This is a genomic window from Enterobacter chengduensis (assembly GCF_001984825.2).
Classification (GTDB): domain Bacteria; phylum Pseudomonadota; class Gammaproteobacteria; order Enterobacterales; family Enterobacteriaceae; genus Enterobacter; species Enterobacter chengduensis.
Genome location: NZ_CP043318.1, coordinates 2736447 through 2794117 on the forward strand (window position 1 = coordinate 2736447; position 57671 = coordinate 2794117).

The following is a 57671-nucleotide window of genomic DNA, read 5'->3' on the forward strand; positions in this document are numbered from 1 at the left end:
TCCATATTTTGGCGTGTTGATATTTGCCGACCAAATTTTGATATCGTTTTGCAGGAGAATAGTGAAATCAGATTTCAGATGCATCACCATGCCATTGACGCTTTCCGCATCCACCACTGAAAAATGCTCAATTCTGTTTTGCCCTATCTGGACACAATTATATTTGGCGGGCAGCACTTTACCATTGACATTTAGCGGTAGATTATTCTCACCACAGCGGCCTTCCGTAATATAAGACACGAGCAAATTAGCGGATTTCCTCCCAGGCTGGAATACGCTCACCATGACGGGAGAACCTGCCGAGGTCTGCGTCATATCGTAAAGCACCGCATTTTTCATATACCAGGTATTATATTCCCGCTCCTGAAAAGCGGACCAGGCAGGCGCAGAAAAAAACGCCAACACTGCCAGCATAAGAGATACTATTTTCATGGGATGTCATCGTCCGTGGTGTTGCTCGTATTATTCAGATTGTGCAAAAAACAGCAACAACTTAAGAATAGTCCTACTACTATTGGCAGTGAAGGAGGGTTAATTGACGCATGCGCGATGGGGTCTGTCTCCTGTTGCTAACGTATATTCGCTTTATTTATTCCGACCGGCCATTCGGATCGCTTCCAGGCCGACGCGCTGTCCGAATGACAGCTCTAACGTATTTCCATCGGGATCGGCAAAAAAGACATAGTAGCCGACGGGATCGCCTACATTCTCAGGCGCCTTCCTTAGCACACCTTCAGCGGTGGCCATCGCGGTTTTTCTGTCAATTTCTTCGCGGGTCGCGCAGGCAATACCCAGATGCCCGAAGCGACCCAGCGGCGTGTCGGTCACGGTATCGGCCTGTACCAGAACCAGTGCAAAAGGACGGGTATGGTCGCTAAGCCATGCTACTTTTCTTGCATCAGGGATGTCGGGTTCACGCAAATGAATGACCTCCATACCGGCATAGCGACGATAGAAGGCGATACTCTTTTCCAGGTCCCTGACCATAAACGCGACATGAGTGAAACCTACATCAATGTCTTTCATTTTAAGATGTTACTCCTTTATCAACGTGGTGCTGACATCTTAAAAGCTCAAGTTAACTTGATGTCAATACGCTCATAACGAAGAAACAGGAGAGAAATGGTAAACCGCCGCCATCACGGCGATGCTGACGACAATGCTCAAGAAAAAGTAGGTTTTGAAAGGCTGCTTTTGCGTTTTATGGCGAAAGAGCTGTTGGCCCACAATGGCGCCAGGCCAACCTCCGGTCACGCCAAATACCAGCAACGTCGCTTCCGGAACTCTTCTCATCCCCTTCCGCGCCGCCATTTTATCGGCACCATATATCACCACTGTCAGCACATTGATCAGCAGAAACCACACAACCACAGGATTTGATGATAAAAGGCTGCCGATTGCAGCGAATATCAGGAGTGAGTAACAAAAGCGATTGAGAGTCATTGAATGCGTCACTGGATTGTTGAGCGGTTTGGAAGACGCATTATACGTTATCTTCGTCATGTTTCGGGAGAAACACTTATATCTGGATAAACCTCATTCCACCTTCACTTTAACTTTAGGCTTCGACAAAAGGACTTTGACCAGTTCCTTGAAAGCAAGAGGTCTGTAGAAGAAGAATCCCTGTAAAAACCGGATGTTATTACGGATGCGATAATCAAGTTGCTCTTGCGTTTCAACACCTTCCGCCACAATGCTAATTGAGAGTTTTTTTGCTAATTCCAGTACCGAATCAAGGATCAGGGTTGAGTCCTCATTGGCGTTAACCCTGGCCACAAAACTTTAGTCTATTTTAATGTAATCAATATGCAGTTCTTGCAGATAGGAAAGACCGGAATATCCCGTGCCAAAATCATCCAGCGCAATGGCAAATCCGTTGTTATGCAGTTCATTCAGCGCCCTGACGAGATGTTCATCGACGTGGAGCGGTTCGCGCTCGGTTACCTCAATGACAAGGTTAAGGTTCTGTTGAATAAAACTGTGTTTGTAGTGGAGACACTCTTCCACAAAGGTGGACGCTACGATGTGAGAAGCGCTGAAGTTAATCCCTACATGAAACCCTTCTGGCAGCAATGTAGAAATAGCGTTCATTTGTTTTGCAACCTGTTTCATTAGGCTCTGAGTCAGAGGAATAATTAACCCTGACTGCGGATGCTTCCATCTGGCCAGAACTTCCACACCTCGCACTTTGCAGGAACTAATGCAAATGAAATGAGTCGAATGAAGACACTTATCAGGAAAGATTATTTTATGACATCTTATATTATAGTAACCACTGTTGCCGCTGTTATGGGGTTGATAACCTTGAGTCTAATCAAAGTTTGGATAAGCACCTCGAACAACCCTGACAATCTGTGACTTCATCGCAAGGCACTTACGCTTCTGGTAAATCCAGGATAACCAGCGTGCCAAAACTGCCTGTTTCTACAGTATGGGGAGTGCCAGCTTTGGCTACATAAAGCTGTCCAGCCGTTACAGAGATTTTTTTACCCTTCACGCTCAGCTCCAGACGTCCATCAATGACCAGTAACCCCTCGTCATACTCATGTACCTCTTCAATCACTGAGCGCTCATCCATTCGTAAAACCTTGAGATTCGTTGTTCCAATGCGGCCTAATACACGAGAGCGCCATGTCTCTGGTAATGCAAGTGCTTCGGTTTTGAGGTCATAAAGCGACATAACGTCATTCCTTTTGATGTTCTTTTCACGCTCTTATGCCATATAAGCTCCCTGCCGTCATATAACAAATATGGAAAACCAGTACGAGTAAGATGCTATAGGTCTTGAAACCACAGCGCAGGCTGACAGCGAGTTGCAACGTCAGATATAACCCCGCTGCAAAACGTGCTGGTATTCGCCGCCGGAATCCGTACCATACGCGGCATACAATATTTGCCCCTGCTGGCTCCGAAGGTAGTACTAAATGCAAGAGAATCAAGAAATTAACAAAAAAGAGCAATACAACCTGAACAAACTGCAAAAGCGACTGCGCCGTAACGTGGGCGAAGCCATTGCAGACTTCAACATGATTGAAGAAGGCGATCGCATCATGGTTTGCCTGTCAGGGGGTAAAGACAGCTACACCATGCTGGAGATCCTGCGCAATCTTCAACAAAGCGCGCCGGTGAAATTTTCCCTGGTGGCGGTCAACCTTGACCAGAAACAGCCTGGCTTCCCGGAGCACATTCTGCCGGAGTACCTCGAGAAGCTGGGCGTTGAGTACAAAATCGTCGAAGAAAATACCTACGGCATTGTAAAAGAGAAAATCCCGGAAGGGAAAACCACCTGTTCACTCTGCTCTCGTCTGCGCCGCGGCATTCTGTATCGTACCGCGACGGAGCTGGGCGCAACCAAAATTGCGCTGGGCCATCACCGCGACGATATCCTGCAAACGCTGTTCCTGAATATGTTCTACGGCGGCAAGATGAAAGGCATGCCGCCCAAGCTGATGAGCGATGACGGTAAACACATCGTGATCCGCCCGCTTGCCTACTGCCGTGAAAAAGACATTGAGCGTTTTTCGCAGGCGAAAGGGTTCCCGATCATTCCATGCAACCTGTGCGGCTCTCAGCCGAACCTGCAGCGTCAGGTGATTGGCGACATGCTGCGCGACTGGGACAAGCGTTATCCGGGCCGCATTGAAACCATGTTCAGCGCGATGCAGAACGTCGTCCCTTCCCATCTCGCGGACGTGGAGCTGTTCGACTTTAAAGGCATCAACCATGACTCAGAAGTGGTGAACGGCGGCGATCTGGCGTTTGACCGGGAAGAGATCCCGATGCAGCCAGCTGGCTGGCAGCCTGAAGAGGATGACAATCAGCTGGACGAGCTGCGTCTGAACGTGCTGGAAGTGAAATAAGCAATTAGCGTCTCAGACACAACGTCTGAGACGCTTTAGGCCTTATTTCAGCAGACGTACGCGACAGGTTTTACCCTTAATTTTCCCGTTTTGCAGCTGCTTCCATGCCTTGTGGGCAACCGCCTGGCGAACGGCCACATAAACATGCGCGGGATGGACCGCAATCTTACCGATATCCGCCCCGTCCAGACCGACGTCTCCGGTTAATGCTCCTAACACATCGCCCGGACGCATCTTGGCTTTTTTGCCGCCATCAATACACAGCGTCGCCATTTCGGCCTCCAGCGGCACAAGCTTCACGCTGCCCGGCGCACTCTGCCAGTTCAGCTTAATCTGCAGCATCTCGGAGAGAATATTGGCGCGCTGCGCCTCTTCCGGTGCACAGAAGCTGATAGCCAGACCGCTGTTGCCTGCACGCGCGGTACGCCCAATACGGTGCACATGTACCTCCGGATCCCACGCCAGCTCATAGTTCACCACCAGCTCGAGGGACTTGATATCCAGACCGCGCGCAGCGACGTCGGTGGCGACCAGAACGCGGGCGCTGCCGTTCGCGAAACGGACCAGGGTCTGGTCGCGATCGCGCTGTTCCAGATCCCCATGCAGCGACAATGCGCTCTGCCCGGCGGCATTCAGGGCATCACAGACCGCCTGGCAGTCTTTTTTTGTATTACAGAACACCACGCAGGAGGCAGGTTGATGCTGGCTCAGCAGTTTCTGCAGAAGCGAAATTTTCCCCTGCTGTGAGGTTTCGAAGAACTGCTGTTCGATGGCGGGCAGCGCATCAACGCTGTCGATTTCAATGGTGAGCGGATTTTTTTGCACGCGCCCGCTGATGGCGGCGATAGCCTCCGGCCAGGTGGCAGAAAACAGCAGCGTCTGGCGATCTGCCGGGGCGAAGCGGATCACCTCGTCAATCGCGTCGCTGAAGCCCATATCCAGCATCCGATCGGCCTCATCCATCACCAGCGTTTGTAGCGCATCCAGCGAGACGGTGCCTTTTTGCAGGTGATCCAGCAGGCGACCCGGCGTGGCGACAATGATGTGCGGCGCATGCTGGAGTGAATCACGCTGCGCGCCGAACGGCTGTCCGCCACAGAGGGTCAAAATCTTGGTGTTGGGCAGGAAACGCGCCAGACGACGCAGTTCACCCGCCACCTGGTCTGCCAGCTCGCGGGTCGGGCACAGCACCAGAGACTGGGTCTGAAAAAGCGCCGCATCGATGTGCTGCAGCAGGCCAAGGCCGAATGCCGCAGTCTTCCCGCTGCCCGTTTTCGCCTGTACGCGCACGTCGCGGCCCTCAAGGATGGCGGGCAGCGCGGCCGCCTGAACAGGCGTCATCGTGAGGTATCCCAACTCGTTGAGGTTATCGAGTTGGGCGGCAGGCAAAACATTCAGGGTAGAAAAAGCGGTCACAATAGTCTCTCGTGGTGATCTTTGCAGTCAGATGGCGCGTATCCTCGCAGATCTCACGGTTCGATGCGACAATTTAATCGGTTCTTCATCGGGCGGCGGGTCGGGCATCGGCTGCGGACGCGGGATGGGGTCAGGCATTGGCACCGGGTCGGTGGGGATCGGATCGGATTGACGAGATTGTTGCAGTAGCAGAGCGTTCAGGTTGCTCATGACTCCCTCCAGAATTTGCTGTCGTCCTTTTTAGGGTAGACGCTGAGAATCAGGAGGCAAAAAAAAGCCGACTGTTAAAGTCGGCGTCGTACGAATCAATTGTGCTATGCAGTAATTCAAAAAAAGGAAGTAAGACAATATGGAGCGCAACGCCCATCGCTTGACGTTGCATTCACCTGCGGGAGTAATATTGCACCTTACGGGGATGATGTTTATTGACTTCGCTCAATTAAAAGCGCGTTTCGAACCCGGTAAAAGCGGAAAAAAGCGTAAATTTACAGCCATTTACTACGATGCAACCACCATGCAACACCGCCAATCAAAACAACTAACATCACGCAAAACGCGGTAAAGCCGTAGTGATAAGCGCCCCCCGGAATGCCGCCAAGGTTGACGCCAAACAGCCCGGTAAGAAAGGTGCTGGGTAAAAACACCATCGCCATCAGGGACATCGTATAGGTTCTTCTCGCCAGCGACTCCTGCATCACCTGCGCGATTTCGTCCGCCATCACCGCCGTTCTCGCAATACAGGAATCAATTTCATCCAGGCCGCGGCCCAGCCTGTCGGCAATATCCTGCATTCTGCGGCGCTGATCGTCATTCATCCAGGCGAGCCTTTCGCTGGCAAGGCGCGCATAAACGTCGCGCTGCGGCGTCATATAGCGGCGCATTACAATCAGCTGCTTACGCAACAAGGCCAGAAAACCGCGCGGCGGGATCTGCTGATCGAGGAGGTTATCCTCCAGGTCGATGATTTTGTCGTGCAGTTCTTCAATAAACTCGCTCGCATGATCCGTAAGGGCGTCACAGACGTCTACCAGCCAGCTGCCGCAGTCGACCGGCCCAGTGCCCTCTTTCAAATCGTTGACGATATCATCAAGCGCGAGGACTTTTCGCTGCCGGGTGGACACAATCAGCCCATCGTCCATATAGACGCGCATCGCAACCAGCTGATCCGGGCGTTCATCCGTGCTGCCGTTAATGCAGCGCAGGGTGATCAGCGTACCGTCGCCCATTCGGCTCACACGCGGCCGCAGGCTTTCACCCGCCAGCGCATCGCGCACGTTATTCGGCAAAAGAGGAGTCGAAGCCAGCCAGTCGGCGCTGTCAGGGTGGGTGTAGTTCAGATGTAGCCAGCAGGGATGCGCACTGTCGATCGCATCGTCATCTTCCAGCGGCCGGGCACCGCCGCGACCATCCAGCACCCACGCAAAAACTGCGTCAGGAACGTTAAGTTCAGATCCTTTAATGCTTTCCACAGCGCCTCCACCTTTAGAGCTCTTTCGGTGTCAGTCTAGCCTCCATCAGGGGTTAAGCAACAACTATGTATGCCATCGCGCTGAAATTGCTTAAGAAATGTACATACTGCGAGATTCGCCCGGCGGTGCTGCGCTTGCACGGGCCTACGGATGTTAGAAGGCCGGGCCAGCGCAGCGCCGCCCGGCATGAAATTGCGGTTGTATCAGAGAGAGTGCTCTGGCCGCTGAAGGAAGGATGGCGAGCCGGTTGAAGAAGAAGAAGGAGAACCTGTATCGAGCCTGAAATTACGCGTCCTTGCCTGCAGCTCAATTACCTGATTGCGCAGTACATCAGAGGAGCCGTTGAGTTCTTCCGCCATCGCCACGTTACTTTGCGTGACCCGTTCCAGCTCCGAAAGCGCCAGCGTGATCTGGGAAATGCCCTTCTCCTGCTCGGACGTCGAGGCGGAAATGTCGTCCATCAACCGGCTGACGTTCACCGAACCGGTCACGATTTCGTGCATATTTTTCTCTGCCTGCGACACCACGCTGGCTCCCTGCGTGACGTTACTGCTGGTAACGTCAATCAGCGTTTTGATATTTTTCGCGGCCTCAGCGCTGCGGTGCGCCAGGTTTCTGACCTCTTCCGCAACGACGGAAAACCCCTTTCCATGATCGCCCGCCCGTGCCGCCTCAACGGCCGCGTTGAGCGCCAGGATATTCGTCTGGAACGCAATGCCGTCAATCAGCGAAATGATCTCCGTCATCTGCTGGGCGCATTCGGTAATGGACTGCATATTGCTGGCGACCTGCCCCATGAGCTCGCCGCCCTTGCGCGCCTGTAACGTTGCCACGTTTGCCTGCTCGCTCGCCAGGCGGGTGTTATCAGCATTGTTTTTGGTGCTCGCGGCCATCTGCTCCATGCTGGCTGCAGTTTGCACTAAAGACGCAGACTGCTGCTCGGTTTTCACCGAGAGCTGAGCGCTTCGCGCCGAGAGTTGATCCGACAAGGTCATGGCGGTCTGCGATGACGCCCTGATCTCGCGCACCAGCGTCGCAATGTTGCCGGAAAGACTGTTGATCCCGGGGATAAGCCGGCCCGCACAGTTATTGCCAAATTCGGGGATAGAGACGCCCAGGTTCCCTGCCGTCACCTCTTCAATACTTTTCTTCACCGTATTGATCGGCGTGACAAGATACTTCGTCATATAGACCCAGAGCAAAAATAGCGCAACGAAGTTGATGGCATTAAGCGAAATAACGAGAGACGGATTGCTGGAAAATAAAACAACGACACCTGCATTAACTAAAAATAGCGATACGAGGAACCCAATAATAGAGGTCCTGATGCTCATATTTTTTAGCATGATAATACCCACGTTTTATATTTTGGTCGGCACTAAGACTTATAGCATTGGCCCCGAAGTTTTTCATCGCAAACGGCGCTTGTTTTTTGTTTCGCCGTTAGCATCCTGAGATTTACCTTAAGTCAGATAAAAAAAGCGTATTAGTGAAAATGTTCTGCTCAGCGTGCTGTGATACTGGTCTCCAGCCGTGGTAAGCGATAGTATCGCCCGCGGTGAGACGATGCGTTCGTCCTCCTGTTTAAGGAGCTTTGCTACTATTATTCTCTTTTGTTTAGCAACGCTTAATAAATTAACAAGAGAATATATTTTATATTCTTATTAAGTTTTGAGTATTAATATGACTGGTCATTTTTCACGATAAATAACTAATATAGTTTGAATGCGCATGTTCGTTGCCCGATAAAGATGTACCCGGCAGGCGAAATCGGTAACCCTCTCAGGCGTGGGATTGCATAATGCTCAATATATCGTGGGACCCTGTGTTAATCGCTATCTCTTATCTGGTGGCGTTTATCGCCTCCTTTGTGGCACTGGACAGCGCCGGAAAGATCCCTCTTTCCAGCAGAAAAGCTGCCCTCTTCTGGCGGATTGCCGGAGGGGTCACGCTGGGCATTGGCACCTGGTCAATGCACTTTATCGGCATGCTGTCGATGCAAATGCCCATGATGATGAGTTACGACCTCTGGCTAACCCTCACATCACTGGGCGTCGCGGTGGTGGCTTCCACCACGGCCCTTAATATTGCCGTCACGGGCAAAAAACGCTCTCCCGTACGATTAATCCTGGCCACGGCGATCCTGAGCGCTGGCGTGGTGTCGATGCACTACACTGGTATGGCTGCCCTGATGCTGGACGGCGGCATCATCTGGGATCGTCGTATAGTAGGACTGTCCGTAGTGATTGCCGTTGTTGCCTCCGGCACGGCGCTGTGGCTGGCTTTCCGTTTGCGGGATAAACACAAAGGCGTCTTTATCGAACGCATTCTTGCGGCCATCGTCATGGGCGCCGCGATTTGTGCGATGCACTATACCGGCATGAGCGCCGCGCGGTTTCAGGATATGGCGCATACCCTGCCCGGGGGAATTAGCGAGCTGGGCTTATCCATCTGGGTTTCGGTCACCACGCTCTGCCTGCTCGGCATGATGTTAATCATTTCGCTTATCGATTCCCACCGGCGCACCAGCCGGCTGACGGATAACCTTCAGCAGCTCAACCGCCAGCTTGAGCTACAGGCGCGCTTTGATGCGCTCACCGGGCTCGCCAACCGCCACCAGATGGATCTCCGCATGCAGGATTGTCTGCGCAGCGCGTTGCTGAGCAACAGGCCATTTGCCGTGATTTTTCTGAACGTCGATCACTTCAAGCGCATTAACGATACGTGGGGCCACAGCGTCGGGGATGAGTTTTTGATCGCCGTTGCGCAGCGCATCACCGCCCGGCTCACGCACGAAATGACGCTGGCAAGGCTGGGAGGAGACGCCTTTATCCTGCTGGTGCCTGAATGTGATGACGATAAGCTCAACGCCCTGCTCACCGCGTTGCTGGAAGATGTTCGACGCCCGCTTTCGATCTGCGGGCATGCGCTAAGCACGACAATCAGTGCGGGCGTCAGCCTCTATCCCCGGGATGGTGAAACGCTGCACGAGCTGAAGCTCAAGGCGGATGCAGCCTTGCACCACGTCAAAGAAGAGGGCCGAAACGCCTGGACGATTTATCGGGCCGAGATGTCCACGGCTATCCCGGCGAAACCCGGTTTTCTGCAGGAGCTTTCTCAGGCGCTGGAACGCGATCAGTTTGAGCTGTGGTACCAGCCAACCTGGTATGCGCAAGAGAAAACCATCCACGGTTTTGAAGCCCTGTTACGCTGGCGTCATCCTGAGCAAGGCGTCGTGCTGCCTCATCTTTTTATCCCCTCGCTGGAACAAACGGGCTTGATTATTCAGGTAGGCAACTGGGCCATTGAAGCGGCATGCCGGCAGCTGCATTTCTGGACGGAACAAGGCTTCAGCCAGTGGACGCTGTCGCTCAACCTCTCCCCCGTCCAGTTCGAGCAGCCCGACATTTTTCATATCGTATCGTCGATGCTGGAGAAATATAACCTGTCTCCCTCAAGGCTGATTCTTGAGGTAACCGATAGCACCGCGCTTAAAAATCTCGACCGCAGCATTGAGTTGCTCAACGCGTTTAATCACGCGGGGATCACCGTCTCAATTGATGATTTTGGTACCGGCTACTCCAACCTGCTGATGCTGAGCGTGCTGCCTGCTAAAGAGCTTAAGATCGACCGTAGCTTTGTCACCTCAATGCTGGAAAATGAAAAGAGCCACAAGCTGGTTGAAACCATTATCAGTATCGCCCGGACCATGGAGATGAACGTGGTGGCTGAAGGGATCGAAACGAAAGAACAGGAGGCGGTTCTCACCCGTCTCGGCTGCGATTATCTCCAGGGTTACCTTTTTTCCCGCCCCTTACCTGCTGAACAGGTGCCGTGGCTGCTGCTGCAGATAAACTCAGACAAGATGATTATACCCATTAATAAAATTCAAACGGACCCCGCATTTATTTCACAAAAAAATCATGCCTGACGGGGTTAACTGGAGTATGTTTCAAAGGAGTACACGCGAGTCAATTCTGTCATGATTGTCAGGCACATGTTGCCGATGAACAGGAAACGCCTATGTCGCAACCTTGTTTTGATGCATTAAATGTAATTAAAACACCCGTGTGGCTTATTTCACCCGTGTCGGAACAGATCGTTTTTGCGAATGTGGCCGCAAGGCAGGTGATGGGGGATAAAACGCTCGATGACCTGCGCAAGGGGATCTACTCTGCCAGCGCGCAAACCCTCCTGTCGATGTATGTACCTGAACTGAAAACAGAGCAGGAGATCGTCGAAATCTGGACAATGAGCCGGGATGGGCAGGATACGCCCTTAAGCTGTCGACTCTCGCTTGCCCAGCACGCGCCCTGGGGGGATGTTATTGTTTTCGAAGGCATCGCTCCACAACTACTCTCAGGCTTGAAGGCCAGCCGTTCCGCCACCTACCGGCGGAAAAAACAGGGTTTTTATGCGCGCTTTTTTCTGACCAACAGCGCCCCGATGCTGTTAATCGATCCCGCACGCGACGGCCAAATCGTCGATGCGAATCTGGCCGCGCTCCATTTCTATGGGTATTCACATGATGACATGTGCAGTAAACATACCTGGGAAATCAATACCCTGGGGCGGGCCGTGATGCCCATCATGACGGCGATTGCCGCACTGCCCGGCGGGCATAAGCCGCTCAATTTTATTCACCGCCTTGCCGATGGCTCCACCCGTCACGTTCAGACCTATGCCGGGCCCATTGAGATCTATGGTGACAAGCTCATGCTGTGCATCATTCACGACATCACCGAGCAAAAAAGGCTGGAGCAGGAGCTGGAACATGCGGCGTTACGTGACTCCATGACCGGGCTTCTCAACCGGCGGCAGTTCTACGCGATTACCGATCAAAGCAACCTCAATTATCTTCCCGCGCAGCAGCAGTTTAGCCTGCTGCTGGTGGATACCGATCATTTCAAAAACATCAACGATCTGTTCGGTCATCTGAAAGGTGATGAGGTCCTTATCGCCCTCTCGCGAATGCTTGAGGCCTGCAGCCGGGAGAACGACATGGTGTTCCGCTGGGGGGGCGAAGAGTTCGTCATCCTGCTGCCCCACACCTCTCTCGATACCGCGCTGCAGATTGCCGAGTCGATCCGTGCAGCGGTTGCCCACATTACGATTCCAGGCTTACCGCGGTTTACCGTCAGCATTGGCGTGGCGCGGCATAATCAGGGTGAGAGTATTGATGAGCTGTTTAAGCGCGTGGACGATGCGCTGTATCGCGCAAAGAATGATGGCCGTAATAAAGTCCTTGCTGCATGAAACTGGAGTATCCCGGAAAGCCCCGCTACAATGCCCACCTCGAATGAATTAGCGCAGGTGGGTTAAGCTTTAATGGGAAAAACAGAAATAATACTCACCTTAATTATTTTACTCCTTATTATATTTGGCCTTTGGTTTATTTTTAGCGGTGAGGTCTGGTACCTCGTCGAGTTTCTCGAAAATAGCCTTTACCCGACCTTCGACGCGCCGTAACGCATACAGGCTTTTTATTTCCGGCATTTCAGCCACGCCAGGCTATACCTTAATCATCTTTTGTCATTGAGGAGAGAAATGATGAGCAAGAAGATCCTGATGCTGGTAGGCGACTACGCCGAAGATTACGAAACCATGGTGCCTTTTCAGGCGTTGCAGATGATTGGTCATCAGGTAGATGCCGTCTGCCCCGACAAAGCGAAGGGCGACTACATCATGACGGCAATCCATGACTTTGACGGCGCCCAGACCTATAGCGAAAAACCCGGTCACCGGTTTATCCTCAACGCTGATTTTTCTACCGTAAAGGAGCAGGATTACAACGCGCTGCTTATCCCCGGTGGAAGAGCCCCCGAATATCTCCGGCTAAATGAGGACGTTTTAAAGCTGGTGCAGGCATTTGACGCCGCGCGTAAACCGATTGCCGCAGTGTGTCACGGCCCACAGCTGCTTGCTGCCGCAGGGATCCTGAAGGGGCGAACCTGTAGCGCCTACCCGGCGTGTGCGCCTGAGGTTCGCCTCGCGGGGGGACACTACGCCACAATCGGCATCGATCAAGCCCACGTAGACGGGAACCTGGTAACGGCTCCCGCGTGGCCCGCGCATCCGCAGTGGCTGGCGAAGTTTAATGCCTTATTAGAATAGATTTATCTGCTCCCGCGAGATCGGCCTGGGCGGGAGCGTTATCACAGACGACATCCCCGACAAAAGCCGGGCATGAAGCCCGGTTAGCGGAAAATTTTCATTTATCCTGCCCATGCCATTGCTCATCCATCTCTCGCTGCTTTCTTCGCGCGTTCTCTTTTTTACGATACAGCGGCGGATAATAAATGTGCCCCCAGTCCCACTTACCGAACCAGATGTTTATCAGGGCGCTAAATACGATGAGGAGGACGATATAAAATATAACAAAACCCTCATCGCCGCCCAGGTTGAAAAGATCGCAGGCTAAGGAATGTTGAGCGTGACTGAACCAGTACGGATGGTAATCAAGGGTCATGAAAAAAAGGATGCCGAAGAGTAAATCGCCAATTTTAAACCTTTCACTGAATTTATTGCGCCAGGCGATATCATGTTTTTCATAGTAACTGAGTAAAAACTGATTATTCTCTTCCAGCGCTAAATCAAGTACTTCGCTTGACGGTACCGTTCCGGGATGTCGTTGGTAATCGCTCTGAGGGCGAAGAATGTCCGGGAAGATACTGCTGTATATGATCTCATTTAGCAATAGCCTTACGATATTCGCGGCAGCGGGCATGAGGGTTGTGGCTATCAATCCCAGCGCCGCCAGCGCGACGCAGAAGAAACCAAGATGTTCGGTCCAGTTACTGACCTGTACTGGCCAGGTCAAGATCCCCTGTCCGGTGTAAGCCAGCAGTGCCAGATCGGCGAAAAGGACAATATAGATGAAGCGTATAATCCATTGCCATTCCCAGATTTTATCCATAATGCCTAAGCCTGCAGGAAATGAGGGTTTGTCTTTCTTTTCATCCGTCATAATTTATCCATACGATTACTTGTAAATAAGACATTTTCGGCAAATAAAAAAACAACTGGCGCCATATGCGCCAGTTGTCAATCTTACTCTTATTAACGACAGTTGCCGTAGAAAACGGGCTCGTCAGTGCTTCTCAATATAGATCGTCCGGCTATACGCCACGTCTTCCGGGTTATTAATCGGATAACCTTTCACCCAGGGCTTAATCAGGCGACCGTTGGTGTACTGGTAAATAGGCGCAATGGGCGCTTTCTCCATGAGGATTTTCTCCGCCATATTGTAGTCCGTATTTCGCGCTTTTGCCGTGGTTTCCAGCGTCGCCTGGTGAATAATCTTATCGTAAGCCGGGTCATTGAAACGCGAGATATTGCCGCTGTGCGTGGAGGTCAGCAGGGACAGGAACGTCGATGGCTCGTTGTAATCGCCGACCCAGGACGCGCGGATCACGTCGAAATTACCGGTATTGCGGCTGTCGATATAGGTTTTCCACTCCTGGTTTTGCAGTTTGACATCCACACCGAGATTTTTCTTCCACATGGACGCCACCGCAATGGCGATTTTCTGGTGATTTTCCGACGTGTTGTACAGCAGGGTCAGCTTCAGCGGGCGCTGAGGGCCGTAGCCTGCCGCCTGAAGCAAGGTTTTCGCCTGAGCGTTTAGCTCCTGCTGGGACATCTGCTCGAATGGTGAAGGTTCAGGCGTGAAGCCCGCCGTCACGTCGGGGGTGAAATGCCAGGCCGGTTTCTCGCCGGTTCCTAATACCTTTTCCGCCATAATGCGGCGATCGATCGTCATACTCAGCGCCAGACGCACGCGGGAGTCGGCCGTCGGTCCCTTTTGCGTGTTAAACGCGTAGTAATAGGTCCCGAGCTGAGGCGGCGTATAAACCTGCCCCGGAATGTCCTTCAGCAGCTTCTGATACATGTTTTTCGGGAATGATTCGGTAATATCAATATCCCCTGCCAGATAGCGTTTGGTGGCGGACGATTCCTGGTTAATCGGAATAAAGGTCACCTTTTGCAGGACAGTTTTCGCATTGTCCCAGTAGTGGGTATTGGGCACGACGACCAGTTTTTCATTCACCACGCGATCGTTCAGGACGTAGGCGCCATTACCGACCAGGGCTCCCGGACGCGTCCACTCCTTCCCGCTTTCAACGTTCGCTTTTTGCACCGGATAGAAGGCAAAGTTTGCCGTCAGGTTGCTGAACCACGGTAGTGGTTTGTCCAGCTGAACGCGTAACGTTCTGGCATCCACCGCCGTCACGCCCAGCGTGTCAGGCGCCGCTTTGCCATCGATAATGGCCTGCGCGTTGCTGATGCCCGCCAGCGCAGCAAACCAGGCGAACGGAGAGGTGGTTTTCGGGTCGACCAGACGCTGCCAGCTGTAGACAAAATCCTGCGCGGTAACGGGCGTACCGTCAGACCATTTCGCGTTGTCACGCAGGGTGAACGTCCAGATACGGTTATCGTTGCTCTGCCAGCGCGTCGCCACGCCCGGGGTCAGTTCCCCCTTCTCGTTCTGATTCACCAGCCCTTCAAAGAGATCGCGTATCACCTGAATCTCGGGTAAACCCACCGCTTTTGCCGGATCGAGCGAAGCCGGTTCATCTTTAATATGCCTGACCAGCTCCTGTTTTTGCGCCAGTACCGTGCCCTGGGGCACGTCAGCAGCGTACGAGAGTGTAGAAAGTCCGCACAGGTACAGCGCAGCGCAGAGACGCGAAACAGGATGCTTCATAAGATCCCCTTTAATGAATTCAGGTAACAAGCAGATGCGTAATTATTTGTTTCGACACAGAGAAATGCAAATACCTTCGTCAGGAATAGTGATTTGAGGCAATTCTGAGCCACAACGGAAACTATTTGATTAAGCGCGGGTTTTGCACAACACTGCCAGTAGAGACTTCTTAATCAGGATTTCGTATGGCAACCACCCGACCCCGCGCGGAACGCGGCGCCTTTCCGCCGGGCGCTGAGCAATATGGCCGCTCATTTTTAGGCGCATCGCTAATCTGGTTCCCGGCGCCCGATGCCGATCGCGACAGCGGTCTGATTATTGCCGGGACCCACGGAGATGAAAACTCGTCTGTCGTCACGCTCTCGTGCGCGCTGCGGACGCTTACGCCTTCGCTGCGGCGTCATCACGTTATTCTTGCCGTCAATCCGGATGGCTGTCAGCTTGGGTTACGCGCGAATGCGCGGGGAGTCGACCTGAACCGTAATTTCCCGGCGGCAAACTGGCGCGCCGGAGAAACGGTGTATCGCTGGAACAGCTCCGCCGAAGAGCGGGACGTGGTGCTGCTGACGGGAGACAAGCCCGGCTCGGAGCCAGAAACGCAGGCGCTTTGCCATCTTATCCATAAGATCCACCCCGCATGGGTTGTCTCCTTCCACGATCCGCTGGCCTGTATTGAAGATCCGCGTCACTCCGACCTTGGCGCGTGGCTGGCCCAGGCTTTCGCCCTGCCGCTCGTCACCAGCGTGGGTTATGAAACGCCAGGCTCGTTCGGGAGCTGGTGTGCCGATTTAAGCCTGCCGTGCATCACCGCTGAATTCCCGCCGATTTCCTCCGACGAGGCCAGCGAAAAATACCTAAAAGCGATGGTGGAGCTTCTGCGCTGGCAGCCTCAGAGATGAAGCACGCCGCTGGTAAAATTCAGCGCAGGTGAAACGTCAACCGCCAGCCAGGTCGGACCATCCAGATCCGCGAAGCGGACCTGATTGACCAGCGGCAGCGCCGCGCCAATTGCCCGGGATGTGCAGAGCATGCAGCCCAGCATCAGCGCAAAACCCTGCGCCTGCGCTTCCGCCGCCAGGGCCAGCGCTTCAGTCAGCCCGCCGGTCTTGTCGAGCTTGATGTTGACCATGTCATAGCGGCCCTTAAGCTCGCTTAAATTCTCGCGGGTGTGGCAGCTCTCGTCCGCGCAGACGGGCAACGGATGGATAAAATTCTTCAGCGCCGCATCGTCCCTGGCTGGCAGAGGCTGTTCCAGCATCGCCACGCCCAGATCGGCCAGCAGCTGGCATCGCGCGGCCAGCCCTTCGGGATGCCACGACTCGTTGGCGTCGACAATCAGCGTGGCAGCGGGCACCGCCGAGCGAATAGCGACCATCCGCTCGCTGATCAGGCGATCGTCGAGCTTCACTTTTAGCACCGTCGCCCCGGCGTCGTAGAGCGCTTTTGCGCTGGCGGCCATCTGCTCCGGCTCGCCAATCACGACCGTTTGCGCCGTCACGACGGATGACGGCAGCACCACGCCCAGCAGGGACGGCAGGGATTGCTGCTGCTTCGCGGCCTCAAGACTCCAGAGCGCGCAGTCGATGGCGTTGCGCGCCGCGCCGGCGGGCAAACGCTGCTGTAGCGCCTCCCGCGTGAGCCCTTTTTGCAGGTCAGGCACCAGGGTCATGATCTGCGCCATCACCGAGGCAAGGCTTTCCCCATAACGCGGGTACGGCGTGCATTCCCCGACGCCTTTCACCCCCTCTTCTTCGATTTCAACCACGACCACGCTGGCTTCACTTCGGCTGCCGCGGGAGATCACAAACGGGGTGTGCAATGGCCAGGCTTCTTCATAGACCTTAACGCTTCTCATCACTGACTCCTTGCGGCCCAGAAAGGCGAAAAATTTGGTTTGCCGTGTTATCCGCTGATGGCATACACTAGCCCCGACGTTAACTATATGTAAACAGGAAGATATCTATGTCACAACTCGTTCATTTCCAGGGCAACCCGGTTGCTGTAGCAGGTTCCATTCCTCAGGCTGGCAGCAAAGCGCAGGCTTTTACCCTGGTGGCTAAAGATCTGTCTGACGTCACACTGGCTCAGTTTGCGGGTAAACGCAAAGTGCTGAACATTTTCCCAAGCATTGATACCGGCGTGTGTGCCGCATCCGTGCGTAAATTCAACCAGCTGGCGACTGAAATGGACAACACCGTTGTGCTGTGCATTTCCGCTGACCTGCCGTTTGCCCAGTCCCGCTTCTGCGGTGCCGAAGGCCTGAGCAACGTGATCACCCTCTCTACCCTGCGCAGCGCTGATTTCCTTGAGAAATACGGCGTCAGCATCGCGGAAGGTCCGCTGAAGGGTCTGGCGGCACGTGCTGTACTGGTTCTTGATGAAAACGACACCGTTCTGTTCAGCGAACTGGTTAACGAAATCACCACCGAGCCGGACTACGCTGCCGCGCTGGACGTGCTGAAAGCATAATTAGTCCTTAGCATTCTATACAACTTATTCTCAACCTCGCTGCGGCGGGGTTTTTTATTGCGTAAAAGCTGAATCGTTAAGGCAAAAACAAACATAAATCACACTAATTATGCAATGATGTCGACAGTCTGTAACATAATCGTGACTAACAGCGCATTCCAATCGCTAAAATCCGCTATTTTTGCCCTCAGTGAAGCCCATCACATTTCCCTTTTTCTCTAAACATTAGATTTGCTTACGAAAGAAAATAATCGTTTCAGCAAAAAGGATAAAATATGAAAATCAAATTCGCTTATACGCTCCTCGCCGTCCTGATTTCTGGCCATGCAGCGGCTCAAACCTGGGTGCTGACGAGCGCTGAAAGCAGCGTAGAGAAAGGAAACTGGAAGATTTCCAGCGATGAGCTGAACGTTAAGGATAAAACGTTCAGCATTGAGCAAAAGGTCCTGCACGGCGGTAAGCAGGAGGGCAGCAAAGTCATCATAATTAGCAGCAAAGACGGCCTGACCATTACCTTAAGCCCAACCCGCGGCATGAACCTTCTGCACGTTGAAGGGTTTGGCACCCGGCTGGGCTGGGATTCTCCGGTTAAAGAGGTCGTTAACCCGGCCTATATCAATCTTGAAAGCCGCAACGGTCTCGGCTGGCTGGATGGTTTCAACGAGATGATGGTGCGCTGTGGCTATGAGTGGACGGGACACCCGGTCACCGCGGACGGGCAAATTTATACCCTTCACGGCCGGGCCGGCAATACCCCGGTATCGCAGGTGGAAGTTGAGGTTGCGGATGCCGCTCCGCATGAGATCCGCGTTCGGGGCCTGATCAAAGAGAGCACGTTCAAAAAAGCGGATCTGCAAACCATGACCGAACTGCGTTACGTCCCCGGTACCAACCGCTTTAGCCTGCACGATGTTCTGACCAACCGTGCGGATTATCCTCACGATTACCAAATCATCTATCACAGCAACTTCGGCACGCCGATCCTCGAAGAAGGCGCCCGCTTCCTTGCGCCCGCGGTGAGCGTGAGCCCGTTCAACGACTACGCCAAAGCGGGCGTTAACGACTGGCAAACCTACGCCGGGCCGACAAAAGGCTTTGATGAGATGGTCTTTAACATTAAGCCGATCGCGGACAATAACCACGAGACGCTCGCGGCGGTGATTAATAAAGCCGGAGATAAAGGCGCGTCAATTCAGTTTGATACCCGCCAGCTGCCCGTGCTGACCTTATGGAAAAATACCGACACGCTGAAGCAGGGCTATGTCACGGGCATTGAGCCAGGCACCAGCTACGCCTAACCCGTCACCATTGAACGCGAGCAGAAGCGGGTTAAGCAGCTGCAGCCCGGCGCCAGCGCGCAGTTTGATCTGACCTATACCCTGCTGCACAGCCCGCAGCAGGTGAAAGAGGTCGAAACCAGGATTGCGTCAATTCAGGGCGAGACAAAAACAGAAATCGTTAACACGCCGATTGCGAAGGAATAAACCTAAGGTCAAAAGCCTCTTTACAGAGGCTTTTTTGTTATTCGTCGCCTTTCTTATGATTCAAACCGTACTCGCGCAGCTTATTCGCGATCGCGGTGTGCGAGACGCCAAGGCGTTTTGCCAGTTTACGGGTGCTGGGGTAGCTGCGGTAAAGCTGGGTCAGCACTGAACGCTCGAAACGGCTGGTAATATCGTCCAGCGACCCTTCCATCGCCTCTTCACCTACCGATACCGTACCGGCGTCGTAATCCGGCAACAGGATATCCTGCGGGCGCAGTTCATAGCCTTCAAGCTGGGTCAGCGCACGATAAACGGCGTTTTTGAGCTGACGAATGTTGCCCGGCCAGCCGTAGCGCATCAGCACCGTGCCGAGATCGGCAGAGAGCTTCGGACGCGGCACCCCCTGCTCGTCGGCGAAGCGGGCGACGAACAGCTCCGTCAGCGGCATGATGTCCTGCGGACAATCGCGCAGCGGCGGAATGTTCAGCGTCAGGACGTTGAGGCGATAATAGAGATCTTCGCGGAAGATCCCCTTTTGCACCAGTTCCACCAGGTTTTTCTGGGTGGCGCAAATGACGCGCACGTCCACATGCACTTCGTGATCTTCACCGACGCGGCGGAACGTGCCGTCGTTCAGGAAGCGCAGCAGCTTAGCCTGCATACGCGGCGACATTTCGCCGATCTCGTCCAGCAGCACGGAGCCGCCGTTGGCCTGCTCGAAGAACCCTTTCTTGCCTTCCGGCGCGTGGCCAAACAGCTCGCTTTCAACGGCATCTTCCGGAATAGAGGCGCAGTTGAGTGCCAGATACGGTTTTGCCGCGCGCGGACTCGCCAGATGCACGGCGTGCGCCAGCAGGTCTTTGCCGGTGCCGGTATCCCCGGTAATCAGCAGCGGCGCGGTCAGGCTGGCGAGCTTGCGCGCCTGGTCCACCACGTGGCGCATTTTCGGGCTGACGGCAATAATCTGGCTGAACGCACCCACGTCCTGACTGGAGAGGTTTTGCAGCTGACGCCCCATGCGAAGCGTCGAGCGCAGCATGATCACCGCCCCGGTCAGTACGCGGGTATCATTTTCCCCTTTCAGATAGACCGGCGTGATCTCCATCAGGAAATTCTGCCCGTTAATCACCACATGCTCGCTGTGCGTGTTTTGCGGGTTGCTGTCCAGCCAGCGCTGGAAGTTAAAGCCGGGGATCAGCTGCGCGGCGTTATGATTGCTCAGCTTCTCCTGGCTCTGGGCGAAAAGCTGGCAGCTCGCGTGGTTAACGCGCTCAACTTTGCTTTTCAGATCCAGGGAGAGGAACGGCTCCGGCATGGCCTCCAGCAGCGCGCTCAGCGCCAGGTGCTCGCGCTCGGAGGGCATCCAGGGAATGGTGCGGACATCCGTAACGCCAGCGATACGGCGGATTTCCGCCATCAGGCTGCTGAAGGTATTAAATTCAATTTCGGCAAAATTGAGGTAAATTCGCCCGACAGGATCGATCTCAATGCCACGTAAATCAATGCTACGTAAAACAAGAAGATCGAGTAATTCGCGGGTCAGACCGAGACGGTCTTCACAGAAGACTTCGAGACGCATGGGAAATTCACCGTTTTAAGCCAATAACAGTAAAATGATATGTCAGAACACGGTGATCCGGAAGATGGCTGTCAACAAATATTGACAGCCAGCACGATTAGTGAACAAAACCTCACGGCGCCGGTTTTTTATTGAGCGTCTCTTTGAGCTGGCCGATCAGTTCACGTCGGAAATCCCCCAGACGGGGCTTATCGCCGTCAATCCACGGCAGCGGACGGCAGACCTCCATCGCTTTAATCCCCAGGCGCGCGGTTAATAATCCCGCACCGATACCCTGAGCCGCACGGGCAGAAAGACGCGCCGCCAGATCCTGCGACATCCAGTCCATGCCCACTTCGCGCACCAGTTCGCTCGCCCCGGCAAACGCGATATTGAGCAGGACCAGCTTGAACAGTCTGAGCCGACTGTAGTAGCCCAGCTCGATGCCGTAAAGGTTCGCGATGCGGTTGATCAGGCGCAGGTTACGCCAGGCGATGAAGGCCATATCGACCAGCGCCAGCGGGCTGACGGCAATCATCAGGGTGGATTCCGCGGCAGAGCGGCTAATTTCCCGCCGCGCCTGGGCATCCAGCACCGGCTGTACCATATGGGAGTAGAGCGTTACCACTTCCCGGTCATTCTGGGTTTCATGGATGGCGGCATACCAGCGCTGAAGCGCCGGATGCGACTGATCGATTCCGGCCTGGCTGGCCAGCTTTTCACAAAACGCGCGACCTTTGCCGGTGCCGTGGCTGTGGAGCAGATCCCGCGCCTCATCACGCTCGTGCGCGCGCTGTCGCAGTCGCCAGAGTCGCCGCCACTCGGTGGCAACCGATCCGACGCCCGCCCCCACAATCAGCGCGCCTGCGGCACATCCGCCCAGCGCGACCCAGTCCTGCGTTTGCCAGGCATTCATCGTCCACTGCACGCCCTGTCCCACCACGCTTACGCCAAACAGCGCCAGACCGGCGGTCACCATCCTGCGCCACAGGCTGCGTTTTGGGCGAAGCGCGGCGTCCACGGCCGCCTCTGCCGGACCCTCCTCAACAGCGGGATCGTCCTGCAGCGCCGGGGCGAAGTTTTCTGCCTGAGTACCGCTGAACGTCTGCGCCGTTTTGAACGCCTCCTGAGGCACCTGCTCAAGCGTTCCGGTAAAGTCTATGCGCGGTTTTAACGGTTCCGTCATCGCAATTTATCTCCAATCAAAAACTCCAGCGCCGCATCCAGACGGATGTGCGGTAATGGCCGATCGACGCTCATCGCCTGCGGGCGGAAGGCTTCGAACTGGAAGCCCTGGTTCTGCCAGAAGGCCTGACCCGGCAGCCGCGCGGGCACTTCGCCCGGATACACCGTGAGCGGTTCACCGTCGCTGAGCCGGTTGCCGCGCAAGGCCGGTATTTTTTCGCCGTTGAGGTCAATCAGCCCGCTTTGCGTCGCCTGGACGGACGCGAGCCCAAGGCAATCCATGCCGATCCCTTCGAAGGCGGCGTTTTGCCACGCATCCTGCACCAGTTGCTGCAGCAGCGATACCATATTGGCATGCTGGTCGACCGTGACGTGATCGGCCTTGGTAGCCGCAAAGAGCAGTTTGTCGATCACCGGGGAGAACAGGCGGCGAAACAGCGTCCGCTGCCCGTAGTGAAAACTTTGCATCAGCTGCGTTAGCGCGAGGCGCATATCGTTGAAAGCCTGCGGCCCGCTGTTGAGCGGCTGCAAACAATCCACCAGCACAATCTGACGGTCAAATCGCAAAAAGTGGTTTTTATAGAAACCTTTGACCACCCTTTCACAGTAGTAATGGTAACGCTCGCGCAGCATCCCGGCATTGGTATGTTTGTCCGCCTGCGCCAGCGTCGACTCGCCCACCCCATCCACATCCGGCCACGGGAAGAACTGCAGCGCGGGCGCGCCCGCTAAATCGCCAGGCAATACGAAACGCCCCGGCTGGATGAAGTGCAGCCCTTCCTGTTTGCACTGATGCAAATAGTCCGTCCACGCTCCGGCGATGGCCGCCAGACGGTTTTCATCGGCGGGCGCAAGCGGGTCCAGGCCTTCGCACAGCTCTCGCCATTTAGCCGACCAACCGGCGCGCTGCCCCTGCAACAGCCCCGTCATCTGGCGGGACCAGCTCAGGTAATCCTGCGCCAGCATCGGCAAATCGAGCAGCCATTCACCGGGGTAATCGACGATCTCCAGGTACAGCGTGGAGGTATCCTTGAAGTGGCGCATCAGGGATTCATTGGAGCGAAAACGTAGCGCAAGACGAATTTCACTGACCCCTCGCGTCGGCGTCGGCCACATAGGCGGATCGCCATAGAGCTGCGCCAGCCCTTCGTCATAGGTAAAACGGGGAATACCAAAATCACGCTGCGGGACGCGCTTCACGCCCAGCAGGCGCTCTTCCCGCACCGCGCTTAGCAGCGGCAAACGCGCCCCGGCGTGCACGTTCAGGAGCTGGTTTACCATCGCCGTGATAAACGCCGTCTTGCCGCTGCGGCTCAGCCCCGTCACGGCCAGACGCAGATGACGGTCAACGCCGCGGTTCACCAGTGAATTGATTTCGTTTTTAAGTCGCTTCATCGCCGTCCTTCGTTGCCTGGAAGCCTTGAATGCATGGCTTCAGAATACAATAGATGGGGGCAGATCGTTGATTATCAATTCTTATTTATTGCTATTGCCGTTTTCTCTCCAGTAAGATGAACGACATTGCTGTCAGTCCGGAGTGAGTAAGGTGTATGTCACCCACCATCTATGATATCGCACGGGTTGCGGGCGTATCGAAATCAACCGTTTCCCGCGTTCTGAATAAACAAACGAATATTTCCCCCGAAGCACGGGACAAAGTGCTGAAGGCGATTGACGAATTAAATTATCAGCCCAACAAACTGGCCCGCGCTCTGACGACGTCAGGCTTCGATGCCATTATGGTTATTTCCACCCGCTCCACCAAAACCACTGCCGGTAATCCGTTTTTCTCCGATGTGCTTCACGCCATTACGGCAAAAGCGGAAGAAGAAGGATTTGATGTTATTTTACAAACGTCAAAAAGCAGCGAAGACGACCTGCTGAAATGCGTGAGTAAAATAAAACAGAAGATGATCAAAGGGATCATTATGCTGAGCTCTCCGGCAAATGAATCCTTTTTTACCACGCTGGATGCGTATGGCGTACCGGTTGTGGTTATCGGCAAAGTTGAAGGTGAGTATCAGAATATTTATTCCGTCGACACGGATAATTTTCATGACAGCGCCACGCTCACCGAAACCTTTATTAAAAATGGCCGCCGTAAAATTGCCTGCCTGCATGCGCCACTTGATTATCATGTTTCAATCGATCGTCTGGCGGGCTATAAGACCAGCCTGGAAAAGCACCATATTGCCATTAACCCGGAGTGGGTCAGGGATGGCGGCTATACCCATGAGAGTGCGCTGACGGAGGCGCTGGAATTGTTGTCTTCGCCCACGCCGCCTGATGCGGTATTTGCTACCGACAGCATGAAGTTGCTCAGCCTCTATCGCGCGGCGGATGAGTTGAATCTGATGATCCCAGAGCAGGTGGTGATAGCCGGATACAGCGACCCGATGCTCTCACTCATTCTGACGCCCGCCCCTGGCGGCTTTGATATCCCCACCCGAAAACTGGGGGAAGAGAGCTGCGATCTTCTCTTCAGGCGCATTGCGGGCCATCCCGCCCCGCAAAAAGTGCTTGTTGACACCCATTTTTTGCTGGCTGCTTCCCTTCGCTAAAACCAGGGGCTTTGTGCCCCTGGCGTGCCGTCGGTCAGAACGCGTAGTTTACGCCAACCCCCGCGTAGTGGAAGCGGTCGTTTTCACCCTCGTCATGGTTTTCCCACTCATAGGCATATTCCAGCGTCATGGATAAACCATTGTTGAAATCATAAGCGTAAAGAAGACCGAGCCGGTTGAAATCGTGTCCTTCACGATCGGGATCGTCCTGCCAGTCCCAGTTCGACCAGCGATCCAGCCCAAGGCGGGTATAAGGCGTCAGGGTGGTCTGGCCTAGCGAAATGGGCAGATAGGCGCGAATTTCCTGCGTAGAAAACTCGCCGTTATTGCGGGAACTGTCCATGTTGAAACCGCGCTCTAAATAGTAATTCACTTTAGCGGCAAAGGTTTCGTTAAGGGTCCAGGTAAAGCCCGTTTCGGTTTCGACGCGGCTGTCAGCATAGCCGGTTTTTTCCAGATCGTTGGCAAACTGGTACATGGCAAACCAGCCGCCAAAACGCCAGTCGTCGGTTAATTTAATATCCCAGTCCGGCTGAACCTTATAGCGCTGCATATTTGCGCTGCCGTCTCTGGCGCCGTGTTCATCCTTAAAGTGATAGCCATAATTACGGAAGCCGCCGGTTAAACCGAAGGTAAAATCATCGGTTCCGATAAAGCGATAGCGTAATTCAACTTCAGGACGATCGAAATAGGTGCCGCGGGTCATGCTGCTATAATCAACCGGACCTTCCTGATACATTGCCAGCGAAATAGTCCAGGCATCCCATGTTGCATTAAACCATACGGAGGGTTCATATAATCCGTCTTTATCTTCCCCCTGTCCTTCGACGTTTTCGATTTCATACATTGCGCCAATATTAAATTCCCACTGCTTAGCTGTTTCTGATGCTTGGGCGCAGCTAACCCCTGCGCACAGTACGAGCGCAGCACGTCTTAGTAGAGTACTCATTACATATTCCCTTTATAAGTAACAAACAAAAAAACCGGAAATGGGTATTTCCGGCAAACACCTTTCTTATCTAATAGCCGCTTCGGTTTCAGCGTCGAAGAAATGGCATTTATTCATATCGAACTGGATGCCGATACTGTTCCCAGCGGCATAATCATTCGCGGCACCCGCGCGAACAACCAGCTCGTGGCCGCCAACCGTGGCGTAGAGCATAAACTCCGCCCCGGTCAGTTCAGCTACGCTGACTTTCGCCGCAATATTTTCACCACTGCTCTGCAAAGTAAGAATATCTTCCGGGCGGATCCCAAAGACCACGGCTTTTCGCTGATACCCTGCGGCGTGCAGTGACGCGAGCTTGTCTTCCGGGATCGCCAGACGCAGCGTTTCCGTGACGAAATAGCGGTCGTCGATAGCGCCACGAACAAAGTTCATGGCCGGCGAGCCAATGAAACCCGCGACAAACATATTGGCCGGCTCGTTGTATACCTGCTTCGGTGCGCCGACCTGCTGAATAATGCCGTCTTTTAAGATCACGATGCGGGTCGCCATCGTCATGGCTTCCGTTTGATCGTGGGTCACGTAAATCATCGTGGTGTTGAGCTTCTGGTGCAGCTTGCTGATTTCAGCCCGCATCTGCACGCGAAGCTTGGCGTCGAGGTTGGAGAGCGGTTCATCCATCAGGAACACGCCCGCTTCCCGCACTATCGCCCTGCCCAGCGCCACGCGCTGACGCTGGCCGCCGGACAGCGCGCCTGGCTTGCGCTTAAGGTACTCGCGCAAGCCGAGGATCTGTGCCGCCCAGTTAACCCGCTCTTCGATAACCGCAGGCGCAATCTTTTGCATCTTCAGGCCGAACGCCATGTTGTCGTAGACCGTCATGTGCGGGTAAAGCGCATAGTTCTGGAACACCATGGCGATATCGCGAGACTTGGCGGGCACGTCGTTCATGCAAACCCCGTCAATGACCAGTTCCCCCGCGCTGATCTCCTCCAGACCGGCAATCATGCGCAGCGTCGTGGACTTACCGCAGCCAGAAGGCCCGACGAAGACGATGAACTCCTTGTCCTCGATTTCGAGATTGAAATCCTTCACCACGTGGACCTGGTTATCGTAAATTTTCTGAATGTGTTTCAGAGACAGTTGAGCCATTGTTAATTCCTTATCAATACGTCCGGGATGCCCAAAACTCGGTCAGGCGCGTCCAGGTCAATTCCCGCGTTGAATGAAGCTGTAATCCCGCATGGTTCAGGCCAGATCCAATTCCCACCGATAGCATTCCCGCCGCGTTGATCGCCTCCACGCCCGCTGGCGCATCTTCGATGCCGATAGCCTCTTCAGGACGAACATTCAGGCCTGCACAGGCGGCGAGGAAGATCTCCGGGTCCGGCTTTGAACAGATGATGAGGGACGCATCGGCGCAAAAATCAAACGCGTGCTGAATGCCAAGGGCACGCAATATGCCGGGGGCATTCAGGGAAACGGAGGCCAGCCCAATTTTGACGTTCGCCGCACGAATATCCGCCAGGACGTCGCGAATGCCCGGCAGCAGTGAATCCTCCGTCAGTGACGCCAGAGACTGCACATAGAGGGCGTTTTTTTTCGTCGCCAGCGCGAGGCACTGCTCATCGCTAAGCATCCCCTCTTTCCCGCCATGCTTCAGGATGCGCTGCAGGGAATCCATGCGGCTAATGCCCTTCAGCTGCTCGTTAAACACCTCGTCGACGGTGATGCCGATTTCCTCCGCCACCGCGCGCCAGGCAAGAAAATGGAGGTGTGCGGTGTCGGCGATCACGCCGTCCAGATCGAATACAACGGCCTTAAGCGTCATGGTGCCCCTCCGTGGTAGCGGTCCCATTCATGGATGTAAGAAAGTCCTTATAAGCGCAAACCTGATGCCCCGAAACGCGTAGCGTTTTGCCCCACAGCGTCAGCGTGACCGGAGCCGACGTCTCAATGGTTAACGCCTCGTGTTCACAGGTGAAGCGCAGCGTTGCGTTCCGCCAGCGCAGGGGGAACGCCAGTCTTCGCCAGTGGGCTGGCAGCCGTGGGGCAAGATGCAGCTCCCCTTCCACAATCTGCATACCGGCAAAGCCCTGAATGACCCCGGACCAGATTGCGCCGGTCGCAGCGGCGTGAATTCCGTCATCGCAGGCGTGCGGGTCGTCTCCAAGATCAATGGCGACGCCATCACGCCAGAAGGCGTAGGCACCTTCAGTGTCACCACAGCGGGCGGTGACAATGCCGTGAATGGCCTTGCTCAGCGAAGAGTCATGGATAGTGCGGGGCTCGTAGAACGCCAGATTGGCGGCGCACTGTTGCGGCGTAAACCGCTCCGGCAGCAGATAGGTCAGCATCACCACGTCAGCCTGCTTAAGGATCTGCATGTCGTTCACTTCCGCGCGGGAATAATCGAGCAGGATGGTCTGCTTGCCCGCCTTCGCTTTATAGCGGCTCAGGTCAATGGCAGGCTTCGCCATGAAGGTATCATCCTGCGGGATCACGCCGTCTGAACCGGCTTCCGGCAGCCACAGGCGCGTCAGGAACCGCGTGGCATTCTGCGTAAAACCGTCATCCTCCCGCCCAAACATCGCCATGAACCGGCGGGCGCAGGCAACGTTATGCCAGGCCAGATAGTTGGTGTAAGCGTTGTTGTTCACATGCTCGGTGTATTCGTCCGGTCCGATGACGTCATGGATTTCGAGACGATCGTTGATTTCCGTTGCGCGCCCCATCCAGAACGTAGCGGTTTCCATCAGCAGCGTCAGGCCTTCATTGCGCATAAAGACATCATCGTGCGTCGCCTGCCAGTAGGCCACAACGGCCCAGGCAATGTCCGCCACGATGTGGTGTTCCGCCAGCGCGGAGGCCACCTTCTGACGCGTGCCGGTTCGGATGTTGATAGCCGCGAACTCCGGCGTCTCTTCCTGACCGCTGGCGGCGCTTTCCCAGGGGAACAGCGCGCCGGGCCAGCCGTTGTAACGGGCTTTTTCCCGCGCCCCGGCCAAGTTGAGCCAGCGATAGCGCAGCAGGCTACGGGCGGTTTGGGGGCGCGTGAAGAGATGGAAAGGCAGCAGGAAAATTTCGGTATCCCAGAAGACGTGGCCTTTATACCCTTCTCCCGTTAGCCCTTTGGCGGCGATGCTGCTTCGCTCATCATGGGCGGGCGTCATGGCCGTCAAATGCCAGACGGCGTAATCCAGCGCTATCTGATCCTGATGCTCCGCAGACTCCACTTCTACCCGCGCGTCACGCCAGATAGCTTCCCAGGCATACGATGAGCTTTCGAGCAGCGCGTCATAGCCTCTTGCCGCACAGACCTTAAGATCGGCCAGCGCGTTGTGAGCGAAAGACGCCTGCGGCAGCGCTTTATCACTGCGATGGGTCACCCAGACGATTTTCTCAAGCGTGACGGTGTCACCCTTCGCGATGACCAGCGAATGATGAACGCTAAGGCGACGATTTTTGGCCGTGAAGCAGCTGTCGCTCTTTGCGGAGAGCTGACAAAACGCCGAAACCACAACGTCTGACGCCCGGTCCTGCGTTTCATACACGCCCTGCATGTACTGCTGGTCAAACACTCTGACCGATATTTCATCCAGATGCTGTCTGCCGCTGTTCGTTTGCGTGGCATCAATGCCGGTTTTCAGCACGGCGTGCGTGGCGGCATCAAGCGGGGTGATCGAAAGCTGCATGGCCACCAGGGGGAGCTGGTCCAGCGACACAAAACGTCGACTCTCCAGCCGATACCGTTTCCCATCAGGCGCTCGCCAGACGACGCTGCGACGAAGTTCGCCATTGGCAAACGCCAGCTCGCGCTGCCACTCAAGAATGTCGCCTGACAGGAGCGTGAAGTTGATACCATCCAGCTCAACATCCATACCGATGATATCCGGCAGATTGATGAGCTCAGTGGTCTCGTTACGCCCCGCCCGGTGATAGAGCCCCGCAAGATACATGCCTCTGGTTTGCCGGATGTAATCTTCTTCATGCGCAGCGCGGATCCCCATGTAGCCATTACCGCAGGCCATGATGGAGGCGTATTTATTCAGGCTATGTGGACAAAAGCCCGGGTCGATTAATACAGACACGTTTAGCATAACGTCACGCTTTCCCCTGTTTCTGCTGATTGATACAGCGCGGCGACAAGCTGCTGGATAACTAGCCCCTGCTCTGCATCGGCGATCGTGACGGGCTCGCCCTGAACATGGCGCACGAAGGCATCCATGCTGCGCATATGACGCTGGTCGTCAGCCTCTTCACGCTGCGTGAGGGTAACTAAAGTACCGGCTTCGTCGTTGTAGATGTGCGCCGGAAACAGCGTTGCCCCCGCCTTTTCCCCGCAGAACGCGACGTTCATGATCGACTGCTCGCGGATATTCAGCGCAAACGAGGTGTCCAGACGCAGAATGCCGCCGTTGCAGAATTCGAGGGTGCCAAACAGGGCATCTTCCACCGTAAACTGTGCGGGATCCCACTCGCCAAACTGGCCGCTGCTTTTCCGGTTGCCCAGCCTTTGAAAGCCGTGCGCCGTCACCCGTTTTACCGCCGGAAACCCCAGCACGTACATCGCGGCATCGAGCATATGGATGCCGATATCAATCAGCGGCCCACCGCCCTGGAGCGTTTTGTTGGTGAAGACGCCCCAGCCGGGGACCCCGCAGCGCCGTAACGCCTGCGCCGAGGTGTAATAAATCTCCCCCAGCGCTCCCTTCATCACTGCCTCACGCAGCAGCTGCGTATCGAGAGCAAAGCGATGGTGAAAATCATATGCCAGCACTTTCCCTGCCCTGCGTGCGGCCATTCGCATCCGGTCGGCCTCCTGCGGCGTCATCGCTGGCGGTTTTTCACACATCACGTGGCAGCCTGCTTCCAGCGCGGCCATGACGTGCTCGAAATGGAACCGGTTAGGCGAACAGACGCTCACCACGTCCGGCTTCACCGCGTCGAGCATGTCTCGCGCATCCTGCCATGCAGAGGGAATACCATGACGTTCCGCAAACGCCCGAGCCTGTTCAGGATGGCTGTCCATGACGGCCACCATCTGAACATCATTGCGCGTGGCGTAATACGAGGCATGCACTTTATCCGCGACCTGCCCGGCGCCAATGATGGCAACGCGCAGAGGCGAAGGTGTAGAAGCACTCATCACGCTCGTCATCCTTAGCATTCACGCAGATAAATGAGTGAGTCCCGGTATGCCTGGGCCGGATCCTCGGCGCGAACGCGGCACTCATACACCACGTAACCCTGGTAATTATCGGCACGCAGCCGATCGAACAGGCTGGCAAAATCGAGGCTGCCGCTGCCCGGCTGGTAGCGGTGGTTATCCGCGATGTGCACATGGCCCAGCAGATCGCGGTGCTGATGCAGCGCGTCCGTCAGCGAGTCTTCTTCAATGTTCATATGATAGAAATCGCCGATGATCTGCACGTGCTTGAGATCGTTCTCTTCAATATAGCGACGCGCGTCAGCCAGGGTGTTAATCATGTGGTCCTGATAGCGGTTCAGCGGCTCCAGGTAGACGGTAGTGCCGGTGCGCGCAGCCACCTCATCCAGCCAGCGCAGCGACGCACTCACCGCTTTGCGGTCTCCTTCGAGACTGCGTGGTGAGGTCATTGGCGGCAAACGGAAGGTAAACATTCCCCAGGCGGCAGGCACGATAATGCCCTTACCGCCCACTTCAGCCAGCGCGTCCAGAATGCGTTCAATCTGCTGTAATCCGTTCAGACGGCGCTCTTCGATGAAGTCGCCAATCCAGCCATCGTATCCACCGCAGGCCGTCGTCACCGGCAGGCCGGTGGCCTTAATCGCCGCTTTTACCTCGGCGAGGTTTTCCACCAGCAGCTTGCCGTCAATTTCATAGCCATCAAAACCCATCGCTTTGATGTACTCGAATTTTTCCATGATGTTGGCCGGGAAAAAGGCCTGGTTCTGTGTTGCGATTTTCATGATTTGCTCTCCTTAGCTTAAAAAGTGACGCCCATTTTGATGCTCAGTTCCGGGTGCCGATCGACATATTTCATATAGCTTTCAGCGCTGCTGGTGAAGGCCACGACCGGGTCGATCAGATCGTCACAATTCAGATAACCGTTCATCAGCAGTTCCCAGCAGGTTTCTTCAATACGCTTGCGGCTCCAGCGCGGGTAGTCCGGGTTTGGCTCACTGCAGGCGCGGGAGAAGACAATCTTCGCGTTGTTGAAGTGCGCTTCGCGCCCCAGATTGAAGCCTTCCGCGAACGGTTTTGCGAACGCAACGTAGGAGATAGTGCCGCCGTAGGCGAGGCCGCGCAGCGCGGACTGCAGGGCATCTGCAAAGCCGCTGGTCTCGATGATCACGTCCGCGCCCTGCTTCCCGGTCAGCTTTTTGATTTCCAGACCGACGTCCGTGCCGATGGGGTTCAGGCAGTGGTCCGCACCATGACGGCGGGCGATTTCACAGCGGTGTTCGATAGGATCGACTCCGATGACGACTGACGCACCGGCTTTTTTCGCCAGCTGGATCGCTATCTGTCCGATGGCACCCAGACCGACCACCACCACAAAATCCCCGACCCGCACGTTGGCATCGCGCACGCCGCTCATGGCGAACTGCGCGGGATCGTAGCAAACGGCGTTTTTCCAGGAGGCGCCCTGCGGCATTTTGCGCAGCTTATAGTTGTTCACCGCGTTGACGATAACCGTCTCCTGCAGCGGGCCGTAGCAGCAGACGCGATCGCCCGTCTGGTAGTCCGTGACGTCAGCGCCGCATTCGATAATGTCACCGACGATCATATTGCCCAGTTGGAACTTACCGAATTCGATCCCGCGCGCGGCACCCTCTTCACGCGGGGTAAACATTTGCCACTCCGCGTTGAACTCTTCGTCAATAAACGGGCTTGCGGCGCGGAAATCCACCACTTCGGTACCGTGCTTCGGCGCGCCGAAACGGGCACGAATTTTCACTTCATGACCGGCAACCGGACGATCTTCATATTCCACCAGCGCCGCCACGCGTGGCGCTGTCGCAACTAACTTTTTCATGACTGACTCCTTGTTAAAATTGGCCGCCTCAGCCCTTCACGCCACCGGCGGTCAAACCACTTTTAATAAAACGTTCAGACAGGGCGTACATGATGACCACCGGAAGCGCCGTCACCAGCGATGCCGCCATCATGCGACCCCAGATATAATCCGGCGTGCTAAAGAGCGTGTTCAGCCCGACCGGCAACGTGAAATTGCTGGCGCTGGACAGGAAAATGGACGCAAACAGGTAGTCGTTCCACGCCACCATAAAGCAGTAGACAAACACCGATACCAGCCCGGAAATCGCCAGCGGTACGGTGATGCGAAAGATGATTTGCAGGCGGTTCAGGCCGTCCATCATCGCGGCTTCTTCGATTTCGTCCGGGATGGTGTCGAAATAGCTGCGCAGCATGAACACCGCTGTCGGTAACGTTTGAGTCACCATGGTGATAATCAGCGCCAGCTCGGTGTCGTAGATCCCAAGGGCAGTGATGATTTTGAACAGCGGCACCACCAGCAGTATCCCGGAGAACATGTAGACGGTGTAAAAACTCGCGTTGATCGTCGTGCGCCCCTTAAAACGCAGCTTGGACAGCGCGTAAGCCCCCAGCGTGCCGAGAAACACGGCAATCACCGAGGAGGTCAGCGACACCACCATGCTGTTTCTGAAATAGTCCACAAACGGGAAGATCAGCGGGTTAAAGATGTCGACGTAATGCTGCAGCGTCCACGCCTGCGGCAAAATGGTCGGGCTAAGCGATATCGCCTCTTTCGCACTCTTAAACGACGTCATGAGCATCACGAAGAACGGAAACAGCGTGATGACCAGAAACACCGCCAGCCCGAGATAAAAACCAATACGGTTAAGGACGCGTTTATTTGTTGCCATTGAGGTTTACCCTTTTTTTGGTCAGCAGAATCACCGCGAAGATGATCACAAACAGCACCACGGAAATCGCCGCCGCCTTGCCTAAATCGTTGAACGCGAAAGCGGTTTTGTAGAGATAGACGCCCAAAATATCGACCTTGGTCGTCAACAGGTAGACATCCGCAAACATGTAGAACATCCAGATGGTTCGCAGCGTGACCACCGTTGCCAGCACCGGCATAATCGCGGGCAGCGTGACGATACGAAAACGCTGCCAGGCATTCGCCCCGTCCATTTCCGCCGCTTCGTACAGTGACTTATCAATGGTCTGTAAAATCGCCAGGAACGAAATGAACGCGTACGGGAAGTAACGCCAGATGGCGAACAGCACCACCAGCACAAAGCTGCTGCCAGGGTTGTCGAACCACAGCGGCGCCTGGTCATACAGATGCAGCAGGTCTACGCCCAGATAGTTCACGATGCCGTAGCCGTTGTTGAACATGTATTTCCACGCAAACACCAGCGAGATGGACGGGGTGACGTAGGACAAAATCACCAGCGAACGTGCCGTTTTGCGCATGCGGAATTCACGGTTAAAGAAGATCGCAACCGCGAGCCCCAACCCCGTGCTGCCGATGACCACCAGCGCGGTGTACCAGAACGTCATCCACAGCGAGTGCCAGAACGCAGCATCCCCGAGAATGCGGATGTAGTTATCGAGCCCGACGAACACCGCATCAATACGCGGGTTAAGCGGCAGTCGTAAGAAACTGATTTCAATATTGGAAATCATTGGCCAGGCCACCAGGCCCCCCAGCAAAATCAGGCTGGGGGCCAACAGCAGCATGGCGAAAGGCATATCTGAACGACCAGAAAACAACGTCTTCATAATTTCCTTCCGCAGAGCGCTCCTATCGTTGTGACATCAGGTCAGTCAGACGCTTCTGGCTGTCGCTAAGCGTGGCGCTGAGATCGTGTTTTCCCACCGTGACGTTATGCACCATGGAGCTGATAATGCCGGACCCTGTAACATCGCCCATGCGCGTGAAGTTTTTGTCGCCCACCGCGCCAAACACCTGAACGTTCGGAAACTGCGCAATCAGTTCGTAAGGCAGTTGCCCAAAGGCTTTAATGACCTCGTTGTTTTTCCAGGTATCGGTGCCCACCACGAGCTTGTTCACCGGCAGCGCCGCGCCTGGCGACATCATGACCCAGTCGGTTGCGTTTTGGGCCTGCTCCATCCAGGTCACAAATTTTTCAGCCGCCTGAGTTTCCTCTTCGGTTTGACCAGTGGTAATCGTCAGCGACGTGACCATGCCGTAAACGGCAGAAGATGTTTCTGTTGGGACGACGAAGCCCAGGCTGGCAGGGTTTCCATCCTGGAATACCGCCGGCAGGATGTAGGTGGAGTAAACCGCCATCGGCGCAGACCCATTCATAAAGGCATCTTTGATCTCCATGACGTCGTTTGAGCCCGGCATGGTGGTCGCGGCCAGGGCTTTATAAAACGCCAGGGCTTTCGCCATTTCAGGGGTATTGATGTCGACGGTCCCGTTGGCATCAAACACGTTCGCCCCGCCGGAAAGCGCAAACTGGGAGAATGCCTGTTCGGTCATGACGCTTTCCGCAGTGGGCAGCGCAATGCCGTAATGTTTTTTGGCCGGATCGTTCAGGCGCTGGCTGGCTTTCAGAAGCTGATCCCAGTTACGCGGCTCCTGAATGCCGGCGGCAGCAAGCACATCTTTGTGATACCAGACGCCGGATAGCCAGGCACTGACGGGTACCCCTGTCCAGGCAGAACCGTCTTCCGTGCGAACAACACGCAAGATGCCGTCATAGAAGGTGTTCTCGCCGACAGCTTTAATGGCTTCGCCAATCGCCTTGCGATCCAGCAGCTGTTCCTTATCCATGACCTTCGCGTAGTCATGGCTGACTTCAATCACCTCAGGCAGCGCGCCCGTTCTGGCGAGCGTAATGACCTTGGTGTTGTAGGCATCCTCTTCTACCGGCACCTGTTTAACCGTGATGCCGGGGTTCTCTTTCTCGAATTTTTCGATCAGCTTCGTGATAACCGCCTGGCGCTCCTGCTCGACCGACGAGTGCATAAACTCAATGGTGACGGCAGATTTTTTGTCATCCTTGCATCCTGACAGCAAGGCGCACGAAACCAGTGCTGATATCAGCACAATTCGGGGCATTTTCATTTTTAAGGTCCTTTTTAGTTTTCTTTAATCCAAAGCACCTGCCATGGATATAGGGTCAGCGTTTTATCTGTAATATCTTTCCCAGTAATCAATTCTTTTCCGTACTGAATATCGGATCCCACCGTTTGAACGCCATCACTGAAATTAAACAGCGCCGTTATTTTTTCACCACCACTCGCCACGCGGAGTATTTTTAGAACATGTTCACCTGACGCGCTAAAATAAGCCTCACTGTCAGGATGGAATGCTTTTTCCGCCCGACGCAGCGCGATTAGCTGGCTTAATGAGGAATAAACCTGAGAACGCAGGCTATTTTTATCCTCAAGCGCGCTATCAATTTGTCCTGCAGCGTATTTCTCACGATTTATCGCGCGGTTGTATCCCAGGCGCTCAACGCCGGCATAATCATTACGGGAGCCGAGAATACTCTGGATATAAATCGCAGGCACGCCGGAGAAGCTTAACAGGACGGCATGGGCCAGAATAAACCGGGCAATCCGGTCGCTATCAAGACCGTCGCGCGGACTTAATGCGTCCAGATAGGTCACATTAATTTCATAAGGGCTGCGCGTACCATCCGGGTTATTTTTCCAGTTGACCAATGCCCCTTCAGCCTGAAGTTTCTCGACCAGCGAAAGGATTTCCGACTCGGGTAAAATGCCGCGTAACGGATTCAGACCAATTCCGTCATGCGAGGCCAGGAAGTTAAACCAGGTGGTTTTCGTGGAAGGTAACGTCAGCGACGCTGCCCACTGACTGAGCGTACGGACGTCCTGAGAATGCACCGCATGCAGCACCAGCGGGGGCAACGAGAACTGATAAACCATCTGCGCTTCATTTTGGCCGTCACCGTAGTAAGAGACGTTATCTTTATGCGGCACGTTCGTCTCGGTGATGATTACCGTTCCCGGCGCAACAGCCTCGGTAATGGCACGGAAAAGCTGTATGAGCCGATGGGTTTGCTCAAGGTGGATGCAGTTTGTTCCGGGTATTTTCCACATGAAGCCCACCGCATCCAGACGGATGTACCGCGCCCCTTCAATCAGGTAATGCAGCAGCACGTCGACCATTGCGATCAGCACCTGCGGAGAGGCGAAGTTGAGGTCAACCTGGTCCTCGCTGAAGGTGGTCCACAGGTGCCGCACGCTGCCATCTTGCAGGGTAAAAGGCGTAAGCAGCGGTAAGGCACGCGGACGCGTCACGGCGGATAAGTCGGTTTCAGGATCGACAGAAATAAAGAAATCGTCATACCCTGGCGTTTGCTTCAGATAATTAGCAAACCAGGGACTTTTGGCCGACATATGATTGCAGACGAAATCAAACATCAAACTGGCCGACCGTTTTAATTCAGCAACATCTCGCCACGTTCCCGTTTCAGGCGCAACTTCATGATAATCAATGACAGAAAACCCGTCGTCTGAAGACCATGGATAAAAAGGCAAAAGATGGACATGAGAAAAAGAATGAGAAAGCCATTTGTTATAAAAACGTGTAAAAAACGGGAGTGCTTTCTCCCCTTTCGCTGAAAACTGATCGGCGTAGGTAATCAAAACAACGTCTTTCTCATCCCAACCCGCCTTACGTTTTTCAGTAATAACGGACGCGGCCTTTCCAATATTTTCCAGCAGCGCATTAAGATGGGCTTCGGAAAACGTTTTTCCATAAACAAGATTAATGAGTGCCTTAATTTTTTCGTTCATTTCATTTTCCATGGTAGCGGTCCCACGGAGTGGCAATCTACTCCCATGAAAAATATCTGTCAACGGAACGGTTGGGAGAAAATGGTATTTGCAAAGCAGCTCAATACAATAGTGTGAGCTGCCGCAAAGAAAGCACGGGGAGAAGAGAAAACGCGGTTAACCGTCGTGAGTCCCTCTCCCGAAGGGAAAGGACTCACGCCAGCGGGAATTATTGGGATAAGTAGCGGCGAGAAAGCCGTTTTGCCACCTTTTGTAACAGCGGTTCGAGCGCTACCGCCAGCACCATTCTGACCGGCTTGCGGGCAACGGATTTTATCGCCCAGCCCGCCACGCCTGCCGGGCCGAAACGTAACGCGGTCAGCAGGACCAGTTTACCTGCGATTTTCAGGCCGGGCTTTACCTTCTGACCGGCCTGTTGCCAGTGTTGTTTCATCTCATTTCTCTCTTAAAGCTGACGAAAACGGCTTCTCAGCGTAAAGGTATCCGACGTGACATAGCGCTCCATTTCCCGCAGCCGCTTCTCACCGGCGGCGAGTTGTTCATCAACGGCATTGAGAAGATCGCTGCTGGTGGGAGCACCTTCCGCAGCCAGTTCGCCTTCCGGCATCGGGTCCAGAACAAACGACAGGACGATATATGCCACCAGGGTAATAAAGGCCAGACCAAAGAAGATCGATAGCACCGCGACCACGCGCACCAGCTTAACCGGGACATCAAGATAATGCGCCAGTCCGGCACAAACGCCGCGCACCATGCCCTGCTGTGGAATACGCCACAGCTTTTTGTTCAGGTTCAGTCCAGACATTAGCGGTCCCTCCAGTTTGGATGCTCAGCATCGAGAATGGCTTCCAGCGCCTGAATACGTTCGCGCATTTTGTTCGCCTCATCGGAGAGCTGTACCAGACGCTGTTGTTCACTCTGGGAAAGTTCGCCCCGTGAGGAACGGTTGCTGTAGTGCAGCCATAGCCAAATCGGCAAAACGAACAGCACGAAAATTGTCAGGGGAATAGCCAGAAATAGCGCGCTCATGTGTACTCCTTGTCTTACGATGCGGCACGCTCAGGTGCCGCAGGCATTATTATTGGTTGTCTTGCTTCATTTTGGCTTTCAGTGCCGCCAGCTGCTCGCTGATTTCGTCATCGGCCTTCAGGTCGGCAAACTGCTGATCCAGCGACTTCTGCTTGCCGATGCCGTGGCTCTCGGCTTCCGCCTCCATCTGATCGATACGACGTTCAAACGATTCAAAACGCGCCATCGCTTCATCAAGCTTACCGCTGTCCAGCTGGCGGCGCACGTCGCGGGATGAGCTTGCCGCCTGGTGACGCAGGGTCAGCGCCTGCTGACGCGCGCGGGTTTCGCTCAGCTTGTTCTCCAGCTCGCCAATCTCTTTCTTCATGCGGGTGAGCGTATCGTCCACCAGCGTCACTTCATGCTCCAGCGTCGCGACCATATCCACCAGCTTCTGTTTTTCGATCAGCGCCGCGCGGGCCAGATCCTCTTTATCTTTGCGCAGCGCAAGCTCCGCTTTTTCCTGCCATTCGTTCAGCTGAGCGGTAGCCTGTTCAATACGACGCATAAGCTGTTTTTTCTCCGCCAGCGCGCGGGCTGAGGTAGAACGCACTTCAACCAGCGTGTCTTCCATCTCCTGAATCATCAGCCGTACCAGCTTCTGCGGATCTTCCGCTTTCTCAAGCAGCGAGTTGATGTTGGCGTTCACGATGTCGGCAAAACGAGAAAAAATTCCCATAATCAAATCCTCATAGTTCTGTTATCGGGCGATGCCCTGCTGTACGGATAATACAAACATCATGCCAACTTTTTATCTTATTGATTTCACTGAGCCTGATTGATTTTCAGGCAATGAAGAACTATTCTTGCCTGGTGAATATCGCTAAGGAGTGGTTAATTTCATCATGCCCGGATATAAAGACAATTTACTCGGCGAAGCGAACAGCTTTCTGGAAGTGCTGGAGCAGGTTTCTCGCCTGGCGCCGCTCAATAAGCCGGTGCTGATCATCGGTGAACGCGGGACGGGGAAAGAGCTGATAGCCAACCGTCTGCATTACCTATCCGGACGCTGGGATGGTCCCTTCATTTCCCTTAACTGCGCGGCGCTGAATGAAAACCTTCTCGACACCGAGCTCTTCGGCCATGAGGCGGGCGCGTTTACCGGTGCCCAGAAACGCCATCCCGGACGCTTTGAGCGCGCCGACGGCGGTACGCTGTTCCTTGATGAACTGGCCACCGCGCCCATGCTGGTGCAGGAAAAACTGCTGCGCGTGATTGAATACGGCGAGCTGGAGCGCGTCGGCGGCAGCCAGCCGCTGCAGGTCAACGTGCGCCTGGTCTGTGCGACCAACGCCAACCTGCCGGAAATGGTAGCAGAGGAGAAATTCCGCGCCGATCTGCTCGATCGTCTGGCCTTTGACGTCGTTCAGCTTCCTCCGCTGCGCGAGCGAAAAAGCGACATCATGCTGCTGGCAGACCAGTTCGCGATTCAGATGTGCCGCGAGCTTGGGCTGCCTCTGTTCCCAGGCTTTAGCGATTATGCGCGGGAGACGCTGCTGGCTTACCACTGGCCGGGCAATATCCGTGAACTGAAAAACGTCGTGGAACGTTCCGTCTATCGCCACGGCAGCAGCGAGACGGAGCTGGACAACATCATTATCGATCCTTTTCAGCGCAGCGCATCACCGCTGCCTGCGCCACCGTCTTCAGGCGATGCCCCCACTCTCCCCCTTGATTTGCGCCAGTTCCAGCACGATCAGGAGAAACAGCTGCTGGAGCAAAGCCTGAGGGTCGCGAAATATAACCAGAAACGGGCGGCTGAACTGCTGGGTCTGACCTACCATCAGTTAAGGGCATTGCTCAAAAAGCATCAAATGCGCTGACAATATCAGCACTTACCCGCAGACATTTTTACGAAGCAGGCGTAAGTGCGATACACTTTGCAGATCGAACCTAAAAACCTTAAAAATTATGCGTCTGGTTTTATCGTCCTTTTTTGCACTCGGTCTGTTTAGCAGCCTGGCCTTCGCCGCGCCCGGGCAAACGCCGCAGCCTGATATTCGTGACAGCGGCTTCGTCTATTGCGTAAGCGGCCAGGTGGATACCTTCAACCCGCAAAAAGCGGGCAGCGGCCTCATCGTGGATACTCTGGCCGCGCAGCTTTACGATCGCCTGCTTGACGTTGACCCGTACACCTACCGCCTGGTGCCCGAACTGGCGGAAAGCTGGGAAGTACTGGATAACGGCGCAACCTACCGTTTTCACCTGCGCGATGACGTCGCGTTTCAGCGCACGCCGTGGTTTAGCCCCACGCGCAGGCTAAACGCGGACGACGTGGTCTTTACCTTCCAGCGCATCTTCAACCGCAATCATCCGTGGCATAACGTTAACGGCAGCAACTTCCCCTATTTCGACAGCCTGCAGTTTGCCGATACCGTGAAAAGCGTGCGCAAGCTGGACAACCGGACGGTTGAATTTACGCTGACGCGACCGGATGCCTCCTTCCTCTGGCATCTGGCGACCCACTATGCGTCGGTCATGTCTGCGGAATACGCGGCGAACCTGACGAAAAAAGATCGTCAGGAGCTGCTCGATCGTCAGCCTGTCGGCACCGGGCCGTTCCAGCTGGCCGAGTACCGCGCCGGGCAATATATTCGTCTGCAGCGTCATGAGCATTTCTGGCGCGGTACGCCGCTGATGCCGCAGGTGGTGGTCGATCTCGGTTCAGGCGGAACGGGACGCCTGTCAAAACTGCTCACCGGGGAATGTGACGTGCTCGCCTGGCCTGCCGCCAGCCAGCTCACCATTTTGCGCGACGATCCCCGCCTGCGTCTGACCTTACGCCCCGGCATGAATATCGCCTATCTGGCCTTTAACACCGATAAGCCGCCGTTAAATAACCCTGCCGTTCGTCATGCGCTGGCGCTGGCGATCAACAACCAGCGCCTGATGCAGTCGATTTATTACGGCACGGCGGAAACCGCGGCCTCAATTTTACCGCGGGCCTCGTGGGCCTATGACGGTGAAGCTAAAATTACGGAATACAATCCGGCAAAAGCGCGTGAACAGCTGAAGGCGCTGGGGGCGGAAAACCTGACGCTGCAGCTTTGGGTGCCAACCAGCTCCCAGGCGTGGAACCCGAGCCCGCTCAAGACTGCCGAACTGCTGCAGGCGGACATGGCGCAGGTGGGCGTTAAGGTGATCATCGTACCGGTTGAGGGCCGTTTCCAGGAGGCGCGCCTGATGGACATGAATCATGATTTGACCCTGACAGGCTGGGCGACAGACAGTAACGATCCGGACAGCTTCTTCCGGCCGCTGCTGAGCTGTGCGGCGATAAACTCGCAGACCAACTACGCCCACTGGTGTAATCGGGAGTTTGACGCCGTGCTGCAAAAAGCGCTGGCTTCCCAACAGCTGGCCTCACGTATTGACGCCTATGATGAAGCGCAGAAGATCCTCGCCGAGGAGTTGCCCGTGCTGCCGCTGGCCTCTTCCCTGCGTCTTCAGGCCTATCGTTATGATATTAAAGGCCTGGTGCTGAGCCCGTTCGGCAACGCCTCGTTCGCCGGCGTGTCGCGTGAAAAAGAACAAGAGGTGAAAAAACCATGATTATTTTTACCTTACGTCGGCTCCTTTTACTGCTGGTGACGCTCTTTTTCCTGAACTTTGTCGGCTTCAGCCTGAGCTACTTCACGCCCCACGCGCCGCTCCAGGGGTCGTCGCTATGGGATGCCTGGTTCTTCTGGTTCAACGGGCTGCTGCACTGGGACTTCGGCGTGTCCAGCATTAACGGGCAGCTGATTTCCGACCAGCTGAAAGAGGTTTTTCCGGCCACGATGGAGCTGTGCATTCTGGCGTTCGGCTTTGCCCTGATGGTCGGGATCCCCGTGGGCATGCTGGCCGGGATCTACCGCAACAAATGGCAGGATAAGTTTATTAGCGCCCTCGCCCTGCTTGGCTTCTCCATCCCGGTATTCTGGCTGGCGCTACTGCTGACGCTGTTCTTCTCGCTGACGTTGGGCTGGCTGCCGGTGTCCGGCCGTTTTGACCTGCTCTATACGGTTAAATCGGTGACGGGCTTCGCCATCATCGACGCGTGGCTGTCCGATTCGGTGTGGCGGCATGAAATGATCGCCAGCGCCCTGCGCCATATGGTGCTGCCGGTGCTGACGCTGGCGGTTGCGCCGACGACCGAAGTGATCCGCCTGATGCGCCTGAGCACCATCGAGGTGTTTGACCAGAACTACGTCAAAGCCGCCGCCACGCGCGGACTGTCGCGCCTGACCATACTGCGCCGCAACGTCCTGCACAACGCCCTGCCGCCGGTTATTCCGCGTCTGGGGTTACAGTTTTCCACCATGCTGACGCTGGCCATGATCACCGAAATGGTCTTTAGCTGGCCTGGCCTGGGACGCTGGCTGATTAACGCCATCCGCCAGCAGGACTACGCCGCGATTTCCGCAGGCGTGATGGTGATTGGTTCGCTGGTGATTATTGTTAACGTGTTGTCCGATATTCTGGGTGCCATGGCTAACCCATTGAAGCATAAGGAATGGTATGCCTTACGATAGCGTATACAGTGAAAAGCGCACGCCCGGCGTGCTGCGTACCGTGTGGCGTAAATTCTATGGTGATACCACGGCAATGGTCGGCCTTTACGGCTGCGCCGGCCTGGTGTTGCTGTGCGTCTTTGGCTCGTGGTTTGCGCCGTATGGCATTGACCAGCAGTTCCTTGGCTATCAGCTGCTGCCGCCGTCCTGGTCCCGCTACGGGGAAGTCTCTTTCTTCCTGGGAACGGACGACCTCGGGCGCGACGTGTTGAGCCGGCTGCTGAGCGGCGCGGCCCCAACGGTGGGCGGCGCGTTTGTGGTGACGCTCGCGGCAACGATCTGTGGGCTTGGGCTCGGCATTTTTGCAGGCTCCACGCATGGCCTGCGTTCGGCGGTGCTTAACCACATTCTGGATACGCTGCTGTCGATCCCCTCGCTGCTGCTGGCAATCATTGTGGTTGCCTTTGCCGGTCCGCATCTGTCGCATGCCATGTTTGCCGTCTGGCTGGCTATCCTGCCCCGCATCGTGCGTTCGGTTTACAGCATGGTGCATGACGAGCTGGAAAAAGAGTATGTCGTTGCCGCCCGTCTGGACGGCGCGACGACGTTCAACATTCTGTGGTTTGCCGTGCTGCCGAACATCGCCGCCGGGCTGGTCACGGAGATCACCCGCGCCCTGTCGATGGCGATTCTCGATATTGCTGCGCTCGGCTTCCTCGACCTCGGCGCGCAGCTGCCCTCGCCTGAATGGGGCGCGATGCTCGGCGACGCGCTGGAACTGATTTACGTCGCGCCGTGGACGGTCATGCTGCCGGGTGCGGCCATTATGGTGAGCGTGCTGCTGATCAACCTGCTGGGCGACGGTATTCGCCGTGCAATTAACGCGGGGGTGCAATAATGCCGCTTCTTGATATTCGCAACCTCACGATTGAATTCAAAACCGGCGAAGGCTGGGTTAAGGCCGTCGATCGCATCAGCATTACCCTCGCGGAGGGTGAAATTCGCGGGCTGGTGGGGGAATCCGGCTCGGGGAAAAGCCTGATCGCCAAAGCCATCTGCGGCGTGGCGAAAGATAACTGGCGCGTCACCGCCGACCGCATGCGCTTCGACGATATCGACCTGCTGCGCCTCTCTCCCCGCGAGCGGCGCAAGCTGGTTGGGCATAACGTCTCGATGATTTTCCAGGAGCCGCAGTCCTGTCTCGACCCGTCCGAGCGCGTGGGCAAACAGCTGATGCAGAACATTCCCGGCTGGACCTATAAAGGCCGCTGGTGGCAGCGTTTCGGCTGGCGAAAACGACGCGCCATCGAGCTGTTGCACCGCGTCGGGATTAAAGATCACAAAGATGCGATGCGCAGCTTCCCTTACGAGCTGACCGACGGTGAATGCCAGAAAGTGATGATTGCCATCGCGCTGGCCAATCAGCCGCGTTTGCTGATTGCAGATGAACCGACGAACGCGATGGAGCCCACCACGCAGGCGCAAATTTTCCGCCTGCTGTCGCGTCTCAACCAGAACAACAACACCACCATTTTGCTGATCAGCCATGACCTGCAGATGCTCAGCAAATGGGCGGATAAAATCGACGTGATGTACTGCGGGCAAACGGTCGAAACCGCGCCGAGTGAAGATCTGGTCACCGCGCCGCATCATCCGTATACCCAGGCGCTTATCCGCGCCATTCCGGATTTTGGCAGCGCGATGCCGCATAAAAGCCGCCTGAATACCCTGCCAGGGGCGATTCCGCTGCTGGAGTCTTTGCCGATAGGCTGTCGTCTGGGGCCGCGTTGCCCCTATGCGCAGCGTAAATGTATTGAGACGCCACGCCTGACGGGGGCAAAAAATCATCTTTACGCCTGTCATTTCCCGCTGAACATGGAGAGAGAGTGAAATGGTCGAAACCTTGCTTGAAGTGCGTAACCTGAGTAAGACCTTTCGCTACCGCACGGGGCTGTTTCATCGTCAGACCGTCGACGCGGTGAAACCGCTGAGCTTTACGCTGCGCGAAAAACAGACCCTGGCGATCATCGGCGAGAACGGTTCAGGGAAATCCACCCTGGCGAAAATGCTCGCCGGCATGGTTGAACCGACCGCAGGGGAAGTGTTGATTGACGATCATCCTCTGACGTTTGGCGATTACTCGTTCCGCAGCCAGCGCATCCGCATGATCTTCCAGGATCCATCTACTTCCCTTAACCCACGCCAGCGCATCTCGCAGATCCTCGATTTTCCGCTGCGTCTGAACACCGATCTGGAGCCAGAGGCGCGCCGTAAGCGCGTAGTTAAAACCCTGCGCATGGTTGGACTGCTGCCGGACCACGAAAGCTACTATCCGCATATGCTGGCCCCTGGCCAGAAACAGCGTCTGGGCCTGGCGCGTGCATTGATCTTGCGGCCAAAAGTGATCGTTGCGGATGAAGCGCTTGCCGCGCTGGATATGTCGATGCGCTCGCAGCTGATTAACCTGATGCTGGAACTGCAGGAAAAACAGGGGATTTCGTACATCTACGTGACCCAACATCTGGGCATGATGAAACACATCAGCGATCAGGTGATGGTCATGCACCAAGGCGAAGTGGTCGAGCGCGGCAGCACCGCGGACGTGATGGCCTCCCCGCTTCATGAACTGACAAAACGATTGATTGCAGGCCATTTCGGCGAAGCATTGACCGCCGATGCATGGCGAAAAGATCGGTAAACAAACGTTGCATCGTCCAAAAGGATTAAATAGCCCTTGCGCGCTGTTTAATCCTTTGCTTTTTCATCTCCATCTTCGCTCCATATTTTAAGCAATATCAATCAACAGTTCTTCTCCAGAATATCCGGACATTACGGAGGAGAAGAAATGAACACCACCACGTACGTTCTCAAATATACAGAATACCTCATCAGAAAATGTCATTCATTTTTAATAAGTGACCTGCACTTTCATACCGTGAGGCTTAAGAAAACATCCGGCAAAAACCCTGACGTCAAATCACCTACGACGTTGAGCGAGAAAATATGTCATCGTCTGGTCTACGATCATAATACTCTCTACACGATGCTTGCCGATAAACTCGCCGTTAGGGCATACGTTTCCGCCAGAACAACACGGGTGAAAACGGTGCCATTAATTGGCGTTTATGCCAGGGCGTCGCAGATTGATTTTTCAGTCCTCCCGGATAAATTCGTCCTTAAGTGCAACCATGACAGTGGCAGCACAATAATATGTACCGATAAGGCGCAATTTAATACCAGGGAAGCGTGTAAAAAACTGAGTCTCGCATTAAAGAAAAATTTGTACTACACCACGCGTGAATGGCAGTACAAAAACATTACGCCGAGTATACTTTGCGAGCCGTTTGTCGATCTCTTTGATGATGCAGACAGAAACACAACCCCTGAAATGCTGAGGATCCATTGCTTTCATGGCGTCGCGCACTATGTTGAGGCGGATTTTACGGATGATAACGGCAACGGTTTTATCAACGTTTACGACAGACGCTGGAACTTGCAGCCCTTCCAGATGGAATATCCGAATATGTCAGTCGATCCAGGCGAACCGCCCTTATTCCGACAGGCATTGTTGGCTGCCCAAGAGCTGGCGGAAGGCATTGATTACTGCCGCGTTGACCTGATGCTAAAAAACGATGATATCTATTTCAGTGAAATAACCTTAAGCCCGAAACGCGGTAAGCTGACGATTACGCCGCAGGAATGGGATGCCAGGTTAGGAAAAATGTGGCATTTATCGCCGGCAGGCGCATTTGACCTGCCGCTGAACGTCACGAGTCGGGCCAGGTGAGTTTAAATATCGAGTGGTTTTGCGTCGTTAAGGTATAGGTAACATCGCCACCATGAGCAAGCATGATGGCTTTTACCGCCGACAGGCCCAGGCCACAGCCTTCCGGATTCACATGTCTGGCACCATTGTCGCGCTGAAAGGGCTGAAACAAGCGATCGTGAAATTCTCTGGGGATACCCGGCCCCCCGTCCTGAATAAGGATATAATTGCCTCTGTCAGACACGCCATTTTTCACAATGAGTTTGCGTGAGGTCGAATAGTGTAACGCATTGTCAAATAACACAGTTAAGCACTGATTGATGCGTAACGGATCGAACACGCATTGCTGCTCCCTGAGTTCTGCATTGAGGGTAAATGCCTTACGGTTAAACTCGGGCATGAATGTATCGAGCGCATCCTGTATTGTCCCTTTTAGATCGCTTCTGAGGGGGTATAACGCGTATCCCGCCCCACCATCCGAACTGATAACCCGCAGATCTTCAATCAGACGGGTTAACCCTTCCGTCTGTTTAAGAAGATTGTTAAACAGAACCGGGTCAGGAGTAAAAACACCGTCAACCAACCCCTGAAGCCGTCCGCGTAAGATCGTGACCGGGGTTCTTAATTCATGCGCAATAGCGGCATTCCAGGATTTCCTGTGCATATCCAGCGTCTGTAATTTTTCCGCCATTTCATTGAAATCCGTTACAAGGTGATTGATCTCACCCAGCCGGGAACTGGCGCAGAATGCCCGGGCGTCCAGATCGCCCTGAGAAATCCTTTTCAGGCTGGACGCGACCGCGTTTAGCGGAGTGAGTATCCGCGATGAAAGTTTGACCGTGAAAAAGAGTGCAATAATCATACTGATCGTCGTCGCGGTGCCAATCCATACCCAGTCCCACATCGTCATCTGCTCGTCATCGCTCGCAACAGTGCCGCCCGGAAGGTGATCCAGAATGAAGGAGTAAAATAACCAGGAACCCAGCACGGCGATGGCGATTATCGTAAACGTCAGCAACAGCATGTACGTTAAGATCTGACGACTCAGGACAGACTCTTTGTTCATTTCTTTTCCCCAAGCCGGTAACCCATGCCTCTGATGCTTTCGGGTACACCGTAAAGCCCGGCAAGCTCCAGTTTTTTACGCAACTTACTCATGTGGCTGTCGACCGTTCTGTCGAGCGTATCACCTTCCGGCAGACACGCGTTGAGTAACTCTTCCCGGGAACAAACCTTTCGCGGATATCTCACCAGGTAAGTCAGTAATTTAAATTCGGTCGTCGTTAATACCGGGGAGATCACCTCCGTGCCCACGGTGACCTCCACGTAGAAGTCATCCGGATAGACCGTGATGAATGGCGTTCTGAGCGGCAGGGAACCCGCCTGCTGCAGCACAGGTTTGGTTCTGCGCAGCACCGCCTCAACCCGTGCGACAACTTCAGACGGATTAAAGGGTTTGATCACGTAATCATCCGCGCCCAGCCTCAGCCCCATGAGCTTATCGACATCCTGATCGAGAGCGGAAACCATAATGACGGGGACAGAACTTTCCTGACGAAGCGTGGTAAGTACGCTCCAGCCGTCACATACGGGCAGGTGAATGTCCAGCAATATGAGATCCGGTTTATGGAGGCGATTGAGGGCGATGGCCTGCTCGCCCTGCCTGGCTCTGAGCGTTTTCATTTCCGAACGCTCCAGGTAGCTCATCAGGATTTCGGCGATTTCGTCTTCATCTTCAACAACAAGGATCAGCGTATTTTTGTGCATTTTATCTCCGTGGGTAGAATCCCTTGAGCACGCTATCAGATATCTTTAGCACAATAAGACACAGCCTCTGGGAAAAAGTGCCGTGGACACGAAAATTTCCCCGTTGAATTTATTATCCGGTTATTTCTCCACACAGCCTACACATTCAGTCAATAAAGACTCGACAATGTCCGTTCAAAATTGCTAGTCAGGCATAACCCCATTTCACCGAGAGTGGCTAATAAACACCGTCCCTTAAGACTTTCTGAATTTGGCTGAGATAACGATCATGGAACTTTCTAAATACTTCTCTCCTAAAAAAATCGGCATATATTCTCTGTTTCTTCTGCTGTCGTGGGGATTACTTTATATCTGGCTGGTGCTGATACACGCAATGGATGAGAAAGTCGCGTCGACGCTACCCTCATCCCCCATCGTCTATGGCTGCATCGGATTGTCGATTGTCTCTCTGATAATTCAAAATAAAGCCGGCGCACTGACTGAGTTACTCGTCATTGCCTTCTGGCTGATGGTGATTTTTGTCTATCTTATTATTACGTTCACCGTGCTGTTAAACGCGGTACCCGATATCGAGGATCTGGTCTTTTACTACGAGTGTTATTTAATCATTTTTTTTGGCGGAGCACCGCTTTACCTGATGATGAGGATGTTTTGAACCGTTGCTCCACACGTCCTCCATATACCGCCCATTTCCGCTAAACAGGCGCGCGGTAGACTCTCCACCTCACTATTTTGTACAAATCACTCGCAAGAGTCTGACATATGCCTCATTTTTTTATTGAACGTCCCGTTTTCGCCTGGGTAGTGGCGCTTTTTATCGTTCTGGCGGGAGTTTTGTCTATTCCTCGTTTGCCGGTTGCGCAGTATCCGGCGGTTGCGCCGCCTGGCATCATTATTTCCGTCAGTTATCCAGGGGCCAGCCCGGATATTATGAATACGTCCGTGGTGTCGTTAATAGAACGCGAAATATCTGGGGTCGATAATTTGCTCTATTTTGAATCATCCAGTGACACCACCGGTTCGGCATCGATTACGGTCACGTTTAAGCCAGGCACGGACATCAAGCTGGCGCAGATGGATCTGCAGAATCAGATAAAGATCGTCGAGCCTCGCCTGCCTCAGGCGGTAAGACAAAACGGCATTAACGTCGAGGCCGCTAATTCTGGCTTTTTAATGATGGTGGGGCTGAAGTCCACGACAGGTCAATTTGAGGAAGCCGATTTAAGCGACTATTTTGCCAGAAACGTCAGTGACGAGCTTCGCCGCGTGCCCGGCGTAGGGAAAGTTCAGCTTTTTGGCGGCGAAAAAGCGCTGCGCATCTGGTTGGATCCCATGAAGCTCCACGGCTATGGTCTTTCGGTGAGTGACGTTCTTTCCGCTGTTAGCCAGCAAAATGCCCTTGTTTCGCCCGGCAAAACGGGAGATGAGCCAGCATCTGCAGGACAAGGAGTCACCTATCCCATCACCGTCATGGGACAGCTCTCCTCGGTAGAGGCGTTCAGCAATATCACCCTGAAATCTGACGCATCCGGCGCCCGCCTGAAATTGTCCGACATTGCCCGGATAGAATCTGGTCTGCAAAGCTACGCTTTTGGTATCCGCGAGAATGGCGTCCCCGCAACGGCGGCGGCAATCCAGCTGTCGCCTGGCGCCAATGCCATGAGCACGGCGTCAGGCGTACGCGCGCGCATCGACGAGCTGTCCCAGGTGTTGCCCGAAGGAATGACGTTCACGGTTCCGTTCGATACCGCTCCCTTTGTGAAACTTTCTATCATGAAAGTTATCCAGACATTTGTTGAAGCGATGGTTCTGGTCTTCCTGGTGATGCTGCTGTTTCTGCATAAGATGCGCTGTACGCTTATCCCGGCGATTGTTGCCCCCGTCGCACTGCTTGGCACCTTCACGGTGATGCTATTGAGCGGATACTCCATCAATATTCTGACGATGTTCGGCATGGTGCTCGCGATAGGGATTATCGTTGATGATGCCATTGTGGTCGTCGAAAACGTTGAGCGACTGATGGAGGAAAAAGGCCTGTCCCCCCGCGACGCGACGCGGCAAGCCATGCAGGAAATCACTCCAGCGATTATAGGGATCACGCTGGTGCTAACCGCCGTCTTTATCCCCATGGGGTTTGCGGAAGGATCCGTTGGGATTATCTACCGACAGTTTTGTATTTCAATGGCGGTCTCCATCCTGCTGTCCGCGTTTCTTGCCCTGACGCTGACGCCTGCCCTGTGCGCAACGTTACTCAAGCCGCACAACGCAGGAAAGCGCGGAGGCGGAAGTTTCGCGGTCGGGTTTAACGTGCGCTTCCGCTCGCTCACCGCCCGTTACGAAGCCGGGCTGGGTGCCGTTCTGCAGCGCACCGGGCGCATCCTGCTTCTGTACGTTGCGCTTTGCGCGGCGCTGTTTTTAGGATTGTCTTCGTTACCCTCATCTTTTCTGCCGGATGAAGACCAGGGCTACTTTATGTCCTCAATCCAGCTGCCTTCTGACGCCACGATGCAGCGCACCCTCAATGTGGTTAAGAAATTTGAAGCAGAAGTTGCGGCTCGCCCGGACATTAAAAGCAACATTATGATTCTCGGGTTTAGCTTTACAGGTTCAGGACCGAATTCGGCTATGGCGTTCACTACGCTGAAGGACTGGAAAAATCGTCAGGGCTCGACCGCCCAGAATGAAGCCGACCATATACAGACTAGCATGGCGAACGTCTCTGATGCGGTCACGATGAGCCTGCTCCCGCCGGCCATTTCGGATATGGGCACCTCCTCGGGCTTCACATGGTACGTACAGGACAGAGCGGGACTGGGCTACGAAGCGCTAAAGCGCGCTGCCGACGCGCTGGTTATGCAGGCCAATCAGCGCCCAGAACTGAGTGACGTCTACATAGACGGGTTGCCGGAAGGAACCAGCCTTGCGCTCCAGGTGGACAGAGAAAAGGCGGAAGCATTGGGCGTCTCATTTGATGAAATCAACCAGACGCTTTCCGTTACCCTGGGCTCAAATTACGTCAATGACTATACGAATAACGGCCGCGTTCAACAGGTGATTATTCAGGCCGATGCCCCCTACCGAATGCAGCCTGCGCAGGTACTGAATTTATCAGTGAAAAATCGGATGGGTCAGATGGTACCGGTATCGACGTTTGCCACGCTTTCGTGGAACGTTGCGCCGCAGCAGTTAACCCGTTATCAGGGATATTCCGCTCTTCGCATTACCGGAAATGCGGCGTCGGGAAGCTCCAGCGGCACCGCAATGAAGGTCATGGAGGCGTTGTCCAGCAGCCTGCCTCAGGGCATTGCTGGCGAATGGGCCGGGAGTTCGCTGCAGGAGAGAAAATCTGAATCTCAGCTTCCGGGCCTTATCGTCCTGTCGATACTGGTCGTGTTCATGGTGCTCGCCGCCCTGTATGAGAGCTGGTCGATTCCTTTTGCGGTCATGCTGGTCGTTCCGCTGGGTCTTATCGGTGCGGTGGTGGCCGTATGGGTTGCCGGCATGGCCAATGACGTTTTCTTCAAGGTCGGCCTGATTACGCTTATCGGCCTGTCGGCCAAGAACGCCATTTTGATTGTTGAGTTTGCCCGGCAGCTTCATCACCAGGGTCAACCCCTGCTGGAGGCGACCATTCATGCCGCCAGCCAGCGCCTGCGCCCTATTCTGATGACATCGCTAGCCTTTACCCTGGGGGTTGTTCCGTTGATGCTGGCCAGCGGCGCGAGCGACAGTACGCAGCATGCCATCGGTACTGGCGTATTTGGCGGCATGATTAGCGGCACCCTTCTGGCGATCTTCTTCGTGCCGGTTTTCTTTATCGTCATTGCGCGCTTAACCGACAAGATTAGGAAAGCCTGAATATTCCTGCGGGATCGCGCTTCCTCTCTGGTTGGATGAGGCGAAGCTGATACCGGGTGATATACTGGACGAATGCTGAAATTTTGAGCCCCCGCGGGTCCGCGGCGCATTCTTCAGGGCAGGCGTCTTCAGAGAAGAGCGAGAAATATCGTGACACAAGGGGCTGTGAGTGGGCTATAATTTCGAGCTAATTTCGAATGATTTTGAAATACTGCCTGTAACGCTATGAATTACAAGGCAAAATAAGCAATGAATATAAGGATTAAAGCTATGGGTTTTCTTTCCGGTAAGCGCATTCTGGTGACTGGCGTTGCCAGCAAACTGTCCATCGCATACGGCATCGCGCAGGCAATGCATCGCGAAGGCGCTGAGCTGGCGTTCACCTACCAGAACGACAAGCTGAAAGGCCGTGTTGAAGAGTTTGCCGCGCAGCTGGGTTCCAGCATTGTTCTGGAATGCGACGTTGCACAAGACGAAAGCATCGACGGCATGTTTGCTGAACTGGCAAAAGCATGGCCAAAATTCGACGGTTTCGTTCACTCCATTGGCTTCGCTCCTGGCGACCAGCTGGACGGCGACTACGTGAACGCGGTTACCCGTGATGGCTTCAAAATCGCTCACGACATCAGCTCCTACAGCTTCGTTGCGATGGCGAAATCCTGCCGCGCAATGCTGAACCCGGGCGCTGCCCTGCTGACCCTGTCCTACCTGGGCGCAGAACGTGCTATCCCTAACTACAACGTGATGGGTCTGGCTAAAGCCTCCCTGGAAGCAAACGTACGCTACATGGCGAATGCAATGGGTCCTGAAGGCGTGCGCGTTAACGCCATCTCTGCAGGCCCTATCCGCACCCTGGCGGCTTCCGGTATTAAAGATTTCCGTAAAATGCTGGCACACTGCGAAGCGGTTACCCCGATTCGTCGTACTGTTACCATTGAAGATGTGGGTAACTCTGCAGCTTTCCTGTGCTCTGACCTTTCCGCAGGTATCTCCGGCGAAGTGGTACACGTTGACGGCGGCTTCAACATCGCTGCAATGAACGAGCTGGAAATTAAATAAGCTGTGACTCTCTTCCCTCCCGGGAAGAGAGTATTTTCCTCCGCGTCACCCCTTCGTTATTCCGTTCTGCTATTTGTTATCACCTAACAATATTTTTCCCTTTATCTGCCTTACGCCAGGATATTGATCGCCATTTTGAGATCAAGGAACGCACATGGAACAACGCCGTTTTTCCGGCAAAGGCCACTGGTATCACGAGACCCAGTCAAACCACGCGCAGACGGATGTTCTGCCTCTGGTGCCCGAAGCCGCTAACGTCGACGATCGTTTTTTGCTCGATTTAGCCTTGCCTGAGGAGATTGTCGCTGCCTGTTCTGGCTGGCTTACCCCTGCCAGAGCCTTATGCCACAAGCTGTTTCCGCTCTCGATTCCCGTGAACCGCCTGCACACGCTCAGCGCCTACGATCGGCTCAGTACCGCGCTAACGGTTGCACAGGCCTGCGGCGTTCAGCGGCTCTGTAACCATTACGCCGCCCTCCTCGCACCGCTTCCCGGCCCGGACTCCTCGCGTGAAAGCAACCGGCGTCTGGCGCAAATCACCCAGTATGCCCGCCAGCTCGCCAGCTCGCCTGACGTCATTGATGATAAAGCGCAGAACCAGCTTGATGAGGTTGGCCTGTCCACGTACGACATCGTGGTGATTAACCAGATTATCGGCTTTATCGGTTTTCAGGCGCGCGTCGTTGCGATTTTTCAGGCGCTGCTGGGACACCCTGTTCGCTGGTTGCCAGGCCATCATATTCCGCCGCACACCCTGCCCGCGCGTTACGCCGCGTGGGTACCGCTTTTGCCTGTCGTCGAGTTGCGCTATGCAAGTGCGCATCAGCTTGAGTCGCTGTCCCGCTGGCAGACAGAACCCGCGCTGGAGGCGCTGACGCCGGTCCTTTGCCATGAGCCGTCCCTGCTCGACCTGACCGGGGAAATCCTGATAAACAGCCGCACGGAGATCCCGCTCACGTCCCCTGCGCTTTCGGCGGCGGTCGAACTGCTGACGCGCTCCCCGGACCGTTTCAGCGCCGCCCAGTTCACCCCTCTAACCGATCAAGGGCTCTCTGCCGAACACGCGATTGCCCTGCTCATCCAAAGTGCGTATGACGGCTGGCTCCATCGTCTGAAAGTCGCGTTTGGTAAAGAGGAATAACCATACTCATTACCCAAACATCGCTTGCTGAGACAGTGAGAATCGCGTAAAACTGTCAGCCGCTCAATGGCTACGAAAATAGAACATTATGTTTCAGGACAACCCGCTGCTAGCGCAGCTTAAACAGCAACTGCATTCCCAGACGCCGCGTGCAGAAGGGGTCGTAAAAGCCACGGAAAAGGGCTTTGGCTTCCTTGAAGTTGACGCGCAGAAAAGCTACTTCATTCCGCCACCGCAGATGAAGAAAGTGATGCATGGCGATCGCGTCATGGCCGTCATTCATACCGAGAAGGACCGAGAGTCTGCCGAGCCGGAAGAACTGATCGAACCGTTCCTGACCCGTTTTGTGGGTAAGGTGCAGCGAAAAGACGATCGTCTTTCTATCGTGCCGGATCATCCCCTGCTGAAAGATGCCATTCCCTGCCGCGCCGCCCGTGGCGTTGAGCATGATTTTAAAGAAGGTGACTGGGCCGTAGCAGAAATGCGCCGTCATCCTCTGAAAGGCGATCGCGGTTTTTATGCTGAGCTGACCCAGTTCATCACCTTTGGCGCTGACCATTTCGTGCCATGGTGGGTCACGCTGGCACGCCACAATCTTGAAAAAGAAGCGCCGAACGGCGTGGCAACCGAGATGCAGGACGAAGGTCTGACGCGTCGCGATCTCACCGGGCTGGAGTTTGTCACTATCGACAGCGCCAGCACCGAAGATATGGACGATGCGCTCTACGCTGAAGAGAGCGCCGACGGCAAGCTGCACCTGACCGTCGCGATTGCCGATCCCACCGCCTGGATTGCCGAAGGCAGCAAGCTGGATGACGCGGCGAAAATCCGCGCCTTCACCAACTACCTGCCGGGCTTCAACATTCCGATGCTGCCGCGCGAACTGTCAGACGATCTCTGCTCGCTGCGTCCAAATGAAGTGCGCCCGGTCCTTGCCTGCCGCATGACCATTGCTGCGGATGGCGCGATTGAAGACGATATTGAGTTCTTTGCCGCCACCATCGAGTCGAAAGCCAAACTGGCCTACGATAACGTCTCCGACTGGCTGGAAAACACCGGCAGCTGGAAGCCTGAATCCGACGCCATTGCCGCGCAGATCCGCCTGCTGCATCGCATCTGCCTGAACCGCGGCGAGTGGCGTAAAACCCATGCGCTGGTGTTCAAAGATCGCCCGGATTATCGCTTTGTTCTGGGCGAGAAAGGCGAAGTGCTGGACATCGTGGCCGAACCGCGACGCATTGCTAACCGCATCGTTGAAGAGGCGATGATTTCAGCCAATATCTGTGCCGCGCGCGTGCTGCGCGACAAGCTGGGCTTTGGTATTTACAACGTCCATACCGGGTTCGATCCGGCGAATACCGAAGCGCTGGCGGCCCTGCTGAAAAATCACGATGTGCACGTTGATCCGGAAGAAGTGCTGACCCTGCCGGGCTTCTGCAAGCTTCGCCGCGAACTGGACGCACAGCCGTCAGGTTTCCTGGACAGCCGCATTCGTCGCTTCCAGTCCTTTGCTGAAATCAGCACCGAGCCTGGCCCGCACTTTGGTCTCGGCCTCGACGCTTACGCCACCTGGACATCGCCGATCCGTAAGTATGGCGATATGGTTAACCACCGTCTGCTGAAAGCGATTATCAAAGGTGAAGCCGTTGCCCGTCCTCAGGAGGACACCACGCTGCAGATGGCCGATCGTCGCCGCCTGAACCGCATGGCGGAGCGTGACGTTGGAGACTGGCTGTACGCGCGCTTCCTGCAGGATAAAGCCGGAACCGATACCCGCTTTGCGGCGGAAATCATCGATGTCAGCCGCGGCGGGATGCGCGTCCGCCTGGTCGATAACGGTGCTGTTGCGTTTATTCCTGCACCGTTCCTGCATGCGGTGCGTGACGAAATGGTCTGTAGTCAGGAAAACGGTACCGTGCAGATTAAAGGTGAAACAGTTTACAAAGTCACCGACGTGATTGACGTGACTATCGCCGAAGTTCGCATGGAAACCCGCAGTATTATCGCGCGTCCTGTCGCCTGATAACCGGTTCAATTGTCGGCCGTTTCCCTTCCGGAAGGGCCGACAATTTTTTCTTTTTATCCCCGCCACAAAATCATTATTTTTCCTGACTATTTTCAATCTCCCTTCGCCCAAAACCGCCATACTTATCTACAGTAAAAGAGTGTTGTTATATTCGGTTAAGTGAATTTTTATACGCTCGGTATCCTTTTTAGCCTGACTCGTTTTATTATAAGAAAACAGGGAAAAACAACAGGTTCACTGCGGTTTTACCGCTGTTTCTCAACGGAAAAGTCGACTGCAAATGAATAATTTGTGCGCTAATGAACAGCTGCAGGAGAAAACATGATGGACGATCTGGAGCAGAACTTGCTGTTTCGCTACATGGGTACTCACAGCCCGTGGTGGCGCTTGTCAGCTGACAGCAACGCTCTGCACCTTGCCGCCAGTGAAAATGCCGACGTCACTCAGGTGATTGCGCTGGACGATAAACAGGCCGATCTCATCCGTCACTTAACCGTTATTACCTCCAGCATTTCTATGACGCTCTCGCTATTCGGGGAAGATCTTCCGGTTCACCTTGTTGGACGTAAAATTACCCGCAACGAGTGGGCCGGAACCGCTTCCGCCTGGAACGATACCCCCTCCGTGGCGCGCGACCTAGCACAGGGGCTCTCTTTCGCGGAGCAGGTTGTCTCAGAGGCCAACTCCGTCATTGTTATTCTCGATCAGAACGGCAATATTCAGCGTTTCAACCGGCTTAGCGAAGAGTACACCGGCCTGAAAGAGCATGAGGTGATTGGCCAGAACGTATTTAAGCTGTTTATGAGCCGCAGCGAAGTGGCTGCGTCAAAACGCAATATTAGCGGTTTCTTTCGCAACGGCAGCTCCTACGAAGTCGAACGCTGGATCAAAACGCGCAAAGGGCAGCGGCTGTTTCTGTTCAGAAACAAGTTCGTTCACAGCGGCAGTGGAAAAAATGAAATTTTCCTTATCTGTTCCGGGACCGATATTACCGAGGAGCGCCGCGCTCAGGAGCGGCTGCGCGTGCTGGCCAACACCGATACCATCACCGGCCTGCCGAAC

53 protein-coding genes and 2 pseudogenes (2 of these 55 cut by a window edge) are annotated in these 57671 nt (G+C 54.7%); 23 read left to right on the plus strand and 32 right to left on the minus strand.

What is annotated here, in order from left to right:
• The 4 genes and pseudogenes from FY206_RS13320 to FY206_RS13335 form a co-directional block, all read right to left on the minus strand.
• A protein-coding gene (locus FY206_RS13320; protein ID WP_032640864.1) for a hypothetical protein crosses the window boundary here: on the minus strand, positions 1–432 show its 5' portion. The gene continues 18 nt to the left of window position 1, outside the view; 432 of the gene's 450 nt are visible here — the first part of the coding sequence; it begins with the start codon at positions 430–432; its stop codon lies off the left edge, out of view.
• Positions 433–585: 153 nt separating this feature from the next.
• Entirely contained in the window at positions 586–1026 is a 441-nt protein-coding gene (locus FY206_RS13325) for a VOC family protein (RefSeq protein WP_032640866.1), read from the minus strand.
• A 72-nt stretch (positions 1027–1098) separates the two neighbouring features.
• Positions 1099–1443, minus strand: coding sequence for a DUF1294 domain-containing protein (locus tag FY206_RS13330; protein WP_032642609.1), 345 nt, complete (start codon positions 1441–1443; stop codon positions 1099–1101).
• Between the two features lie 93 nt (positions 1444–1536).
• Positions 1537–2187, minus strand: a pseudogene (locus tag FY206_RS13335) (cyclic diguanylate phosphodiesterase); the annotation flags it as partial.
• 102 nt (positions 2188–2289) lie between these two features.
• Here FY206_RS13335 and FY206_RS25830 point away from each other — a divergent pair.
• On the plus strand, positions 2290–2358 hold the full coding sequence (locus FY206_RS25830) for a YnaM/YnfT family protein (RefSeq protein ID WP_366918100.1): 69 nt from the start codon (positions 2290–2292) through the stop codon (positions 2356–2358).
• 16 nt (positions 2359–2374) lie between these two features.
• On the opposite strand, the gene FY206_RS13340 is transcribed toward FY206_RS25830, so the two are convergent.
• Entirely contained in the window at positions 2375–2680 is a 306-nt protein-coding gene (locus FY206_RS13340; RefSeq protein WP_032640868.1) for a cupin domain-containing protein, read from the minus strand.
• 244 nt (positions 2681–2924) lie between these two features.
• Between FY206_RS13340 and ttcA the strand changes: the two genes are divergently transcribed.
• Positions 2925–3860: a tRNA 2-thiocytidine(32) synthetase TtcA gene (gene ttcA / locus FY206_RS13345; RefSeq protein ID WP_032640870.1), complete on the plus strand. Its 936-nt coding sequence runs from the start codon at positions 2925–2927 to the stop codon at positions 3858–3860.
• A gap of 42 nt (positions 3861–3902) precedes the next feature.
• Here the strand turns inward: ttcA and dbpA are convergent, their stop codons facing one another.
• The 4 genes from dbpA to FY206_RS13370 form a co-directional block, all read right to left on the minus strand.
• Complete coding sequence (gene dbpA, locus FY206_RS13350) at positions 3903–5276, minus strand: ATP-dependent RNA helicase DbpA (RefSeq protein WP_032640872.1); 1374 nt, start codon at positions 5274–5276, stop codon at positions 3903–3905.
• A 27-nt stretch (positions 5277–5303) separates the two neighbouring features.
• Entirely contained in the window at positions 5304–5486 is a 183-nt protein-coding gene (gene ynaL, locus FY206_RS13355; RefSeq protein ID WP_072001208.1) for a proline-rich small protein YnaL, read from the minus strand.
• Between the two features lie 275 nt (positions 5487–5761).
• Entirely contained in the window at positions 5762–6745 is a 984-nt protein-coding gene (gene zntB / locus FY206_RS13365; protein ID WP_032640874.1) for a zinc transporter ZntB, read from the minus strand.
• Positions 6746–6948: 203 nt separating this feature from the next.
• Positions 6949–8091, minus strand: a complete 1143-nt coding sequence (locus tag FY206_RS13370; RefSeq protein ID WP_032640876.1) for a methyl-accepting chemotaxis protein — start codon at positions 8089–8091, stop codon at positions 6949–6951.
• Between the two features lie 455 nt (positions 8092–8546).
• On the opposite strand from FY206_RS13370, the gene FY206_RS13375 reads away from it, so the two are divergent.
• The 4 genes from FY206_RS13375 to FY206_RS13390 all read left to right on the plus strand — a co-directional run bounded on the left by FY206_RS13375 (position 8547) and on the right by FY206_RS13390 (position 12859).
• Positions 8547–10676: a putative bifunctional diguanylate cyclase/phosphodiesterase gene (locus FY206_RS13375; protein WP_080500325.1), complete on the plus strand. Its 2130-nt coding sequence runs from the start codon at positions 8547–8549 to the stop codon at positions 10674–10676.
• 92 nt (positions 10677–10768) lie between these two features.
• The gene (locus FY206_RS13380; protein ID WP_032640880.1) at positions 10769–12001 is read left to right on the plus strand and encodes a sensor domain-containing diguanylate cyclase; all 1233 of its coding nucleotides are present in this window, start codon (positions 10769–10771) and stop codon (positions 11999–12001) included.
• 72 nt (positions 12002–12073) lie between these two features.
• Complete coding sequence (locus FY206_RS13385) at positions 12074–12214, plus strand: Ecr family regulatory small membrane protein (RefSeq protein WP_032640882.1); 141 nt, start codon at positions 12074–12076, stop codon at positions 12212–12214.
• 81 nt (positions 12215–12295) lie between these two features.
• A complete protein-coding gene (locus FY206_RS13390) occupies positions 12296–12859 on the plus strand; it encodes a DJ-1/PfpI family protein (protein ID WP_077064044.1) in 564 nt (187 codons plus the stop codon).
• A 97-nt stretch (positions 12860–12956) separates the two neighbouring features.
• Here the strand turns inward: FY206_RS13390 and FY206_RS13395 are convergent, their stop codons facing one another.
• Entirely contained in the window at positions 12957–13712 is a 756-nt protein-coding gene (locus FY206_RS13395) for a hypothetical protein (protein ID WP_032640884.1), read from the minus strand.
• Positions 13713–13835: 123 nt separating this feature from the next.
• Complete coding sequence (locus tag FY206_RS13400) at positions 13836–15452, minus strand: peptide ABC transporter substrate-binding protein (RefSeq protein ID WP_032640886.1); 1617 nt, start codon at positions 15450–15452, stop codon at positions 13836–13838.
• A 185-nt stretch (positions 15453–15637) separates the two neighbouring features.
• Here FY206_RS13400 and mpaA point away from each other — a divergent pair, with 185 nt between their 5' ends.
• Positions 15638–16351 carry a murein tripeptide amidase MpaA gene (mpaA, locus tag FY206_RS13405; RefSeq protein WP_032640888.1) on the plus strand — a complete coding sequence of 238 codons (714 nt, stop codon included), beginning with the start codon at positions 15638–15640 and terminating at the stop codon, positions 16349–16351.
• Here mpaA and ycjG read toward each other — a convergent pair.
• Entirely contained in the window at positions 16342–17307 is a 966-nt protein-coding gene (gene ycjG, locus FY206_RS13410; RefSeq protein WP_032640890.1) for an L-Ala-D/L-Glu epimerase, read from the minus strand. The genes mpaA and ycjG overlap by 10 nt on opposite strands.
• Before the next feature lie 107 nt (positions 17308–17414).
• On the opposite strand from ycjG, the gene tpx reads away from it, so the two are divergent.
• Together tpx and FY206_RS13420 are read left to right on the plus strand one after the other, a co-directional pair.
• Positions 17415–17921, plus strand: a complete 507-nt coding sequence (gene tpx / locus FY206_RS13415) for a thiol peroxidase (protein WP_032640892.1) — start codon at positions 17415–17417, stop codon at positions 17919–17921.
• Positions 17922–18196: 275 nt separating this feature from the next.
• Positions 18197–19405, plus strand: a pseudogene (locus tag FY206_RS13420) (aldose 1-epimerase family protein).
• A 37-nt stretch (positions 19406–19442) separates the two neighbouring features.
• Here the strand turns inward: FY206_RS13420 and tyrR are convergent.
• The 3 genes from tyrR to FY206_RS13435 form a co-directional block, all read right to left on the minus strand.
• Positions 19443–20984 (minus strand): transcriptional regulator TyrR, encoded by a 1542-nt coding sequence (tyrR, locus tag FY206_RS13425; protein ID WP_032640896.1) that lies wholly within the window; start codon positions 20982–20984, stop codon positions 19443–19445.
• Between the two features lie 112 nt (positions 20985–21096).
• Positions 21097–22149, minus strand: coding sequence for a YcjF family protein (locus tag FY206_RS13430; RefSeq protein ID WP_032640898.1), 1053 nt, complete (start codon positions 22147–22149; stop codon positions 21097–21099).
• Complete coding sequence (locus FY206_RS13435) at positions 22146–23543, minus strand: YcjX family GTP-binding protein (RefSeq protein WP_032640900.1); 1398 nt, start codon at positions 23541–23543, stop codon at positions 22146–22148. The genes FY206_RS13430 and FY206_RS13435 overlap by 4 nt, the downstream gene beginning before the upstream one ends.
• A 155-nt stretch (positions 23544–23698) precedes the next feature.
• Here FY206_RS13435 and FY206_RS13440 point away from each other — a divergent pair, with 155 nt between their 5' ends.
• Positions 23699–24709, plus strand: coding sequence for a LacI family DNA-binding transcriptional regulator (locus FY206_RS13440; protein ID WP_032640903.1), 1011 nt, complete (start codon positions 23699–23701; stop codon positions 24707–24709).
• 34 nt (positions 24710–24743) lie between these two features.
• On the opposite strand, the gene FY206_RS13445 is transcribed toward FY206_RS13440, so the two are convergent.
• The 15 genes from FY206_RS13445 to pspA form a co-directional block, all read right to left on the minus strand.
• Positions 24744–25658: an OmpG family monomeric porin gene (locus FY206_RS13445; protein WP_032640905.1), complete on the minus strand. Its 915-nt coding sequence runs from the start codon at positions 25656–25658 to the stop codon at positions 24744–24746.
• Positions 25659–25724: 66 nt separating this feature from the next.
• The gene (locus FY206_RS13450; RefSeq protein WP_032640908.1) at positions 25725–26807 is read right to left on the minus strand and encodes an ABC transporter ATP-binding protein; all 1083 of its coding nucleotides are present in this window, start codon (positions 26805–26807) and stop codon (positions 25725–25727) included.
• A gap of 13 nt (positions 26808–26820) precedes the next feature.
• Positions 26821–27486, minus strand: a complete 666-nt coding sequence (gene pgmB, locus FY206_RS13455; RefSeq protein WP_032640910.1) for a beta-phosphoglucomutase — start codon at positions 27484–27486, stop codon at positions 26821–26823.
• Positions 27476–29755 (minus strand): glycoside hydrolase family 65 protein, encoded by a 2280-nt coding sequence (locus tag FY206_RS13460; protein WP_032640912.1) that lies wholly within the window; start codon positions 29753–29755, stop codon positions 27476–27478. The genes pgmB and FY206_RS13460 overlap by 11 nt, the downstream gene beginning before the upstream one ends.
• A complete protein-coding gene (ycjS, locus tag FY206_RS13465) occupies positions 29749–30807 on the minus strand; it encodes a D-glucoside 3-dehydrogenase (RefSeq protein WP_086379785.1) in 1059 nt (352 codons plus the stop codon). The genes FY206_RS13460 and ycjS overlap by 7 nt, the downstream gene beginning before the upstream one ends.
• Positions 30808–30818: 11 nt before the next feature.
• Positions 30819–31607 (minus strand): 3-dehydro-D-guloside 4-epimerase, encoded by a 789-nt coding sequence (gene ycjR, locus FY206_RS13470; RefSeq protein WP_032640916.1) that lies wholly within the window; start codon positions 31605–31607, stop codon positions 30819–30821.
• 17 nt (positions 31608–31624) lie between these two features.
• Entirely contained in the window at positions 31625–32677 is a 1053-nt protein-coding gene (ycjQ, locus tag FY206_RS13475) for a D-guloside 3-dehydrogenase (protein WP_032640918.1), read from the minus strand.
• 28 nt (positions 32678–32705) lie between these two features.
• A complete protein-coding gene (locus FY206_RS13480) occupies positions 32706–33548 on the minus strand; it encodes a carbohydrate ABC transporter permease (protein WP_032640920.1) in 843 nt (280 codons plus the stop codon).
• A complete protein-coding gene (locus FY206_RS13485; RefSeq protein WP_032640922.1) occupies positions 33535–34416 on the minus strand; it encodes a carbohydrate ABC transporter permease in 882 nt (293 codons plus the stop codon). The genes FY206_RS13480 and FY206_RS13485 overlap by 14 nt, the downstream gene beginning before the upstream one ends.
• A gap of 22 nt (positions 34417–34438) precedes the next feature.
• Complete coding sequence (locus tag FY206_RS13490; RefSeq protein WP_032640924.1) at positions 34439–35731, minus strand: ABC transporter substrate-binding protein; 1293 nt, start codon at positions 35729–35731, stop codon at positions 34439–34441.
• A 14-nt stretch (positions 35732–35745) separates the two neighbouring features.
• Positions 35746–37443, minus strand: coding sequence for a sugar phosphorylase (locus FY206_RS13495; protein ID WP_032640926.1), 1698 nt, complete (start codon positions 37441–37443; stop codon positions 35746–35748).
• Positions 37444–37639: 196 nt separating this feature from the next.
• Positions 37640–37864, minus strand: coding sequence for a phage shock protein PspD (pspD, locus tag FY206_RS13500; protein ID WP_023312043.1), 225 nt, complete (start codon positions 37862–37864; stop codon positions 37640–37642).
• 12 nt (positions 37865–37876) lie between these two features.
• The gene (pspC, locus tag FY206_RS13505; RefSeq protein WP_023312044.1) at positions 37877–38236 is read right to left on the minus strand and encodes an envelope stress response membrane protein PspC; all 360 of its coding nucleotides are present in this window, start codon (positions 38234–38236) and stop codon (positions 37877–37879) included.
• The gene (gene pspB, locus FY206_RS13510; RefSeq protein WP_023312045.1) at positions 38236–38460 is read right to left on the minus strand and encodes an envelope stress response membrane protein PspB; all 225 of its coding nucleotides are present in this window, start codon (positions 38458–38460) and stop codon (positions 38236–38238) included. The genes pspC and pspB overlap by 1 nt, the downstream gene beginning before the upstream one ends.
• 49 nt (positions 38461–38509) lie before the next feature.
• Complete coding sequence (pspA, locus tag FY206_RS13515; protein WP_032640931.1) at positions 38510–39178, minus strand: phage shock protein PspA; 669 nt, start codon at positions 39176–39178, stop codon at positions 38510–38512.
• A 166-nt stretch (positions 39179–39344) separates the two neighbouring features.
• Here pspA and pspF point away from each other — a divergent pair, with 166 nt between their 5' ends.
• The 7 genes from pspF (at position 39345) to FY206_RS13550 (ending at position 46779) form a co-directional block, all read left to right on the plus strand.
• Complete coding sequence (pspF, locus tag FY206_RS13520; RefSeq protein WP_032640933.1) at positions 39345–40322, plus strand: phage shock protein operon transcriptional activator; 978 nt, start codon at positions 39345–39347, stop codon at positions 40320–40322.
• Positions 40323–40410: 88 nt separating this feature from the next.
• Positions 40411–42051: an ABC transporter substrate-binding protein SapA gene (gene sapA, locus FY206_RS13525; RefSeq protein WP_045890074.1), complete on the plus strand. Its 1641-nt coding sequence runs from the start codon at positions 40411–40413 to the stop codon at positions 42049–42051.
• On the plus strand, positions 42048–43013 hold the full coding sequence (gene sapB, locus FY206_RS13530) for a putrescine export ABC transporter permease SapB (protein WP_032640937.1): 966 nt from the start codon (positions 42048–42050) through the stop codon (positions 43011–43013). Before sapA ends, sapB begins: the two co-directional genes overlap by 4 nt.
• On the plus strand, positions 43000–43890 hold the full coding sequence (gene sapC / locus FY206_RS13535; RefSeq protein ID WP_032640939.1) for a putrescine export ABC transporter permease SapC: 891 nt from the start codon (positions 43000–43002) through the stop codon (positions 43888–43890). Before sapB ends, sapC begins: the two co-directional genes overlap by 14 nt.
• Positions 43890–44882, plus strand: coding sequence for a peptide ABC transporter ATP-binding protein SapD (sapD, locus tag FY206_RS13540; RefSeq protein ID WP_032640940.1), 993 nt, complete (start codon positions 43890–43892; stop codon positions 44880–44882). The genes sapC and sapD overlap by 1 nt, the downstream gene beginning before the upstream one ends.
• A 1-nt stretch (position 44883) precedes the next feature.
• Positions 44884–45690, plus strand: a complete 807-nt coding sequence (gene sapF, locus FY206_RS13545; RefSeq protein ID WP_077064034.1) for a putrescine export ABC transporter ATP-binding protein SapF — start codon at positions 44884–44886, stop codon at positions 45688–45690.
• A gap of 147 nt (positions 45691–45837) precedes the next feature.
• Positions 45838–46779, plus strand: coding sequence for an ATP-grasp fold amidoligase family protein (locus tag FY206_RS13550; RefSeq protein WP_080500326.1), 942 nt, complete (start codon positions 45838–45840; stop codon positions 46777–46779).
• Here the strand turns inward: FY206_RS13550 and FY206_RS13555 are convergent.
• Together FY206_RS13555 and FY206_RS13560 are read right to left on the minus strand one after the other, a co-directional pair.
• Positions 46760–47824: an ATP-binding protein gene (locus FY206_RS13555; RefSeq protein WP_032640946.1), complete on the minus strand. Its 1065-nt coding sequence runs from the start codon at positions 47822–47824 to the stop codon at positions 46760–46762. The two genes, FY206_RS13550 and FY206_RS13555, sit on opposite strands and share 20 nt — an antisense overlap.
• Positions 47821–48525 (minus strand): response regulator, encoded by a 705-nt coding sequence (locus FY206_RS13560; RefSeq protein ID WP_032640948.1) that lies wholly within the window; start codon positions 48523–48525, stop codon positions 47821–47823. The genes FY206_RS13555 and FY206_RS13560 overlap by 4 nt, the downstream gene beginning before the upstream one ends.
• A gap of 268 nt (positions 48526–48793) precedes the next feature.
• Between FY206_RS13560 and crrC the strand changes: the two genes are divergently transcribed.
• From crrC to pdeR, 6 genes are all read left to right on the plus strand, one after another.
• A complete protein-coding gene (crrC, locus tag FY206_RS13565; protein WP_032640950.1) occupies positions 48794–49180 on the plus strand; it encodes a colistin resistant protein CrrC in 387 nt (128 codons plus the stop codon).
• Between the two features lie 107 nt (positions 49181–49287).
• Positions 49288–52383, plus strand: a complete 3096-nt coding sequence (locus FY206_RS13570) for a multidrug efflux RND transporter permease subunit (RefSeq protein ID WP_032640952.1) — start codon at positions 49288–49290, stop codon at positions 52381–52383.
• Positions 52384–52653: 270 nt separating this feature from the next.
• A complete protein-coding gene (gene fabI / locus FY206_RS13575) occupies positions 52654–53442 on the plus strand; it encodes an enoyl-ACP reductase FabI (protein WP_003856831.1) in 789 nt (262 codons plus the stop codon).
• Between the two features lie 154 nt (positions 53443–53596).
• A complete protein-coding gene (locus FY206_RS13580; protein WP_032640954.1) occupies positions 53597–54583 on the plus strand; it encodes a CMD domain-containing protein in 987 nt (328 codons plus the stop codon).
• Positions 54584–54671: 88 nt separating this feature from the next.
• Positions 54672–56606, plus strand: a complete 1935-nt coding sequence (locus tag FY206_RS13585; RefSeq protein WP_032640955.1) for an exoribonuclease II — start codon at positions 54672–54674, stop codon at positions 56604–56606.
• A gap of 324 nt (positions 56607–56930) precedes the next feature.
• Positions 56931–57671, plus strand: partial view of a cyclic di-GMP phosphodiesterase gene (gene pdeR / locus FY206_RS13590; protein ID WP_077064035.1) — the 5' end (the start) only. Its footprint extends 1251 nt past the window's final position; 741 of the gene's 1992 nt are visible here — the first part of the coding sequence; the start codon lies at positions 56931–56933; the stop codon falls past the right edge of the window.

Bases quoted from the DNA above. Each gene is read 5' to 3' on its own strand.
- FY206_RS13325 (WP_032640866.1), bottom strand. From the start codon at position 1,026: ATGAAAGACATTGATGTAGGTTTCACTCATGTCGCGTTTATGGTCAGG.
- FY206_RS13330 (WP_032642609.1), bottom strand. From the start codon at position 1,443: ATGACTCTCAATCGCTTTTGTTACTCACTCCTGATATTCGCTGCAATC.
- FY206_RS13340 (WP_032640868.1), bottom strand. From the start codon at position 2,680: ATGTCGCTTTATGACCTCAAAACCGAAGCACTTGCATTACCAGAGACA.
- ttcA (WP_032640870.1), top strand. From the start codon at position 2,925: ATGCAAGAGAATCAAGAAATTAACAAAAAAGAGCAATACAACCTGAAC.
- ynaL (WP_072001208.1), bottom strand. From the start codon at position 5,486: ATGAGCAACCTGAACGCTCTGCTACTGCAACAATCTCGTCAATCCGAT.
- FY206_RS13370 (WP_032640876.1), bottom strand. From the start codon at position 8,091: ATGCTAAAAAATATGAGCATCAGGACCTCTATTATTGGGTTCCTCGTA.
- FY206_RS13375 (WP_080500325.1), top strand. From the start codon at position 8,547: ATGCTCAATATATCGTGGGACCCTGTGTTAATCGCTATCTCTTATCTG.
- FY206_RS13380 (WP_032640880.1), top strand. From the start codon at position 10,769: ATGTCGCAACCTTGTTTTGATGCATTAAATGTAATTAAAACACCCGTG.
- FY206_RS13385 (WP_032640882.1), top strand. From the start codon at position 12,074: ATGGGAAAAACAGAAATAATACTCACCTTAATTATTTTACTCCTTATT.
- FY206_RS13390 (WP_077064044.1), top strand. From the start codon at position 12,296: ATGAGCAAGAAGATCCTGATGCTGGTAGGCGACTACGCCGAAGATTAC.
- FY206_RS13395 (WP_032640884.1), bottom strand. From the start codon at position 13,712: ATGACGGATGAAAAGAAAGACAAACCCTCATTTCCTGCAGGCTTAGGC.
- FY206_RS13400 (WP_032640886.1), bottom strand. From the start codon at position 15,452: ATGAAGCATCCTGTTTCGCGTCTCTGCGCTGCGCTGTACCTGTGCGGA.
- mpaA (WP_032640888.1), top strand. From the start codon at position 15,638: ATGGCAACCACCCGACCCCGCGCGGAACGCGGCGCCTTTCCGCCGGGC.
- ycjG (WP_032640890.1), bottom strand. From the start codon at position 17,307: ATGAGAAGCGTTAAGGTCTATGAAGAAGCCTGGCCATTGCACACCCCG.
- tpx (WP_032640892.1), top strand. From the start codon at position 17,415: ATGTCACAACTCGTTCATTTCCAGGGCAACCCGGTTGCTGTAGCAGGT.
- tyrR (WP_032640896.1), bottom strand. From the start codon at position 20,984: ATGCGTCTCGAAGTCTTCTGTGAAGACCGTCTCGGTCTGACCCGCGAA.
- FY206_RS13430 (WP_032640898.1), bottom strand. From the start codon at position 22,149: ATGACGGAACCGTTAAAACCGCGCATAGACTTTACCGGAACGCTTGAG.
- FY206_RS13435 (WP_032640900.1), bottom strand. From the start codon at position 23,543: ATGAAGCGACTTAAAAACGAAATCAATTCACTGGTGAACCGCGGCGTT.
- FY206_RS13440 (WP_032640903.1), top strand. From the start codon at position 23,699: ATGTCACCCACCATCTATGATATCGCACGGGTTGCGGGCGTATCGAAA.
- FY206_RS13445 (WP_032640905.1), bottom strand. From the start codon at position 25,658: ATGAGTACTCTACTAAGACGTGCTGCGCTCGTACTGTGCGCAGGGGTT.
- FY206_RS13450 (WP_032640908.1), bottom strand. From the start codon at position 26,807: ATGGCTCAACTGTCTCTGAAACACATTCAGAAAATTTACGATAACCAG.
- pgmB (WP_032640910.1), bottom strand. From the start codon at position 27,486: ATGACGCTTAAGGCCGTTGTATTCGATCTGGACGGCGTGATCGCCGAC.
- FY206_RS13460 (WP_032640912.1), bottom strand. From the start codon at position 29,755: ATGCTAAACGTGTCTGTATTAATCGACCCGGGCTTTTGTCCACATAGC.
- ycjR (WP_032640916.1), bottom strand. From the start codon at position 31,607: ATGAAAATCGCAACACAGAACCAGGCCTTTTTCCCGGCCAACATCATG.
- ycjQ (WP_032640918.1), bottom strand. From the start codon at position 32,677: ATGAAAAAGTTAGTTGCGACAGCGCCACGCGTGGCGGCGCTGGTGGAA.
- FY206_RS13480 (WP_032640920.1), bottom strand. From the start codon at position 33,548: ATGGCAACAAATAAACGCGTCCTTAACCGTATTGGTTTTTATCTCGGG.
- FY206_RS13485 (WP_032640922.1), bottom strand. From the start codon at position 34,416: ATGAAGACGTTGTTTTCTGGTCGTTCAGATATGCCTTTCGCCATGCTG.
- FY206_RS13490 (WP_032640924.1), bottom strand. From the start codon at position 35,731: ATGAAAATGCCCCGAATTGTGCTGATATCAGCACTGGTTTCGTGCGCC.
- FY206_RS13495 (WP_032640926.1), bottom strand. From the start codon at position 37,443: ATGGAAAATGAAATGAACGAAAAAATTAAGGCACTCATTAATCTTGTT.
- pspD (WP_023312043.1), bottom strand. From the start codon at position 37,864: ATGAAACAACACTGGCAACAGGCCGGTCAGAAGGTAAAGCCCGGCCTG.
- pspC (WP_023312044.1), bottom strand. From the start codon at position 38,236: ATGTCTGGACTGAACCTGAACAAAAAGCTGTGGCGTATTCCACAGCAG.
- pspB (WP_023312045.1), bottom strand. From the start codon at position 38,460: ATGAGCGCGCTATTTCTGGCTATTCCCCTGACAATTTTCGTGCTGTTC.
- pspA (WP_032640931.1), bottom strand. From the start codon at position 39,178: ATGGGAATTTTTTCTCGTTTTGCCGACATCGTGAACGCCAACATCAAC.
- pspF (WP_032640933.1), top strand. From the start codon at position 39,345: ATGCCCGGATATAAAGACAATTTACTCGGCGAAGCGAACAGCTTTCTG.
- sapA (WP_045890074.1), top strand. From the start codon at position 40,411: ATGCGTCTGGTTTTATCGTCCTTTTTTGCACTCGGTCTGTTTAGCAGC.
- sapB (WP_032640937.1), top strand. From the start codon at position 42,048: ATGATTATTTTTACCTTACGTCGGCTCCTTTTACTGCTGGTGACGCTC.
- sapC (WP_032640939.1), top strand. From the start codon at position 43,000: ATGCCTTACGATAGCGTATACAGTGAAAAGCGCACGCCCGGCGTGCTG.
- sapD (WP_032640940.1), top strand. From the start codon at position 43,890: ATGCCGCTTCTTGATATTCGCAACCTCACGATTGAATTCAAAACCGGC.
- sapF (WP_077064034.1), top strand. From the start codon at position 44,884: ATGGTCGAAACCTTGCTTGAAGTGCGTAACCTGAGTAAGACCTTTCGC.
- FY206_RS13550 (WP_080500326.1), top strand. From the start codon at position 45,838: ATGAACACCACCACGTACGTTCTCAAATATACAGAATACCTCATCAGA.
- FY206_RS13555 (WP_032640946.1), bottom strand. From the start codon at position 47,824: ATGAACAAAGAGTCTGTCCTGAGTCGTCAGATCTTAACGTACATGCTG.
- FY206_RS13560 (WP_032640948.1), bottom strand. From the start codon at position 48,525: ATGCACAAAAATACGCTGATCCTTGTTGTTGAAGATGAAGACGAAATC.
- crrC (WP_032640950.1), top strand. From the start codon at position 48,794: ATGGAACTTTCTAAATACTTCTCTCCTAAAAAAATCGGCATATATTCT.
- FY206_RS13570 (WP_032640952.1), top strand. From the start codon at position 49,288: ATGCCTCATTTTTTTATTGAACGTCCCGTTTTCGCCTGGGTAGTGGCG.
- fabI (WP_003856831.1), top strand. From the start codon at position 52,654: ATGGGTTTTCTTTCCGGTAAGCGCATTCTGGTGACTGGCGTTGCCAGC.
- FY206_RS13580 (WP_032640954.1), top strand. From the start codon at position 53,597: ATGGAACAACGCCGTTTTTCCGGCAAAGGCCACTGGTATCACGAGACC.
- FY206_RS13585 (WP_032640955.1), top strand. From the start codon at position 54,672: ATGTTTCAGGACAACCCGCTGCTAGCGCAGCTTAAACAGCAACTGCAT.